46 protein-coding genes, 1 tRNA gene and 4 pseudogenes (1 of these 51 running past the window's edge) are annotated in these 57,671 nt (G+C 70.9%); 35 read left to right on the forward strand and 16 right to left on the reverse strand.

Going from position 1 to position 57,671, the window contains the following annotated elements; all coding sequences use genetic code 11:
• Window positions 1-125 (forward strand): annotated as a pseudogene (locus GAK38_RS07605) (IS481 family transposase); the annotation flags it as partial.
• Here the strand turns inward: GAK38_RS07605 and rimO are convergent.
• From rimO to alaS, 4 genes are read right to left on the reverse strand one after another with little or no spacing between them, the layout of a single operon-like run.
• The gene (gene rimO, locus GAK38_RS07610) at window positions 99-1,451 is read right to left on the reverse strand and encodes a 30S ribosomal protein S12 methylthiotransferase RimO (protein ID WP_325342891.1); all 1,353 of its coding nucleotides are present in this window, start codon (window positions 1,449-1,451) and stop codon (window positions 99-101) included. The pseudogene GAK38_RS07605 and the gene rimO overlap by 27 nt on opposite strands.
• A 17-nt stretch (window positions 1,452-1,468) precedes the next feature.
• Window positions 1,469-2,038 carry a polyhydroxyalkanoate synthesis repressor PhaR gene (gene phaR, locus GAK38_RS07615; protein ID WP_325342893.1) on the reverse strand — a complete coding sequence of 190 codons (570 nt, stop codon included), beginning with the start codon at window positions 2,036-2,038 and terminating at the stop codon, window positions 1,469-1,471.
• 48 nt (window positions 2,039-2,086) lie between these two features.
• The gene (locus GAK38_RS07620) at window positions 2,087-2,959 is read right to left on the reverse strand and encodes a dienelactone hydrolase family protein (protein ID WP_325342895.1); all 873 of its coding nucleotides are present in this window, start codon (window positions 2,957-2,959) and stop codon (window positions 2,087-2,089) included.
• A gap of 11 nt (window positions 2,960-2,970) precedes the next feature.
• Entirely contained in the window at window positions 2,971-5,595 is a 2,625-nt protein-coding gene (gene alaS / locus GAK38_RS07625) for an alanine--tRNA ligase (protein ID WP_325342896.1), read from the reverse strand.
• A gap of 374 nt (window positions 5,596-5,969) precedes the next feature.
• Here alaS and GAK38_RS07630 point away from each other — a divergent pair.
• Window positions 5,970-6,243: pseudogene (locus GAK38_RS07630) on the forward strand (aldehyde dehydrogenase family protein); the annotation flags it as partial.
• Window positions 6,244-6,388: 145 nt separating this feature from the next.
• A tRNA-Gly gene (locus GAK38_RS07635) sits at window positions 6,389-6,462 on the forward strand.
• A 364-nt stretch (window positions 6,463-6,826) separates the two neighbouring features.
• On the opposite strand, the gene GAK38_RS07640 is transcribed toward GAK38_RS07635, so the two are convergent.
• A complete protein-coding gene (locus GAK38_RS07640; RefSeq protein WP_325342898.1) occupies window positions 6,827-7,708 on the reverse strand; it encodes a class I SAM-dependent methyltransferase in 882 nt (293 codons plus the stop codon).
• A gap of 571 nt (window positions 7,709-8,279) precedes the next feature.
• Here GAK38_RS07640 and GAK38_RS07645 point away from each other — a divergent pair.
• From GAK38_RS07645 to GAK38_RS07760, 24 genes and pseudogenes are all read left to right on the forward strand, one after another.
• Entirely contained in the window at window positions 8,280-10,697 is a 2,418-nt protein-coding gene (locus tag GAK38_RS07645; protein ID WP_325342900.1) for a non-ribosomal peptide synthetase, read from the forward strand.
• 12 nt (window positions 10,698-10,709) lie between these two features.
• A pseudogene (locus GAK38_RS23885) lies at window positions 10,710-11,369 on the forward strand (beta-ketoacyl synthase N-terminal-like domain-containing protein); the annotation flags it as partial.
• A 39-nt stretch (window positions 11,370-11,408) separates the two neighbouring features.
• On the forward strand, window positions 11,409-15,341 hold the full coding sequence (locus GAK38_RS23890; RefSeq protein WP_443089176.1) for a type I polyketide synthase: 3,933 nt from the start codon (window positions 11,409-11,411) through the stop codon (window positions 15,339-15,341).
• 92 nt (window positions 15,342-15,433) lie between these two features.
• Window positions 15,434-18,187: pseudogene (locus tag GAK38_RS07660) on the forward strand (non-ribosomal peptide synthetase); the annotation flags it as partial.
• Window positions 18,188-18,254: 67 nt separating this feature from the next.
• Entirely contained in the window at window positions 18,255-20,300 is a 2,046-nt protein-coding gene (locus GAK38_RS07665) for a condensation domain-containing protein (protein ID WP_325342901.1), read from the forward strand.
• Entirely contained in the window at window positions 20,297-21,079 is a 783-nt protein-coding gene (locus tag GAK38_RS07670; RefSeq protein WP_325342903.1) for a 4'-phosphopantetheinyl transferase family protein, read from the forward strand. Before GAK38_RS07665 ends, GAK38_RS07670 begins: the two co-directional genes overlap by 4 nt.
• Window positions 21,076-21,894, forward strand: a complete 819-nt coding sequence (locus GAK38_RS07675; RefSeq protein WP_325342904.1) for an alpha/beta hydrolase — start codon at window positions 21,076-21,078, stop codon at window positions 21,892-21,894. The genes GAK38_RS07670 and GAK38_RS07675 overlap by 4 nt, the downstream gene beginning before the upstream one ends.
• Entirely contained in the window at window positions 21,887-22,834 is a 948-nt protein-coding gene (locus tag GAK38_RS07680) for a hypothetical protein (RefSeq protein ID WP_325342906.1), read from the forward strand. Before GAK38_RS07675 ends, GAK38_RS07680 begins: the two co-directional genes overlap by 8 nt.
• A 25-nt stretch (window positions 22,835-22,859) precedes the next feature.
• Window positions 22,860-23,984, forward strand: coding sequence for a polysaccharide biosynthesis/export family protein (locus GAK38_RS07685; protein WP_325342908.1), 1,125 nt, complete (start codon window positions 22,860-22,862; stop codon window positions 23,982-23,984).
• Between the two features lie 34 nt (window positions 23,985-24,018).
• Window positions 24,019-26,286 (forward strand): polysaccharide biosynthesis tyrosine autokinase, encoded by a 2,268-nt coding sequence (locus GAK38_RS07690; protein WP_325342910.1) that lies wholly within the window; start codon window positions 24,019-24,021, stop codon window positions 26,284-26,286.
• The gene (locus GAK38_RS07695) at window positions 26,283-27,068 is read left to right on the forward strand and encodes a sugar transferase (RefSeq protein WP_325342912.1); all 786 of its coding nucleotides are present in this window, start codon (window positions 26,283-26,285) and stop codon (window positions 27,066-27,068) included. Before GAK38_RS07690 ends, GAK38_RS07695 begins: the two co-directional genes overlap by 4 nt.
• A 51-nt stretch (window positions 27,069-27,119) precedes the next feature.
• Window positions 27,120-28,070, forward strand: a complete 951-nt coding sequence (locus GAK38_RS07700; protein WP_325342914.1) for a GDP-L-fucose synthase family protein — start codon at window positions 27,120-27,122, stop codon at window positions 28,068-28,070.
• 58 nt (window positions 28,071-28,128) lie between these two features.
• Window positions 28,129-29,010, forward strand: coding sequence for a hypothetical protein (locus GAK38_RS07705; protein WP_325342916.1), 882 nt, complete (start codon window positions 28,129-28,131; stop codon window positions 29,008-29,010).
• 30 nt (window positions 29,011-29,040) lie between these two features.
• On the forward strand, window positions 29,041-29,436 hold the full coding sequence (locus GAK38_RS07710; protein WP_325342918.1) for a hypothetical protein: 396 nt from the start codon (window positions 29,041-29,043) through the stop codon (window positions 29,434-29,436).
• Window positions 29,433-30,563: a glycosyltransferase gene (locus tag GAK38_RS07715; RefSeq protein WP_325342920.1), complete on the forward strand. Its 1,131-nt coding sequence runs from the start codon at window positions 29,433-29,435 to the stop codon at window positions 30,561-30,563. The genes GAK38_RS07710 and GAK38_RS07715 overlap by 4 nt, the downstream gene beginning before the upstream one ends.
• Entirely contained in the window at window positions 30,560-31,519 is a 960-nt protein-coding gene (locus GAK38_RS07720) for a hypothetical protein (protein ID WP_325342922.1), read from the forward strand. Before GAK38_RS07715 ends, GAK38_RS07720 begins: the two co-directional genes overlap by 4 nt.
• 16 nt (window positions 31,520-31,535) lie before the next feature.
• Window positions 31,536-32,468 carry a hypothetical protein gene (locus GAK38_RS07725; RefSeq protein ID WP_325342924.1) on the forward strand — a complete coding sequence of 311 codons (933 nt, stop codon included), beginning with the start codon at window positions 31,536-31,538 and terminating at the stop codon, window positions 32,466-32,468.
• A 20-nt stretch (window positions 32,469-32,488) separates the two neighbouring features.
• On the forward strand, window positions 32,489-33,796 hold the full coding sequence (locus GAK38_RS07730; protein WP_325342926.1) for a polysaccharide biosynthesis protein: 1,308 nt from the start codon (window positions 32,489-32,491) through the stop codon (window positions 33,794-33,796).
• Complete coding sequence (locus tag GAK38_RS07735) at window positions 33,793-35,040, forward strand: glycosyltransferase WbuB (protein WP_325342928.1); 1,248 nt, start codon at window positions 33,793-33,795, stop codon at window positions 35,038-35,040. Before GAK38_RS07730 ends, GAK38_RS07735 begins: the two co-directional genes overlap by 4 nt.
• Window positions 35,041-35,066: 26 nt before the next feature.
• Window positions 35,067-36,128, forward strand: coding sequence for a UDP-glucose 4-epimerase GalE (galE, locus tag GAK38_RS07740; RefSeq protein ID WP_325342930.1), 1,062 nt, complete (start codon window positions 35,067-35,069; stop codon window positions 36,126-36,128).
• Window positions 36,129-36,243: 115 nt separating this feature from the next.
• Window positions 36,244-36,951 (forward strand): response regulator transcription factor, encoded by a 708-nt coding sequence (locus GAK38_RS07745; protein ID WP_325343033.1) that lies wholly within the window; start codon window positions 36,244-36,246, stop codon window positions 36,949-36,951.
• Window positions 36,952-37,007: 56 nt separating this feature from the next.
• Window positions 37,008-38,564 carry a mannose-1-phosphate guanylyltransferase/mannose-6-phosphate isomerase gene (locus GAK38_RS07750; protein ID WP_325342932.1) on the forward strand — a complete coding sequence of 519 codons (1,557 nt, stop codon included), beginning with the start codon at window positions 37,008-37,010 and terminating at the stop codon, window positions 38,562-38,564.
• Between the two features lie 9 nt (window positions 38,565-38,573).
• Window positions 38,574-39,614: a GDP-mannose 4,6-dehydratase gene (gene gmd, locus GAK38_RS07755; protein WP_325342934.1), complete on the forward strand. Its 1,041-nt coding sequence runs from the start codon at window positions 38,574-38,576 to the stop codon at window positions 39,612-39,614.
• 227 nt (window positions 39,615-39,841) lie between these two features.
• Window positions 39,842-40,003 carry a hypothetical protein gene (locus GAK38_RS07760; RefSeq protein WP_325342936.1) on the forward strand — a complete coding sequence of 54 codons (162 nt, stop codon included), beginning with the start codon at window positions 39,842-39,844 and terminating at the stop codon, window positions 40,001-40,003.
• A 70-nt stretch (window positions 40,004-40,073) separates the two neighbouring features.
• Here the strand turns inward: GAK38_RS07760 and GAK38_RS07765 are convergent, their stop codons facing one another.
• The 4 genes from GAK38_RS07765 to imuA form a co-directional block, all read right to left on the reverse strand.
• Window positions 40,074-40,982, reverse strand: coding sequence for a pseudouridine synthase (locus GAK38_RS07765; RefSeq protein WP_325342938.1), 909 nt, complete (start codon window positions 40,980-40,982; stop codon window positions 40,074-40,076).
• Between the two features lie 133 nt (window positions 40,983-41,115).
• Window positions 41,116-44,310 carry an error-prone DNA polymerase gene (locus GAK38_RS07770; protein ID WP_325342940.1) on the reverse strand — a complete coding sequence of 1,065 codons (3,195 nt, stop codon included), beginning with the start codon at window positions 44,308-44,310 and terminating at the stop codon, window positions 41,116-41,118.
• On the reverse strand, window positions 44,303-45,721 hold the full coding sequence (locus GAK38_RS07775; RefSeq protein WP_325342941.1) for a DNA polymerase Y family protein: 1,419 nt from the start codon (window positions 45,719-45,721) through the stop codon (window positions 44,303-44,305). Before GAK38_RS07775 ends, GAK38_RS07770 begins: the two co-directional genes overlap by 8 nt.
• Window positions 45,657-46,481, reverse strand: a complete 825-nt coding sequence (gene imuA / locus GAK38_RS07780; protein WP_325342944.1) for a translesion DNA synthesis-associated protein ImuA — start codon at window positions 46,479-46,481, stop codon at window positions 45,657-45,659. The genes GAK38_RS07775 and imuA overlap by 65 nt, the downstream gene beginning before the upstream one ends.
• A gap of 133 nt (window positions 46,482-46,614) precedes the next feature.
• Here imuA and GAK38_RS07785 point away from each other — a divergent pair, with 133 nt between their 5' ends.
• Window positions 46,615-46,926 (forward strand): hypothetical protein, encoded by a 312-nt coding sequence (locus tag GAK38_RS07785; RefSeq protein ID WP_325342946.1) that lies wholly within the window; start codon window positions 46,615-46,617, stop codon window positions 46,924-46,926.
• Window positions 46,927-47,022: 96 nt separating this feature from the next.
• On the opposite strand, the gene GAK38_RS07790 is transcribed toward GAK38_RS07785, so the two are convergent.
• From GAK38_RS07790 to GAK38_RS07800, 3 genes are all read right to left on the reverse strand, one after another.
• Window positions 47,023-47,277, reverse strand: coding sequence for a hypothetical protein (locus GAK38_RS07790; protein WP_325342948.1), 255 nt, complete (start codon window positions 47,275-47,277; stop codon window positions 47,023-47,025).
• A gap of 110 nt (window positions 47,278-47,387) precedes the next feature.
• The gene (locus GAK38_RS07795) at window positions 47,388-48,080 is read right to left on the reverse strand and encodes a hypothetical protein (RefSeq protein ID WP_325342950.1); all 693 of its coding nucleotides are present in this window, start codon (window positions 48,078-48,080) and stop codon (window positions 47,388-47,390) included.
• Between the two features lie 76 nt (window positions 48,081-48,156).
• The gene (locus GAK38_RS07800) at window positions 48,157-49,281 is read right to left on the reverse strand and encodes a JmjC domain-containing protein (RefSeq protein WP_325342952.1); all 1,125 of its coding nucleotides are present in this window, start codon (window positions 49,279-49,281) and stop codon (window positions 48,157-48,159) included.
• A gap of 16 nt (window positions 49,282-49,297) precedes the next feature.
• Between GAK38_RS07800 and GAK38_RS07805 the strand changes: the two genes are divergently transcribed.
• Window positions 49,298-49,822, forward strand: a complete 525-nt coding sequence (locus tag GAK38_RS07805; RefSeq protein ID WP_325342954.1) for an FKBP-type peptidyl-prolyl cis-trans isomerase — start codon at window positions 49,298-49,300, stop codon at window positions 49,820-49,822.
• A gap of 94 nt (window positions 49,823-49,916) precedes the next feature.
• On the opposite strand, the gene GAK38_RS07810 is transcribed toward GAK38_RS07805, so the two are convergent.
• The 4 genes from GAK38_RS07810 to coaBC all read right to left on the reverse strand — a co-directional run bounded on the left by GAK38_RS07810 (window position 49,917) and on the right by coaBC (window position 52,810).
• A complete protein-coding gene (locus tag GAK38_RS07810) occupies window positions 49,917-50,432 on the reverse strand; it encodes a glycine zipper 2TM domain-containing protein (RefSeq protein ID WP_325342956.1) in 516 nt (171 codons plus the stop codon).
• Window positions 50,433-50,599: 167 nt separating this feature from the next.
• On the reverse strand, window positions 50,600-51,049 hold the full coding sequence (dut, locus tag GAK38_RS07815) for a dUTP diphosphatase (RefSeq protein ID WP_325342957.1): 450 nt from the start codon (window positions 51,047-51,049) through the stop codon (window positions 50,600-50,602).
• Between the two features lie 73 nt (window positions 51,050-51,122).
• Window positions 51,123-51,581, reverse strand: coding sequence for a hypothetical protein (locus GAK38_RS07820; protein WP_325342959.1), 459 nt, complete (start codon window positions 51,579-51,581; stop codon window positions 51,123-51,125).
• Window positions 51,578-52,810 (reverse strand): bifunctional phosphopantothenoylcysteine decarboxylase/phosphopantothenate--cysteine ligase CoaBC, encoded by a 1,233-nt coding sequence (gene coaBC / locus GAK38_RS07825; RefSeq protein WP_325342961.1) that lies wholly within the window; start codon window positions 52,808-52,810, stop codon window positions 51,578-51,580. The genes GAK38_RS07820 and coaBC overlap by 4 nt, the downstream gene beginning before the upstream one ends.
• Window positions 52,811-52,895: 85 nt before the next feature.
• Here coaBC and GAK38_RS07830 point away from each other — a divergent pair, with 85 nt between their 5' ends.
• The 6 genes from GAK38_RS07830 to GAK38_RS07855 all read left to right on the forward strand — a co-directional run.
• A complete protein-coding gene (locus tag GAK38_RS07830) occupies window positions 52,896-54,611 on the forward strand; it encodes a CTP synthase (RefSeq protein ID WP_325342963.1) in 1,716 nt (571 codons plus the stop codon).
• 4 nt (window positions 54,612-54,615) lie between these two features.
• Window positions 54,616-55,473 carry a 3-deoxy-8-phosphooctulonate synthase gene (gene kdsA / locus GAK38_RS07835; protein WP_325342965.1) on the forward strand — a complete coding sequence of 286 codons (858 nt, stop codon included), beginning with the start codon at window positions 54,616-54,618 and terminating at the stop codon, window positions 55,471-55,473.
• Window positions 55,474-55,515: 42 nt separating this feature from the next.
• Window positions 55,516-56,799: a phosphopyruvate hydratase gene (gene eno, locus GAK38_RS07840; RefSeq protein WP_325342967.1), complete on the forward strand. Its 1,284-nt coding sequence runs from the start codon at window positions 55,516-55,518 to the stop codon at window positions 56,797-56,799.
• A 41-nt stretch (window positions 56,800-56,840) separates the two neighbouring features.
• Window positions 56,841-57,116: a septum formation initiator family protein gene (locus GAK38_RS07845; RefSeq protein ID WP_325342968.1), complete on the forward strand. Its 276-nt coding sequence runs from the start codon at window positions 56,841-56,843 to the stop codon at window positions 57,114-57,116.
• Between the two features lie 65 nt (window positions 57,117-57,181).
• Complete coding sequence (locus tag GAK38_RS07850; protein ID WP_325342970.1) at window positions 57,182-57,592, forward strand: hypothetical protein; 411 nt, start codon at window positions 57,182-57,184, stop codon at window positions 57,590-57,592.
• Window positions 57,593-57,627: 35 nt separating this feature from the next.
• On the forward strand, window positions 57,628-57,671 hold the 5' portion of the coding sequence (locus GAK38_RS07855; RefSeq protein ID WP_325342972.1) for a hypothetical protein. It continues 151 nt past the right edge of the window; 44 of the gene's 195 nt are visible here — the first part of the coding sequence; its start codon is at window positions 57,628-57,630; its stop codon lies off the right edge, out of view.

The following is a 57,671-nucleotide window of genomic DNA, read 5'->3' on the forward strand; positions in this document are numbered from 1 at the left end:
ACAACCAGCAACTGCCGCAGTCAGCGCTGGGCAGCAAGACGCCCATGCAGGCCATGAAGAACTGGTATCAGACTCACCCGCATCTGTTCCATAAGCGGCTATATGATCGTCCGGGATGCGACACCTACCTTCAAGGTCTTGCTGGCCTTCTGCGGCGGCAGCAACCGCACGGTGCCGTCGATCTCGGGCGCATCCGCATAGCTGCGGCCCATCCCACCCCTGCGGCCCAGCGCCGGCGCCGAGTCCACCAGCACCTGCATGGTCGCGCCCACGCGGCGCTGCAGGCGCCAGATGGAGACCTGCTCGGCCACGGCCATGAAGCGTGCGCGGCGTTCCTCGCGCACTTCCTGCGGCAGCATGCCCGGCAGATCGTTGGCCGCGGCGCCGTCGATGTCGCTGTAGGCGAAGCAGCCTGCGCGGTCGATCTGTGCCTCGCGCACGAAGTCGAGCAGGTGCTGGAACTCCTCTTCCGTCTCTGCGGGGAAGCCCGCGATGAAGGTGCTGCGCACCACCAGTTCGGGGCAGATTTCGCGCCAGCGGGCGATGCGCTCCAGGTTCCTCTCGCCGCTGGCCGGACGCTTCATGCGCCTGAGCACGTCGGGATGGCTGTGCTGCAGCGGCACATCGAGGTAAGGCAGCACCTTGCCAGTAGCCATCAGCGGGAGAACGTCATCGACGCTCGGATAGGGGTAGACGTAGTGCAGCCGCACCCAGGCACCGTACGGCTCGGCCAGTTCTCCGAGCGCCTGCACCAGGTCGAGCATGCGGGTCTTGACCGGGCGGCCGTCCCAGAAGCCGGTGCGGTACTTCACGTCCACGCCGTAGGCCGAGGTGTCCTGGCTGATGACCAGCAGTTCCTTCACACCGCCTTCGAACAGCGCGCGCGCCTCTTTGAGCACGTCGCCGACCGGCCGCGACACCAGGTCGCCGCGCATCGACGGAATGATGCAGAAGGTGCAGCGGTGGTTGCAGCCTTCGCTGATCTTGAGATACGCATAGTGCCTGGGCGTGAGCTTGAGGCCGGCTTCGCCGAAGCCGCCGGGCACCAGGTCGAGAAACGGGTCGTGCGGCCTGGGCAGGTTCAGGTGGACTGCGTCCATCACCTCCTGCGTCGCATGCGGGCCGGTCACGGCCAGCACGCTCGGATGCATCTGCTGCACCAGGTTGCCGCCGCCGCTGCCGGTGCGCGCGCCCAGGCAGCCAGTCACGATGACCTTGCCGTTTTCGGCCAGCGCCTCGCCGATGGTGTCGAGGCTTTCCTTCACCGCGTCGTCGATGAAGCCGCAGGTGTTGACGATGACGAGATCGGCGCCTTCGAAGGTCTTGGAGGTCTGGTAGCCCTCGGCGCTGAGCTGGGTGAGGATGAGTTCGGAATCGGTCAGCGCCTTCGGGCAGCCGAGGCTGACGAACCCGACTTTGGGTGTTTTCGGGGGGGAGAGAACGTCGCTCATCCCCGTATTGTCCCAGACTACCTCTTGAGGCCGAAGGCGCCAAGCATCTGCTCGGTCTGCTTCTGCATCTGTTCCTGCATCTGCGTGAACAGCGCCGTCGACTGTTCGATGTAGTTGCTCATCGCACCCTGCACCAGCGGCGCCTGGCTGCCGGCGAACTGCCTCCAGGCTTCGGGCGTGAGGTGCTTGGACTGCTCGCCGAGCTTGGCCTGCATGTCGGTGAAGGCCTGGATGTTCTTCTCCAGGTACACGCCCATGAAGCCCTGCATCGCGTGGCCATAGAAGCGGATGATGTTGGCCAGCACCGCCTCGGAGAACATCGGCGCGCCGCCGGCCTCTTCTTCCAGGATGATCTGCAGCAGGATGCTGCGGGTCAAGTCTTCGTTCGTCTTGGCGTCGCGCACGACGAAGGGCGGGTTGGCCATGACCAACTGGCGCACTTCCGACAACGTGATGTAGGTCGAGGTCTTGGTGTCGTAGAGCCGCCGGTTCGGGTACTTCTTGATCACGCGCTGCGTCGATGCTTCCGCTGCGGTGTCTGGCTTGCTTGGCACGGTAGGCTCCTGAGGTGGATGGGGCGGGACCATCGGATTCATTCTAGGAAAGCGGCCAGCGCCGGCCGCACAAGGAATACCCTAGCGCGGCTGGCCGCCGCCCAGCGCAGTCCGCAGCGTATCGCGGACGCGCGCGTTTGCGGCCGCCCGCGCGTCAGGCTCGGGGCCGGCATGCACCCCCTCGCCCGGATGCAGTCCGTTGGGCACGTCGCGCCGCAGCTTCACCCGGCCCAAGGGATTGTCGAAGTCGTGGTAGCTGCCGGGATAGACGACGGCTTCGGCACCCGTCTTCGCAGCCAGGTCGGTGCAGGGCTGGGGCGGCGTCCAGTCGTCCTTCTCGCCGAGCAGCATCACCACGCGCGTGTCGGGCCGCCAGCCGCTCTTCAGCGCGGCCGAGCAGCCGGGATAGAAGGCGATGGCCACGGCGAAGCGCTCGGGCCGGGCCAGCACGTCGGCACGCGTGGCGTCGGTCGCCGACAGCACGGCGCTGCCGCCATGCGACCAGCCCAGCACGGCATAGCGACCCGCCGGAGCCCACGGCTGCGCGGCCAGCCAGTCGAGCGCGCCGAGCGCATCGGCGCGCCGCTGGCGCTGGTCGATCCGGCGGCTGCCGATGCGCTGGGTGCAGAGTTCGGTCTCGCCGCGCGGCTTGAGGCTGTCGGGCCAAAGCACGTTGTAGCCCTCGGCCACGAGCATGTCGGCCATGGCCTGGTGGCGCGCGGTGAAGCGCCCGGATGCGGCATCGCGGCCGGCATAGAGGCCGCCGCAGCCGTGCAGCGCGATCACGCTGCCACGGGCGGCACGATCCGGCGGACGGAACAGCCAAGCCACGAGTGGCGTGCCGTCGCGGCTGGCGATGGAGACTTTTTCGGGCTGCGGGGCCGCGGCATGGGCCGCCAAGGCCACCGCGCAGGCCCACGCCATGCCCACCCAACGCAGCGCGACGGCCGGCACGGCAGCCGTCGTCAGGCCCTGTCGGCCACCCAGCCTGCCACGGAGCGCAGCGCGGCGTCGAGGCCCGACGGGTCGGTGCCGCCGGCCATCGCCAAGTCGGGCTTGCCGCCGCCCTTGCCGCCGACCTGGGCCGCGACGAAGTTGACCAGTTCGCCGGCCTTGACGCGGGCCGTGCTGTCGGCCGTCACGCCGGCGGCCAACTGGACCTTGGAGCCGTCGACGGCCGCGAGCACGATGGCCGCGGTCTTGAGCTTGTCCTTGAGCTTGTCGAGCGTGTCGCGCAGCGTCTTGGCATCGGCGCCCGACAGAACGGCGGCCAGCACCTTGAGGCCCTTGACGTCGACGGCCTGCCCCACCAGTTCGTCGCCCTGGCTGGACGCGAGCCTGCCCTTGAGCGCGGCGAGTTCCTTCTCCAGTGCGCGAACCTGTTCCAGCACCTGGCCCAGGCGGCCCTGCAGTTCGGCCGGCGGCGCCTTCAGCGTGCTGGCTGCGGCCTGCACCGTGGATTCCAGCTCCTGCAGGTAGGCCAGTGCCTGGGTGCCGGTCACGCCCTCGACCCGGCGCACGCCCGCGGCCACGCCGCTCTCGGCCACGATCTTGAACAGGCCGATGTCGCCGGTGCGCCGTACGTGGGTGCCGCCGCAGAGTTCGCGGCTGGTGCCGATGTCGATGACACGCACGGTCTCACTGTACTTCTCGCCGAACAGCATCATCGCGCCGGTCTTCTGGGCTTTCTCGATCGGCAGCACGCGGATGACATTGACGGTGTTGGCCAGAATCTCCTCGTTCACGCGGCGCTCGATCTCCACCACCTGTGCATCGGTCACCGGTGCGTTGTGGGCGAAGTCGAAGCGGGTGCGCTCGGCATTCACCAGCGAACCCTTCTGCTGCACGTGCGTGCCCAGCACCTCGCGCAGGGCCTTGTGCAGCAGGTGGGTGACGCTGTGGTTGCGCTGGGTGGCCAGGCGCAGCGCGGTGTCCACACGGGCCGTGACCGTGTCGCCGACCCTGAGCGTGCCCTGGGTCTGCGTGCCGTGATGGCCGAACACGTCGGCCTTGATCTTCTGCGTGTCGTCCACGCCGAACTGCACCCCTTCGGCCGAAAGCGTGCCCTGGTCGCCGACCTGGCCGCCGGACTCCGAATAGAAGGGCGTGGTGTCGAGCACGACCACGCCGCTCTGGCCTTCGGCCAGCTGCTGCACCGGCGCACCCTCGTGGTAGAGCGCCACGACCTTCGCCGTCTCCTCGACCAGCGTGTCGTAGCCGGTGAAGGTGTTGCCGTGGCCGCTGTAGTCCAGCGCGCGGTCCATCCTGAACCTGCCCGCGGCGCGGCCGGCGGCCTTCTGGCGTTCCATGGCGGCGTTGAAGCCGTCCACGTCGACCGCGACGCCGCGCTCGCGCGCCACGTCCTGCGTCAGGTCGAGCGGGAAGCCGTAGGTGTCATGCAGTTTGAAGGCCACGTCGCCCGGCAGCTTCTTCGTGTCGCCGGCCAGCGCCGTGTCGAGGATCTCCATGCCGTTGGCCAGCGTCTCGAAGAAGCGCTCCTCCTCGGTCTTGAGCACCTCGGTGATGCGGGCCTGGTCGGCCTGGAGCTTGGGATAGGCATCGCCCATCTGCGCGACCAGGTCGCCCACGAGCTTATGGAAGAACGGCTTCTTCTGACCGAGCTTGTAGCCGTGGCGGATGGCGCGGCGCACGATGCGGCGCTGCACGTAGCCGCGGCCCTCGTTGCTCGGAATCACGCCGTCGGCCACGAGGAACGAGGTGGCGCGGATGTGGTCGGCGATCACCCGCAGGCTCTTGTTGCCGAGGTCGCTCGTGCCGGTCTCGCGCGCGGCCGCCTTGATGAGCGCATCGAACAGGTCGATCTCGTAGTTGCTGTGCACGTGCTGGAGGACGGCCGCCAGCCGCTCCAGGCCCATGCCGGTGTCCACGCAGGGCGCAGGCAGGCGCTTGACGCTGCCGTCCTCGGCCATGTCGAACTGCATGAACACGTTGTTCCAGATCTCGATGAAGCGGTCGCCGTCCTCGTCGGCACTGCCCGGCGGGCCGCCGGGAATGTGCGGGCCGTGGTCGTAGAAGATCTCGGAGCATGGGCCGCAGGGGCCGGTGTCGGCCATCATCCAGAAGTTGTCGGACTTGTAGCGTCCGCCCTTGTTGTCGCCGATACGGATCACACGCCCGGGCGGCAGGCCGATCTCTTTGGTCCAGATGTCGTAAGCCTCGTCGTCTTCCTGGTAGACAGTAGCCAGCAGCCGCTCGGGCGGCAGTTGATAGACCTCGGTGAGCAGTTCCCAGGCCCACTTCAGCGACTCGCGCTTGAAGTAGTCGCCGAAGCTCCAGTTGCCCAGCATCTCGAAGAAGGTGTGGTGGCGCGCGGTGTAGCCCACGTTCTTCAGGTCGTTGTGCTTGCCGCCGGCGCGCAGGCAGGCCTGCACCGAGGCAGCGCGCACGTAGGACCGCTTGTCGGTGCCGAGGAACACGTCCTTGAACTGCACCATGCCCGAGTTGGTGAACATCAGGGTCGGATCGTTGCCCGGCACCAGCGAGCTCGACGGGACGACGGTGTGCCCCTTCGACGCGAAGAAATCGAGGAAGGTCTTGCGGATCTGCGCGACGGAGATGGGTGTGCTCATGGGGTGGTGCAGCGACTCGTTTCTGAGAAAGGCGCGGTGCGTCGGAAGCCCCGAGGGGCCTGGCCGGGCCGAACACGCGATTATAGGTTTCGGCCCTCTTTCTGCCCCTTCGCCGGCCGCTGTCACCAGCAGGAACATCGAGCGCGCCATCGCCGCGGCCAACGCCGCTTGGCCGGCCTGGCGCAGCCAGACCGGCAAGCAGCGCGATCCTGCTGAAGTAGTTCAACCTGCTCATGGAGAACCAGAAAGACCTGGCGGCACATGACCGCCGAGCAGGGCACCCCGCTGGTCATCAAACCGGCCGAGTTCACCGCGGACCGCACTGGCCGCGGCCGAATCAGGGGCCGCTGATCGAACCCGCGGCCGTCGAGAAGGTAACGACCGAGCAGGAGGCGGTCGACGCGGCCAACGCGACCGAGTTCGGCCTGGCGAGCTATTTCTACCGCCGCGACGTGGGCCGCATCTTCCGCGTGGCCGAGGCGCTGGAGTACGGCATGGTCGGCATCGACGCCAGCGTGATCGCCACCGGGCATGTGCCCTCCCGGCGGCGTCAGGCAATCCGGCCTGGGCCGCGAGGGATCGTCGCACCACGGCATCGACGAGTACGTCGAGATCGAGTTCCTCTGCCTGAGGGATTCCGCAAAATAAAGATACCCCCTCCTCCAATACCGTGTAGCTCTTTGAAATAGCGGGCTAGAGATAGATACCCCTCCCCTCCTAGACCGCCCCTCAACCGCCCGGCACGCTTCGCGGCCGGACGGGCCATGGTTTGACAGTAGAATCGCCGGCTGCTGCGGGTGTAGTTCAATGGCAGAACGGCAGCTTCCCAAGCTTCATACGAGGGTTCGATTCCCTTCACCCGCTCCACTTCCACTTTCCGCGGACTTCCGGGAATGACCGCGGAGCGTCGCCAAATGGTTGTCACCGTTCAGCTTTTCCCATCGCTGAGGCTGGTGACTGCCAGCAAAAACCACTGAGAGCCTGCCCAAAACGGAAAGCGGATCTGCCCCCCCGCTTTCGTGGAGAAACTCTGGGTGAGCCGGCGGCGCACTGCCGCGATATTGACATCCGTCAATTCTGCCGCGACGCACGCGTGGTACGAGGCGCGGCGCCACTCACCAGCGCACGCCACATAATAAATAATCTTCCTACAAAATCGATTTTGACTTCATTGTAAAAATTACAGTAATCAAGTAATAATTTCCGTAACTTTTACCTGAAACATCCAGCCTCATCCGTCGCTGCCTGCAACTTCGCGGCGCCTTGCAATGCACATGAGTGACAGTGCGCTTGTCGCTGCAGACGGATCACGGCCCGACAATATATTCCCCAGGCGATATTTCCACTGCGCAGGGCCGACATTTCCCTTCAGTGCATCGGCTCCGATTTGATGGTTATGGGCATATACCTCCACATCGAAGCCCAATGGCTCCAGCGTGTCTTTGAAGAACTCCTCGGTAACGCCATCGCCGGGACGATGGTGGATTTCGGTTCTCAACCCCCAGAACTGCTGTTTTCGGCTGCGGTGAAAGCTGTGCCGCGTGATGCGGTAAATCCACAGCCGCGTATCCCACATCACCCTGGCCAGCCCCTGGTAGTTCCATGCGGAAAGTTGCGGGTCATGGTCGGTCACCAGCAGACCGCTGCGCTTGACGAGGCGTGCGCCCTCCCGCAGGACGGCCTGCATGTCGTCGCAATGGTGCAGCGAGGCATTGATGACGACGATGTCGGCCACGTCCGAGCGGAAGGGCGTCTGCGCCGCGTCGGCCCGCACCGCCGTGTAGCCCTGGGCGGACGCCAGTTCGAGTGATCCGCTCGCCACGTCCACGCCCACGAGCAGTTTCGGCTTTCCGCCCAGGGTGGCGAAGACGTTTCCCGGCCCGCATCCGAGGTCGATGACCACCTTGTCCGTCCAGTCCCCGGTCGCAGCCAGCCACCGGCTGCGGAAATGGACGTCCCGATGGCAGTAGTCAAGATATTCCTGCGCCCACTGCGGATTTCCGAAATAGGTGGCGTTCGCCATCAATCCGTCGGATGTCTGTGGCAGCGGCGCTTCAAGATAAGCACCGCGGCTTTCCAGGACTGCCCCGGGCAAGAGAATCTCTTCGAGCATGTTCTTTCTCAGCTAGGTTCATGGTCCGTGCCGCGCGGATAATGCTCCAGTTCGGCGGATTACTCGGATCTTTTCCACTAGTTTTTATATTGGTTGCAATCCGGATGAATTAAAAACAAGTCTCTCGCCCCGGGGCTCGTGGTTTTCAGCCCTTGGCGGACGCACCTCCGTCTGCGGACGGGCTGCTTTTGCCGCGTTTCCGTGCCCCGATACTCCCCACCGGTTCAAACGGATGAGTTCAAAAGAGATGGGTAACTTGTTTCAAGACCTTTGGTTAGTTTTTTTTGAAAAAATTGCATGCTAATGTACAAAGTCGTGAATCGCTTCACACAACAAACTAGCGGACCCATATATTCGACGCCACTTCGCTGAAAACTCTTCCGTAAGGCTGGCATTGCCAGTAAGGCAGAGATTTTTCCGCCGCCGATCAACGCAACCATTCGGACGGGGCATGGAAATTCACGCCGTTTTTCCCGACCAGCAGGACGCAGGGACCGCATCTCTTTCCGAGCTGTTCGTCCGGGCCGCCCGTGCCGAGGCGCCGGGAGTCCGCTGCAACGCGACCCTCACGTTGACGACGCGACTCGCAACGCATCCTGCGAACGGTCCCCTGCCCGACACGGCATACGCCGCGGCCTGGCTGCTGCTGCGGTCACGCTGGCTGGGGGAATCTCCTGCGGTGCTGCACGAGGTCACGGCCGACCAGGGGCGCGCAGTCGCCGTGGTTGCGCTCGACGGCAGCCTGCCACAAACCACGGCTGGCGAATGGCTTGCCACGGTGGCCCGGTGCCGCAGCGAAGCCGGCGCGCCGCCGGACGATGGAGCGACCGCCGAACCGGAGGTACTGTGGCTGCGCAGTGCAGCAGCGGCCCGGGACGCCCGCGCCGCCGTCAGGCTGTGGGTGGTGCAGACGGCGCCGCGCGGGCTGCGCCTGCATGCCGATGCCGATCCCCGATGCCTGGACGCCGACGCGCTCCGGATCCTGCTGGCGGCCATTGCCGCCACCGCCGACCATGTGCTGGCGCAGCCGGATGCCCCTCTTTCGGCCATTCCGACCGCGCCCCCGGCCGACCTGCACGCACAGCTCGTCACTTGGAATCGCCCCGTCGCGCCGGTCGATGCCAGCCTCACCGTCACCGGCTGCTTCCAGGTGCAGGCCCGCACCGATCCGCACGCCATCGCGCTTGTCGAAGGCGACGACCGGATGTGCTATGGCGAACTCGACCGCCGGTCGCACGTGCTGGCACGGCACCTGGAGTGCAGCGGCGTGCGCGCGGGCGAGCGGGTCGGGCTCATGCTCGATCGCTCGATGGACGCCGTGGTTGCGCAGTTGGCGATCCTGCGCGCCGGTGCCGTCTACGTGCCGATCCCGACCGATCATCCGCCGCAGCAGATTTCGGCCATGCTGGCCCAGGCGGGCGTCCGCCTGGCCGTCACCGTCCGCGCCCATGACGCGCTGGTGCCTGAACCGCTGGCCCGCATCCACCTGGATGCGTGGAGCCCGGCGCAACAGGACAGCACCGGCGGTGACCCCGCCATCGACGGCGAATCCATCGCATACGTGATGTGCACCTCGGGCTCGACCGGTGCGCCCAAGGCCATCGAGATCAGCCACCGCGCCATCCTGCGCCTCGTGGTGGATGCAGAGTACGCGGCCTTCGGGCCCGGCGCATCCATGCTGCATGCGGCGCCGCTCGGCTTCGACGCGGCCACGCTCGAAATCTGGGGGCCGCTGCTCAACGGCGGCTGCTGCGTGATCCACGACGAACGCATTCCCACAGGCCCCGGCTTGGCCCGCACCGTCGCCCGGCACGGCGTCCACACGGCCTGGCTCACGGCCGCGCTGTTCAATGCGGTGGTCGACGACGACCCGGCGCACCTGCGCGGCCTGCGCCACCTGATCATCGGCGGCGAAGCGCTGTCGGTCGCGCATGTGCGGCGCGCGCTGGCCGCCCTGCCGGAGCTTGCGCTGACCAATGGCTACGGCCCCACCGAATGCACGACCTTCGCGGCCACCTACCGCGTTCCCGCGGCGCTGCCGGAGGATCTGCGGTCGGTGCCGCTCGGGCGGCCCATCCAGCAGACGGTGCTGCGCGTGCTGAGCCCGGCGCTGGACCTGCTGCCGACCGGCCTGGTCGGCGAACTCTGCATCGGCGGCCAGGGCCTGGCGAACGGCTACCTGGGGCAGCCCGGGCTCACGGCGGAGCGCTTCGTCGCCGATCCCTTCGGCCAGCCCGGCGACCGCCTCTACCGCACCGGCGACCTGGCGCGCTGGCTGCCGGACGGCACCATCGAGTTCGTCGGCCGGCGCGACGGACAGATCAAGATCCACGGGCACCGGATCGAGCCCGGCGAGGTCGAAGCGGCCCTGCTGTCGCACCCGGACATCCGGTCCTGCGCGGTCGTGGCGCGGCCCGATGCGGCTGGCCGCACGCGCCTCGTCGCCTACCTGGTCGCGCGGGCAGAGCCGCTGGCCTGGGACACCCTGCGCGCCCACCTGGCCGCGCGGCTGCCCGCGGCGCTGCTGCCCTCGGCCCAGGTTTGGCTGCCCGCGCTGCCCCACACGCCCAACGGCAAGCTCGACCGCGGGGCGCTGCCCGCGCCGACGCAGGCGCGGCCGGCGCTGAGCCAGCCGTATGCACAAGCCGCCAGCCCGGCCGAACGGCAGGTCTGCCAGGCATTCGCCGCGGTGCTGCAGATCGACCCGGTCGGCCGCGACGACAACTTTTTCGACCTCGGCGGCGATTCGCTGCGCGCGGTGCAGGTGCTGGCCCTTCTGCAGAACGAGGGTGCGCCGCGGCTGTCGACCAACCTGTTCTTCCGCCATCCCACGCCGGCGGGCATCGCTGCCCGGCTGCAGGCGCCCGGCACCGGCGCCCGCCCCCGGACCGCCGCAGCCCCGCCGGCCGGCGCCGCCGGCACGGATGCGGTCGCCCTGATCGGCACCGCGGGCCGCTTTCCCGGTGCGGTCGACGTCGAGCAGTTCTGAGACAACCTCCTCGCCGGGCGCGACACCATCCGCTTCTTCGACGATGCCACGCTCGACGCCGGCGTGTCCGCCGCGCTGCGCGCCGACCCGGCCTACGTGCGGGCCCGCGGCGTGATCGACGGCATCGAGGACTTCGACGCGGCCTTCTTCGGCATCCCTGCAAACGAGGCGGCGCTGATGGACCCGCAGCACCGCGTCTTCCTCGAAATCTGCTGGGAGTGCCTGGAGCGCGCCGGCCACGTGCCCGACGCGGCCGCCGGCCCGGTCGGCGTCTATGCCGGCATGTACAACGCCACCTATGCCCAGCGCCACCTGCGCACGCGGCCCGATCTGGTCGAGGCGGTCGGCGAGTTCCAGGCCATGCTGGCCAACGAGAAGGACTACATCGCCACCCGCGTGGCCCACCGGCTCAACCTGACCGGCCCGGCGGTCAGCGTGCACACGGCCTGCTCGACCTCGCTGGTCGCGGTCGCCCAGGCCTTCCATGCGCTGCGCAGCGACCAGTGCTACATGGCGCTGGCCGGCGGCGTCGCGGTCACCTGCCCGCCGCGCAGCGGCTACCTCTACGACGAGGGCGCGATGCTGTCGCCCGACGGCCACACGCGCAGCTTCGACGCGAAGGCGCAGGGCACTGTCTTCAGCGAGGGTGCAGCGGTCGTGCTGCTCAAGCGGCTGGCCGATGCCCAGGCCGACGGCGACACCATCTACGCCGTGCTGCGCAGCGCCTGCGTCAACAACGACGGCGGCGCCAAGGCCAGCTTCACCGCGCCAAGCGTGGACGGTCAGGCCGCCGTGATCCGCGCCGCGCTGCATGCGGCGCAGGTGGACGCGCGCAGCATCTCGTACGTGGAAGCCCACGGCACCGCCACGCCGCTCGGCGACCCGGTCGAGGTCGAGGCGCTGGCCACCGCCTTTGGGGAGCACACCGATGCGCGCGGCTTCTGCACGCTCGGTTCGCTCAAGAGCAATGTCGGCCACATGGTCACTGCGGCGGGCGCCGCCGGGCTGATCAAGACCGCGCTGGCGCTGCACCACGAACAGATACCGCCGACCGCGCACTTCACCGCGCCCAACCCGGCGATCGACTTCGGCAGCACGCCCTTTCGCGTCACTGCGGACGCCACGCCGTGGCCGCGCGGCGCACTGCCGCGCCGCGCCGGCGTCAGCTCCTTCGGCGTCGGCGGGACCAACGCGCACGTGATCGTCGAGGAGGCGCCGCTGCGGCCGGCCACCCCGGCCGGTGAAGGCGTGCAGGTGCTGCCGCTCTCGGCACGGTCCGACGCCGCGCTGGCCGTGGCCGCCGAGCGGCTGGCCGCGCACCTCGAAGCCCATCCCGCGCAGCCGCTGGCCGACGTGGCCTTCACGCTGGCCGCAGGCCGCAAAGCGCATGCCGTGCGGCGCGCAGTGGTCGCTTCGTCGCACGGCGGCGCTGCCGCTGCGCTGCGCGATGCCGCATCGCCGTGGCGCGCCGGCGGCACGGTCGGCCCGCGCCCGCCGCAGCTGGTGCTGGTGTTCCCGGGCCAGGGCGCGCAGTACGCGGCCATGGGTCGCGCGCTCCATGCGGCCGACCCGGTCTTCGCCGCCGCTTTCGACGAATGCCTGGCCGCCTTCGACGGCCAGGTCGGCTTCGACCTGCGGGCCCGCATTTTCTCGGACGACGCGCAGTCGCTCGTGCCCACGTCGGCCACGCAGCCGGCCCTGTTCGCCATCGAATACGCCCTGGCGCGCCGGCTGCTGTCGCTGGGCGTCCAGCCGCAGGCGCTGATCGGCCACAGCGTGGGCGAATTCGCCGCCGCCGTGGTGGCCGGCGTGATGCAGCTCGGCGACGCCGCCCGGCTGGTGGCGCAGCGCGGCCTGCTGATGCAGGCCCAGCCGGCCGGCGCGATGCTTTCGGTGCGCCTGGGCGCCGAGGCCCTGCGGCCGCGGCTCGGCCCGCGGCTGTCGCTGGCCGCGGACAACGGCCCGAACGCCTGCGTGGCCGCGGGCCCGGCCGAGGCCATCGCCGCGCTGCACGACCGACTACAGCACGACGGCATCGCCAGCCGCCTGCTGCAGACATCGCACGCCTTCCACTCCACGATGATGGACGCGGTCGTCGCGCCGTTCGAAGCCCTGGTCGGCCAGGTCGCTCTGCAGCCGCCGCGGATTCCCATCGTCTCGACGCTGACCGGCCGCCTGCTGGAGCCGGCCGAGGCCACCAGCGCCGCGTACTGGGCGCGGCATGTGCGCGACACCGTGTGCTTCTCCCCGGCCGTGCGCAACGCGATCGCAGCCGTGCCGCAGGCGCTCTTCGTGGAAACCGGCCCGCGCAACACGCTGGCGACGCTGGTGCGCCAGCACGGCGGCGCGGCCACGCCGCTGCTGCACGGCACTGCGGCCGACGAGCCCGCCACGCTGCGGCTGGCGCTCGCCCGGCTGTGGGCCAGCGGCGCCGGCATCGATCTCTCGGCCCTGGCCGGCAGCCGCCAGCGCGTGCGCCTGCCCACCTATCCGTTTGAGCGCAAGCGCTTCTGGGTCGACATCGCCGCCACGCCCCTCACCGCCCCTTTCGTACCCCACCTGCTTCTGGAGCCGACCGTGACCGCCGTCCCTGCCTCCCCCGCATCCACCGCGCCGCCGATGGAAACCCGCCTGCGTGCGCTGCTCGCAGACATCTCCGGCATCGACATGGCACAGGCCGAAGGCCATGCCGTGTTCGCCGAACTCGGGCTCGACTCGCTCACGCTGACCCAGGCCGCCACCCAGATCAGGAAGCGCTTCAAGGTGGACCTCAGCTTCCGCCAGCTGATGGAGGACTACCGCAGCATCGACGCGCTCGCGGCCTTCCTGCGCGCCAGCCTGCCACCCGCGCCGCAGGCCGAAGCCGAAGCACTGGCCCAGGCCGTCGCCACGGCCGCGGCGCCGCTGCCGGCCGCGCCGGCCGCCGGCGGCCAGGACGCGCTGCCGCTGCCGCAGCTGATCACCCAGCAGATGGAGCTGATGCGGCAGCAGCTGGCCCTGCTGTCCGGTACGGCAGCGCAGGGAATCGGCCACATCGTTACTGCTGGCAGTAATACCTCAGTGTGCTTTACAGACAAGCGCTTACAGGCTATACCCACCGCATCTGAAGAAGCTGTTCCAGCCAGGCCGCAGCCGCAGCGCTACGACGTCTCCAGGGCCTTCGGCGCCATCGCCCGCATCCACACGCAGCGCACGGCCGAGCCGAACGCGCGGCAGAAGGCGCGGCTGGGTGCCTTCATCCGCCGCTATGTCGAGCGCACGGCCAGAAGCAGGCAGTTCACCGAAGCCAACCGCGGCCACATGGCCGATCCGCGCGTGGTCAACGGCTTCCGCCCGCTAACCAAGGAAATCACCTCCCAAGTCGTGATCGAGCGCTCGCAGGGCTCGCGGCTCTGGGACATCGACGGCAACGAGTACGTCGATGCGCTCAACGGCTTCGGCGTCAACCTGTTCGGCTGGCAGGCCCCGTTCGTGCGCGACGCCGTGCGCGAGCAGCTCGACGCGGGCTGCGAGATCGGTCCGCAGCATCCGCTGGCGGCCGACGTGACCCGCTTGGTCTGCGAGCTCACCGGCTGCGAGCGCGCGGGCCTCTGCAACACCGGCTCCGAGGCGGTGATGGCGGCGCTGCGCATCGCCCGCACGGTCACAGGGCGCAGCACCGTCGTGGTGTTCACCGGCTCCTACCACGGCACCTTCGACGAGGTGCTGGTGCGCGCCGGCAGGGACGGCCGGGGCCTGCCGGCCGCGCCGGGCGTGATGAGCGGCATGTTCGGCGACATCCGCGTACTCGACTACGGCACGCCCGAGGCCCTGGCCTTCATCCGCGACCACGCCGGCGACCTCGCCGCCGTGCTGGTCGAGCCGGTGCAGAGCCGGCGGCCCGACTTCCAGCCGCGCGCTTTCCTCCACGACGTGCGGGCCATCACCGCGCAGGCGGGCTGCTGCCTCGTCTTCGACGAGGTCATCACCGGCTTTCGCACCGGGCTGGGCGGTGCGCAGGCGCTGTTCGGCGTCCAGGCCGACCTCGCGGCCTACGGCAAGGTCATCGGCGGCGGCTTCCCGGTCGGCGTGATCGCGGGCCGGCGCGCCTACATGGACGCGCTCGACGGCGGCGCCTGGCAGTACGGCGACGACTCCTTCCCGGCCGTGGGCGTGACCTATTTCGCCGGCACCTTCGTGCGCCATCCGCTCGCGCTGGCCGCGACCAGGGCCTCGCTGCTGCACCTGAAGGCTTGCGGGCCGGCGCTGCAGGAAGGCCTGGCCCTGCGCACCGGCCGGATGGCCGACGAGCTGACCGCCTGGTGCGCCGCGGCCGGCGCGCCGATCGCGGTCCGGCACTTCTCCTCGCTCTGGCGCGTGGCCTGGCTGGAGGACCATCCGCTGCAGGACCTGCTGTTTCCCATGATGCGCAGCCGCGGCGTGCACATCCTGGAGAACTTTCCCTGCTTTCTGACGAGCGCGCACAACGCCGAGGACATCGCGCTGATCCAGCGGGCCTTCAAGGAATCGGTCGCCGAGCTGCAGGAGTCCGGCTTCCTGTTGCGCCGCGCGCCGGCCGTGTCGTTGGAGTTCGAGGTGCCGCGCAGCTCCGCGGCGGACCTGGCCTGCGTCCCGTCCGGCACAGATGAGAGGGCCGTGGCATGAATGCCGTGCCGCATCCCCCGGCCGACGCGGCCGAAGTGGCCGAATGCGTCATCCCCACCACCGCCTCGCAGCGCGAGGTCTGGCTCGGCGCCATGCTCGGCACCGAGGCCTCGCTGGCCTACAACGAAGCCATCGTGCTGCACCTGCGCGGCACGCTGGACGTGCCGGCGATGGAGCGCGCCGTGGCACAGCTCGCCGGGCGCCACCAGTCGCTGCGCGGCACCTTCACGCCCGACGGCAGCTTCATGCGCGTCGGCCCGCGCTGGGAGTCCGCGCTGCAGACCTGGGACCTGCAGGCGCTCGATGCCCCGGCGCGCGCGCTGGCGCTCGACACCGCCCGCACCGAAGCCGTCAGCCGGCCCTTCGCACTGGAGCGCGGCCCGCTCTTTCGCGCAGCGCTCTACCGCCTCGACGCGGCCGACCATGAACTGCTGCTGTCCGCACACCATGCGGTGTGCGACGGCTGGTCCTGGAGCGTGATCGCCGAGGAGCTGGGACAGCTGTATGCGGAGCAGGTCGGCGAGGGCGACGGCCCAGCCCCGGCACCCACCTACGCGGCCTTCGCCGCCGACCAGGCCGCCGCCGCGCTGCGGCCCGGCATGCAGGCGCACATCGACTACTGGGTCGAGCGCTTCGCGGCCGACGCGCTACCGGTGCTCGACCTGCCGACCGACCGGCTGCGGCCAGAGGTGCGGACCTTCGCCTCGCGCCGCGCAGAGCGCGCCCTCGACCGGCAGCTCGTGCGCGCCCTGCGCACGGCCTGCGCGAAGCACGGCGTGAGCCTGTTCGCCGGGCTCCTCGGCGGCTTCGTCGCCACGCTGCACCGGCTGACCGGCCAGGACGACATCGTGGTCGGCATACCGTCGTCGGGTCAGCTGGCCCACGAGATGCCGGGCCTGGTCGGCCACTGCGTGAACCTGCTGCCGCTGCGCGTCGGCGTGGATGCGCGCATGCGCTTCGACACGCTGCTGGGCCACTGCGCCGGCGCGGTGCTCGGCGCCTTCGAGCACCAGGCGCTGACCTACGGCGCACTCCTCGGCCAGCTCTCGCTGCGGCGCGATCCCGGGCGGCTGCCACTGGCGAGCGTGATGTTCAACGTCGACCCCGACATCGGCGGCCGGGCGCAGGCATTCGCCGGCCTCGACGCGACGGTGGAAACGGTGGCCCGGCGCTACGAGAACTTCGAGATATCCCTCAACCTGCGCCCGCTGGACGGCGGCCTGGTCGCCGAGGCCCAGTACAACACCGACCTGTTCGACGAGGCGAGCGTGCAGCGCTGGCTCGGCATGTTCGAAACCCTGCTGCGCTCGGCGGTGCAGAACCCGGCCGCGCCGGTGGGCCGGCTCGGTCTGCTGTCGCCTGAAGCGGGCCACGCCCTCGTGGCGCTGCAGCCTCCGCCCACCGGGCTGGAGGGCCGGCCCTTCGCCCATGCCGGCTTCGTCGCCCGCGCGGCGCTGCTGCCGCAGCGCCCCGCCATCCGCGACGGCGCCGAGCGCCGCAGCTACGGCGAGCTCGACGCACGGTCCAACCAGCTGGCCCGCGCGCTGCGCGACCGCGGCATGGGACGCGGCGAGCGCGTGGGCCTGTGCCTGCAGCGCGGCATCGACATGGTCGTGGCACTGCTGGCCATCCTCAAGTCCGGCGCGGCCTACGTGCCGCTGGACCCCGGCTTTCCGCAGGCGCGGCTCGACCAGCATGCCGAGGACGCCCGTCTCGGGCTGCTGCTGACCGCCTCGTGCGTCGCGGCCGCGCCGCGCGGCTGGCGCACCGACGCGGCCCGGCGCATCCTGGACATCGACACCGACACCGCCTGGCAGCAGGCACCGGGCGACGCGCTCGCGCCCGACGACGACCTTGACGCCCGGCCCGACGACCTCGCCTACGTCATCTACACCTCGGGCTCCACCGGCCGGCCCAAGGGCGTGTGCGTACCGCACCGCGCCGTGGCCAACCTGATCGAGTCGATGCGCGCCGCGCCCGGCATCGGAGACACCGACCGGCTGGCCGCCGTGACCACGCTGTCGTTCGACATCGCCGTGGCCGAGCTGCTGCTGCCGCTGGCCGCCGGGGCCGAGATCGTAATGGTGCAGCGCGAAACCGCCGTGGACGGCGCCCGCCTGCGCAGCCTGATCGAGAAGGAACAGGTGACCATCCTCCAGGCCACGCCCGGCACCTGGGAGCTGCTGCGCGACGCCGGCTGGCCGGGCGCCCCCGGCTTTCGCGGCTGGATCGGGGGCGAGACCGTGCGCGGCCCGCTGGCGCTCGACCTGCTCGACCGCTGCGCGCAGGTGTGGAACGTCTACGGCCCGACCGAAACCACCGTCTGGTCCACCGCCTGGAACATGCAGCGCGAGGTGATCGCCACGCGCGGCATGGCCATCGGCCGGCCGATCGCCAACACCGGTGTCTGGATCCTCGACGCCGACCAGCAACCCTGCGCGGTCGGCGTGCCCGGCGAGATCTGCATCGCCGGCGCCGGCGTCGCGTCGGGCTACCTGCATCGTCCCGACCTGACGGCCGAACGCTTCGTCACCGCCCGGATCCTCGGCAGCGCCGTCCCGGTCTACCGCACCGGCGACCGCGGCCGCTGGCGCAACGACGGCCTGCTGGAGCACCTGGGCCGGCTGGACTTTCAGCTGAAGGTGCGGGGCTACCGCATCGAGCCCGGCGAGATCGAGGCTCGCTGCAACGAGGTCGACGGTGTGGCCCGCAGCGTGGTCGTGGCGCGGGAGGAACAGCCCGGCGACGTCCGCCTGGTGGCCTACCTGGCGCTGCGGCCCGACGCCGCTGCGGAGTCCTTCGATGCCGGCGCCGTGCTCGACCACCTGCGCTCCACCCTGCCGGCCTTCATGCTGCCGCAGCACGTGGTCGCGCTGGCGGCGCTGCCCACGCTGCCCAACGGCAAGCTCGACCGTGCCGCACGGCATGGCCGCGCGCGCCGCCGGGCCGCGCAGCCCGGTGGAGCGCCAAGTGCTGGCGGCCATGGAGCAGGTGCTGAGCCTGCCCGGCCTCGACCTGCACGACGATTTTTTCACCCTCAGCGGGCATTCGCTGCTGGCCGCGCGACTCGCCGCACTGCTGTGCCGCAGCTTCGGCGTCACGCTGCCGCTGCACACCGTGTTCGAGGCGCCCACGGCCGGGCAGCTGGCCCGCGCCGTCGAGGCACTCCTGCGCGCCGGCGAACCGGCCCCCGCGCCGCTGCCGCTGCGCCCGGGGCGCACCACGGCGCCGCTCACGCCGGCGCAGGAGCGCATCCTCTTCATGGAAGAGCTGCTGCCGGGCCGCTCGGTCTACAACGTGCCGTCGGCGCACCGGCTGCTGGGCGCCCTCGATCCGGCGCGCTTCGAGGAGGCGCTGCGCGAGATCATCCGGCGCCAGCCCGCGCTGCGGACCTGCATCGGCGCCGATCCGACGACCGGGCGGCCGGTGCAGGTGATCGCCGGCGAAGCCGCCTTCGCCCTGCCGGTGGTGGACCTGCGCGTTCTGCCGGCGGACCAGCGCGAGGCCGAACTGGCCGAGCGCATGCAGGAGCTGGCCGACCGGCCGATCGACGTCCACCGCGCGCCGCTGCTGCATGCAGCGCTGTTCCGGCTCGACGCGCAGGAGCACGTCTTCGTGTTCGTGCCGCACCACCTGGTCTGGGACGGATGGTCGTTCGACCTGCTGCAGGCCGAGCTGGACGCACTGTACGGCGCGGCCGAACAGGGCCGCCCGCCGGCGCTGCCGCCGCTCGCGACCACGCACGGCGACTACGCCGAATGGCTGCAGCAATGGATGGCGACGCCGGCCTTCGAGGCCCAGCTCGACTTCTGGCGCCGGCGGCTGGCCGCCACGCCGCCGCAGCGCCAGCCGCGCACCGACATGCCGCGCCGCGCCGGCAAGAGCGGCCAGGGCGGCGCGCAGTGGATCGCCGTCGATGCGGCCCGCACCGCACAGCTGCGCGACACCGCCCGCGGCCTGGACGTGACGCCCAGCATGCTGACCCTCGGCATCTATGCGCTGGCCGTGGCCCAAACCATCGGCACCGACAACGTCGTCATCGCCAACCCGGTGCGAGGCCGCCAGCAGCCCGAGACGGAAGCCGTGATGGGTCTCTTCAACAACCTGCTGCCGGTCGCGCTGGAGGTCGACCTGCGGCTGACCCTGCCCGCCTTCATGCGCCGGGTGAAGCAGGAACTGCTCGCGCTCATGAACTACCAGCAGGTGCCCTTCGAGCGCCTGGCGGCCGAACCGGCCGCCAGCGGCCAGGCCGGCGGCGCCTACCAGGCCATGTTCTCGTACCAGGACGCCCGGGAACGGCCATCCGCCATCGGCAGCCTGCGGACCCGGCAGATCCGCTTGACGCAGCGCGGCGCCACCGACGACATCGGCGTGTGGCTGGTCGACACGCCCGACGGGCTGCAGGGCGTGCTGATCTACAACGCCGATATCTTCCTGCGCGAGACCGGCGGCTGGCTGCGCGACCGCTACCTCGAACTGCTGCGGCGCGCGGCCGATCGACCCCAGGCCACGCTGGCTGAGCTTGCATCCGAGGAAGGTTCGGCCAGCGCCGTCCAACTGCGCAGGCTCGCGGCCGAGCCACCCGGCGCGACAGCGCAGCAGGCGCCGACCGCCGAGCACAGCCCCTGGGCGCAGATCGCGCCCATCGCGGTGCAGCCGCCGGCCCACGCCGGCCTGGCACAGGTCTGGGCCGACGTGCTGCACATCGACGTGCGCGACATCCGCGGCAGCGACAACTTCTTCGACCTCGGAGGGGATTCGCTGCTGGTGCAGCGCGCCGTCGAGCAGGCCGCGCTCACGCTGGGCCGCCGGGTCGAGCCGCGCCGCTACCTGTTCGAGACCCTGGCCCAGATCGCGGCGCCGGCCCAGGGGGCCGACGCCACCGCTGCGCCCACCGTGCGCAAGAGTGCCCTGCTGCGGCGCACCATCGACCAGTGGCTGCGCAGGGGGCAGCCATGAACCGCGGCGCGCCGTCCGCGGCCGAGATCGACACGGCGGTCTGCCGGTATGTCGAGCTGGACGGCCCGGCTCTCCGTACGCAGGCGGCCCTGCTGTCGCCGCAGGAGCGCGAGCGCGCCGGGCGCCTGCGCTTTCCGGTCGACCGCGACCGTTTCGTGGCCGCGCACATCGCACTGCGGCTGGCCCTGGCCGAGCAGGGTGCGCAGCAGGCTGACGCGCTGCGGCTGGCCGACGGGCCGCTCGGCAAGCCCTGGCTGCCCGACCACCCGCGCATCCACTTCTCGCTGAGTCACAGCCGTGGCGTGGCACTGATCGCCGTGGGCCACCGCGGGCCGCTCGGCGTGGACGTCGAATACCTCCGCCCGGTGCCCGATGCGCTGGCCGTCGCCGAGCGCTGCTTCACGCTGCACGAGAACCGCGCCCTGCGGTCGCTTCCGCCGCGCCGGCGCGGCAGGGCCTTCCTCACCTGCTGGACCCGCAAGGAGGCCTGCCTCAAGGCCATCGGCCTGGGCCTGCGGCTCGATCCGAGCACCATCGAGGTGGGGCTGGAGGCGACGCTGCGCAGGATCGACATCCCGGTGGGCGGGCACCTGCTGCGGGTGGTCGTCGGTCCGGCGCCGGCGCGGTCGGGCAGCGTGGCGTCGCTTGCCGAATGGCGGATACCGCAGCCGCTGCTGCAGGTGCCCGGCGCCCTGGCGCAGGCCGCCCGCGCATTCGGGGACGCGGCCGCATACGCCGCCGCGCCATCCCGGCAGCGCCTGCAGGAGGCCGCGCCATGATGCCCCAGCCGCTGATGTTCGGCTCGGCCTCGCGCCAGCTGTTCGGCATGTTCCATGCGGCCGAGCCGCAGCGCGACGGCGGCACCGCGGTGCTGCTGTGCCCGCCCTTCGGCCAGGAGGGCCTGCGCACGCACCGCTTCTTCAAGGTGCTGGCCGAGCGCTTCGCCCGCGACGGCGTGGCCGCGCTGCGCTTCGACTTCCATGCCACCGGCGATTCGCCGGGCGATGAGCGCAGCGGCGAACTCGACGGCTGGCGGCGCGACCTGTGCGCCGCGCACGACACGCTGCGCCGCCTGGCGCCCGGTACGCGCGTCGCCTGGATCGGAGCCCGGCTCGGTGCCACGCTGGCCGTGCTGGCGGCGCGCAGCGGCCGCTGCGATCCGCACCGGCTGGTGTTGTGGGAACCCATCCTGGATGGCCTGCGGTATGCGCGCTTCCTGCGGGAGCGGCATGTGGCCATGGTGGACGGCAGCTTCTGCATACCGGACCCGGCCTGGCGCCGCAGCTTCGTGCGTGACAGCCAGGCCGTGCCGCAGGAAGCGCTCGGCGTGTCGCTGTCCGAACGCCTGCGGGCGCAGTTCGGGGCACTGGTGCCTGCCTCGCTGGCGCTGACCGCCCTGCACGACACGCTGGTGCTCGCCCAGCCCGACGATGCACCGACGGCCCAATGGGCCGCCGCGCAACAGCTGCGCCACATGCCGGTGCGCCTCTCCTACTTCGAACACCGGCTCGACTGGGCCGCCGACCCCTATCCGAACAGCGCCATGGTCCCCGCCGACGCGCTCGCCCGACTGCAAGGAGCCCTCCATGAGTGACCCCGTACAGACCCCGGTGCGCTTCGGCGCCGATGCGGCGCTGGTCGGCATGCTGACGACGCCCGCGGCCGACGGCCCCGCGCCGCTGCCGGTGGCCTGCTTGATGCTCAACATGGGAGCCAACCACCGTGTGGGTCCGCGGCGCATCAACGTGAAGCTGTGCCACCGGCTGGCCGCGCGCGGCATGAGCAGCCTGCGGCTGGACCTGGGCGGCATCGGCGACAGCGAGGCGCCCGCCGGCACGAGCGCCCTGCCCCTGGTGCTGCGCGCGGTGCGCGATCTGCAGGCGGCGATGGACCTGGTGGAGGCGCGGCTGGGCATCCACCAGTTCGTGATCGTCGGCCTGTGCTCGGGCGTGGAGCACGCGATGACGACCGCGCTGGCCGACCCGCGGGTGGTCGGACTGTCGCTGTTCGACGGATTCAATTTCCCGCAATGGCACACGCGCTGCGAACGCACCCTGCGCCGCGCCTTCGCGGCGATGGGCCACCCGGCCTTCGCGGGCAAGCTCAGGCGCTGGCTCCAGCGCAGCCTGGTGCGCTGGCTGCCGGGCGGCCGCTCCGGGCAGCCGCTGCCTGGCTTCTTCAGCGAGAGCGCCTCGCCCGCGATGACCGCCGCCTGGTTCGGCGCTGCCATGCACCGCCTGGCCGAGCGCAAGGTCGCGCTGCACTTCCTGTATTCGGGCTCCTTCCACGTCTGCGACCGGGACCGCGACCTGCTCGGGCGATTCCGCCACGAGCCGTTCGTACAGGCCGCGCAGTACGACTTCGCCGGCGACCTCGACCACACGCTCTGCACGGCCAAGGGCCAGCAGTCGTTCCTGCGCCTGGTGGGCGACTGGGCCATCGCCACGGCCGGGGGCATGCCCGCTGCGGTCCGCAGCGCGGACGCACCGCCCGCCGCGGCGCTGCAGATGGCCGGCGCCCTGGCGCCGCAGTGACACCGCAGTACCTGAGGAGCGCTCGATGCACACCCTTCCCTTTTTGCGCGGCGCGGCCGCCGCTGCCGTGGCCCTGGCCCTTACTGGCTGCGCCGCACCGGGCTTCGATCCTCTGGACAGCAGTTCGTCGCCCGACGAGTCCGCGGATGCGGGCCGCGGCCGTCCGAGGCTCGTCGCCATCACCCCGGAGCTGGTCCGCGAGATGGCGGCTCGCCTTCCCACCGGCGTGCCGGCCGAGGTGCAGCAGCTGTTCGGCACGGCACCGGCCTACACCATCGGGCCGGGCGACGTCATCGGCATCGTGGTGTACCGCCATCCGGAGCTGCTGCCCAACGCCGGCGCCGTCATCGCACAGCAGTCGGACCCGACGGGCGTGAGCGCCGCACCCGGCTTCATCGTGGACAGCCAGGGCGAGATCAGCTTTCCGTACGTCGGCCGGGTCCGGGTGGAAGGTCTCAGCGAAAGCGCGGCTTCCGACCTGATCGCCCGGCGGATCGAGCCGTTCATCCGGGATCCGCTGGTCAGCATCCGCGTCCAGGCCTTCCGCAGCCGGCGCGCCTACGTCGAAGGCGATGTGCGCACGCCGGGCCTGCAGATCTTCACCGACGTGCCGATGACGCTGGCCGAGGCCCTGAGCCGCGCGGGCAGCCTGAATGCCAGCGCCGACCGCTCCCGCGTCACCCTGACGCGCGGCGGCCGCAGCCTGCTGATCGACCTGCTGGCACTGCAGCGCTCGGGCTACAGCGCAGCGCGCATCCCGCTGGAAAACGGAGACATCGTGCGCGTGGACACCCGCGAGGACAGCCGCGTCTACGTCATGGGCGAGATCCAGCGCCCGTCGGCGCTGCCGCTGCGCAACGGCCGACTGACCCTCAACGAGGCGCTGGGCGATGCCGGCGGCCCCGCGCTGCAGACCGCCGCGCCCGGGCAGATCTACGTGGTGCGCAACACGCAAGCCGACGTGCCGGACGTCTACCACCTCGACGCGAAGAACCCGGTGGCGCTGGCCCTGGCCGACCGCTTCGAGCTGCAGCCGCGCGACGTGGTCTATATCGACCCGGTGCCGCTGGTCCGCTGGAACCGGGTGATCAGCCTGATCCTGCCCGCGGCCCAGATCGTGAACCCGGGCGGCGTCGTGATCCGGCGCTGACATCGTACGACCAGAACCCGAAGGTGACCCCATCATGAATGCACCCCTGCTCGTCGCCGCAACCCTGCCCGCCGCGGCCGGCGCCGCCGCGCCGCGCCCGCGGCTGAGGGAATATGCCGACCTGTTCATCGACCACCGCGCCACCATCCTCAAGGCGCTGGCCGTGGCGCTGCTGCTGGGCGCGATCTACACGCTCTTCGGCCCGCGCGTGTACGAGGCCAACGTCCTGCTCCAGGTCGAGGACCCGGACCGCTCGGGCGGCACCCTGGTCGGCGACTCGGCGAGCAGCGCGCTGAACGCCCGCACGCCCACGGCCGGCGAGGCCGAGATCCTGAAGTCGCGGCTGGTGCTGGGGCAGGCGATCGAGGACACAAAGCTCTACATCGAGGCCCGGCCGCTCTACGTTCCGCTGATCGGCCCCTGGCTGGCGCGCAACGCCAGGACTCTCTCGCAGCCGGGCTTTGCCGGCATCCCCGGCTACGTCAGCGGTACCGAGCAGATCACCGTGGCCCGGATGGACGTTCTGGCCGAACTGGAAGGCTCACGCTTCCTCCTGACGGCCGGCACCGGCAACACCTACACGCTGACGCATCCCCGGCTGGACAGGCCGATCGCCGGCCGCGTCGGCACCCTGCTCGACGCCGACACGCCGAAAGGCCCGCTGCACCTGCTGGTGGGCTCGCTGTCCGGCCTGCCGGGCGCGCAGTTCGCGCTGGTGCGCCAGTCCGCGCAGCTGACCCTGCTGGAGCTGCAGCGCGACCTGCGCGTGGTCGAGAAGGGCCGGCAGTCGTCGGTGATCGACCTGAGCTGGCAGCACGGCGACCGGGTGCAGCTGGCCGACCTGCTCAACGAAGTGGCGCGGCTCTATGTGCGGCTGAACGTGGACCAGAAGACCGCCCAGGCCCAGCGCGCGCTCGACTTCCTCGACGGCGAGCTGCCCAAGCTCAAGCAGCAGTTGGAGCAGTCTGAGGAAGCCTACAACCAGTACCGCAACCAGAACGGCACGGTCAGCCTGGACGACGAGGCCCGCAATACGCTGGCGCAGAACGTCGAGCTGCAGTCCAAGCTGCTCGACGCCACGCAGAAGCGGCTGGAGCTGACCGAACGCTTCACCGCCCGCGACCCCGGCGTGCAGACCGTCGACGCGCAGATCGCGGCCCTGCGCTCGCAGCTCGGCGCGAACGAGCAGCGCATCCGCCGCATGCCGATGCTGCAGCAGACCACCCTGCGCATGCAGCGCGACATCAAGGTGAACACCGACCTGTACGTGTCGCTGCTCAACAGCGCGCTGCAGATGCGGCTGGCCAAGGAAGGCCGCATCGGCAACGTGCGCGTGCTCGACCATGCGCTTCAGCCCGAGGAGCCCATCCGGCCCAAGCCGTTGATCGCGATGGGCCTGGCCGCGGTGGCCGGGCTGTTCGCCGGGCTGGGCCTGGTGCTGGTACGTCGCAGCTGGCGCAGCACCGTCGAGAGCCCGGCCGAGATCGAGGCCCACACCGGGCTGGAGGTCTACAGCACCGTGGCGCTGAGCGACCACCAGCGCCTGCTGGACCGCGCGGTGCGCAGGCAGCGGCCAGGCGCCCATATCCTGGCCCTGCAGCATCCGCAGGACCCGGCGCTCGAAGGTCTGCGCCGGCTGCGCACCGCGCTGCGGTTTGCGGCCCCGCGGGCGCCCAACAACCGCATCATCGTGTCCAGCGCCGCGCCCGGCGCCGGCAAGACCTTCGTCTCGTCCAACCTCGCCGTGCTGCTGGCTGCGGCCGGCAAGCGCGTGCTGCTGATCGACGCCGACCTGCGACGCAGCAGCATCGGGCCGCGCTTCGGCCTCCGGCACCGCGCCGGCCTGTCGGACCTGCTGGCCGGCACGGCCGACGACCCGTCGGCCATCCAGACCTCCGTGCTGCCGAACCTGGACGTGATCGCAGCCGGCACCCCCGCTTCGGCGCCGAGCGACCTGTTCGGCCGCGAAGCCTTCAGCGGCCTGCTCGCCCGCCTGTCGGCCCGCTATGACGTGGTGATCGTCGATGCCCCCCCGGCCCTGTTGGCGCCCGAAGTGGCCGAGATGGCCGTCGGCATGGGCATGCTGCTCATGGTGGCCCGCGCCGGCGACAGCGAACTCGGCGAACTGTCGCGGAGCCTGAAGGAGCTGCGCCACGCGGGCATCCGCGTGCAGGGCGTGGTCCTCAACGCCCTGGACGCGCGCCAGCGCTACCGGGGCAGCTACGCCTACCGCTACGGCAGCCAGGCGCTGCGCCCGCAGCAGGCCGCGCTGCTGCCGGCCCGCGTGGAGACGACGCCATGAGCGCCGCACGGCCGTCCGAAGGCGCTCGCACCGCAGCCGAAGGCGCAGGTACTCCGGTGAACTCCGCGCGGCCGCCCGAAGGCGCCCGCACCGCAGCGCCCGAGCGCGCAGGTATCGCAATGAGCGCACTGCACGACGCGACGCAGCTGCGTCCGCCGGACCATGCCCGGCTGCTGCAGCACACCAAGCGCGGCCTCGACATCCTCATGGCGGCCACCTTCTTCCTGCTGTTCGGCTGGGCCTACGCGCTGGTCTGGGCCGCCGTGCTGCTGAGCTCGGGCCGGCCCGCGCTCTATACGCAGCCCCGCTACGGCAAGGACGGCCGGGTCTTCCGGTTCTACAAGTTCCGGACGATGGTGCGCAATGCCGACGAGGTGCTGGCACGCCATCTCCGCGAGAACGAGGCCGCGCGTCGGCAGTGGGCCACGTTCCAGAAGCTGGACCCCGACCCGCGCATCACGCCGCTGGGCGCCGTCCTGCGCAAGTACAGCATCGACGAGCTGCCGCAGTTCTGGAACGTGCTCAAGGGCGAGATGAGCATGGTGGGCCCGCGCCCGTGCATGTTCGCGCAGAAGGATCTGTATGGCCGCTACTGGCCGCACTACTGCGCCGTGCGGCCGGGCATTACCGGACTGTGGCAGGTCAGCGGCCGCAGCGAGGTCAGCTACCGGCGCCGCGCCGCGATGGATGCCGCCTACGTCTCCACGCTGTCGCTGCGGCAGGACCTGGCGATCCTGCTCAAGACGTTCGCCGTGGTGGCCGGCGCCCGCGGCTCCGGCTAGCCGCAGCCGACCGCTTTTCGGATTTCCAACCCTCTCACACGGAAGAACTTCATGCGTATCTACGTTGCAGGTCATCGCGGCATGGTGGGCCGATCGCTGACGAAGCGGCTGCAGGCAGCCGGGCACGAGGTCGTCACGCGCGGCCACGACGAACTCGACCTGCTCGACCAGCAGGCCGTGCGCCGGTTCTTCGCCACCGAGCCCATCGACCAGGTCTACCTGGCGGCCGCCAAGGTCGGCGGCATCCATGCCAACATGACCTACCCGGCCGAATTCATCTACCAGAACCTGCTGATCGCGGCCAATGTGGTCCACGAGGCCTTCGCCGCCAGGGTGAAGCGACTGCTGTTCCTCGGTTCGAGCTGCATCTATCCGCGGCTGGCGGACCAGCCGATCGCCGAGGAATCGCTGCTCGGCGGCCGGCTGGAGCCGACCAACGAGCCCTATGCGGTGGCCAAGATCGCCGGGATCAAGCTCTGCGAGAGCTACAACCGGCAGTACGGCGCGTCGCACGGCATCGACTACCGCAGCGTGATGCCGAGCAACCTGTACGGCCCGGGCGACAACTACCATGTCGAGAACAGCCACGTGGTGCCGGCGCTGATCCGCCGCTTCCACCTAGCCAAGGCCAGCGGCGCGTCGAGCGTGGTGATCTGGGGCACCGGCCGCGCGCGGCGGGAATTCCTCTATGTCGACGACATGGCCGACGGCTGCATCGCGGTGATGGGCCTGCCGCGGGCCGCGTATGACGCGCATACCGACCCGATGCGCGCGCATATCAACCTCGGCACCGGCCAGGACGTGTCGATCGCCGAACTGGCCGAGCAGGTGCGCGCCGTCGTGGGGTACCAGGGCCGGATCCAGTTCGACCCGTCCCGCCCCGACGGAACGCCGCGCAAGCTGCTGGACGTGTCGCGCGCGGCCGCCATCGGCTGGCGGGCCACCGTGCCGCTGGTCGAAGGCCTCCGCCGCACCTATGCCGACTACAGCCCTTCGGACTGACATACCCTGCAGCCGGCCCATGCCTGACCGCCGCGGCGATCGACCCATGGACAACGCCATGAGAACCCTGAGCTTCTGGTGCGGCCTGGCGGCGGCATGGCTATGCGGGCTGACCGACCCCGCATGGGGCTATGCCGCCGTGTTCGCGCTCTCGCTGGTGCAGTTGGCCCAGCTCGGCGGCGGGGCCGCGAGCGTGTTCCTGCTGCTGCACTACACCACGGTGCTCGTCTATTTCTCGATCGCGCCGGCGATGCAGATCGCCGTGGACGCGAGCTTCTGGGGCGCGGGGCCGGTCGGCGCGCAGGCGTACACCCGGGCGCTGGCGCTGCTGCTGCTCTACCTCGCAGGAGTGGAGGCGGCATGCCTGGTGGGGCCGGCGGCCCGCCCTGCGCCGGCCGGCGTGCGCCCGCCGCCCGACGTGGCCCACCCCCTGCTGCTGCTCCTGCTGGTGGGTGGCGGGTTCGCAGCCCTGTGGCTGCGGCCGGAGCTGAATTTCGTCGCGCGCGGGCTGCCTTCGGAGGTTCCGAGCGCGCCGTTCGATGGCATCGTCTTTTCGACGCTGCCCAAGCTCGTGGCGCTCGTGGGCGCCGTGGTGCTGGCCATCCGCGCCCTGCGCCAGCGGACGGCCGGTGCGTGGTGTACCGCGGCGGCGGCCACGGTGCTGGCCGCCGTCGCCGCCAATCCGGTCACCACGGCACGGCAGATCCTGCTGGTCGGGGGACTGCCGCTGCTGCTGCATGCGTTCGGCCGCACCCGGCGCTGGACGCTGGCCGTGGTCGTCGCGGGCGCCATCGCCGGCCTGGGCCCGGTGCTCAACCTCGTGTCGCGCGGCAGCATGTGGGGCGAGACGCTTGCGGTCTTCCCCTACAGCAGCGACTTCGACACGACCTACGTGGTGGCCGCCCTTCTCGAACGGGCGCCGGCGGCCGAGTTGGGCTGAGGGCGCTACCTGCTTTCGGCCGCGTCGTTCGTGCTGCCGCACGATCTCAAGCTCTTTCCCGACTACGACCCGCTCGGCTGGCCAGTGGTGCTCAACAACTTCTCGCAGAGCAACCTGTCGCTGGCACCCTTCACCACCGCCTACCTCGATTTCGGCCTGGCCGGTCCCTTTCTGCTGGGCCTGGCGCTGTCGATTGTCGGCGCGGCGCTGGAGCGTCGGCTCGTCCCGGGCAGCGCGCTGACCGGCGGCTATCTCTCGGCGCTCGTGCTGCTGGCCGCCTACGTGCCGCTGATGCGCGGGCCGATTCTGGGCTGGGGGCCGTTCGCCGCATCCGGACTCCTTGCCGCGCTGGCCCTGGGCTGGCTGTGCACGGGCCGCGAACGCACGGTGCCCCTGGCGCAGCCCCGCACAGGTGCCGTGGCATGAGCACCGCCCGGCCGCCCGAAGGCGAAGGCACGCCCATGCGCGCCGCCATGGCCAGCCACCTGTTCTACGACACGCTGCGTCTCAACCGCGGCGCGGGCGGCGTGCTCAACGTGGCCGAAATGCTGCTGCGGAGCATGCGGTCGTCGCCCGGCGTGGACGTGGCGCCGGTCAGCGCCCGGCACCCGCGGCTCTTCGCGCTGGCGCGGCGGATCGGACTCAGCCGCTTCCTGCTGGAGGTGCTGCTCTACAACGCGCACTTGGTCTCGGCCCAGGTGTCGGGCCGGCGGCTGGTCTCGCTGTTCCCCAACTACTTCCTGCCGTTCGCCCTGTTCGGCCGGCACCGCGACGCGATCGTCATCGTGCACGACCTCCAGTACAAGACCTACCCCGAGCACTTCAGCCGCGCCAAGCGCCTGTGGCTCGACTGGAACCTGCGCCGCGTGGCCCGCAGCCAGGCCCACGTGGTCTTCATCAGCCGCAGCAGCCAGCAGGACTTCGAGCGCCATTTCGGCCGCTGCCACCGCCCGAGCGTCATCTTCAATCCGGTGGATGCTGCCGTGCCGCCCGCGCCGGCGGACGGCACGGTCCGCGGCGAGCGCTACCTGATCGCGCCCTACCACTACTACCCGCACAAGAACTTCGGCGCCACATTGCGGCTCTTCGCGCGCATGAAATGCTATGGCCTGGTCGACTGGCTGGACATCACCGGCAACGGCGCGGCCGAGGTCGCGCGCATGGCTGCGGCCGTCGCACCGGCGCTGCGCGACAGCGTGCGCCACCGCGGCATGCTGCCGCGCGACGAACTGATCCGCCTGTACCTCGGGGCCAGCGCGTTCATCTCGCTGTCGACCTTCGAGGGCTTCAATCTGTCGGCGGCCGAGGCGGCGATGCTGGGCGTGCCGCTGCTGCTGTCCGACATCCCGGTGCACCGCGAGCTGTTCGGCGGCTACGCCTTCTTCGTGGGCGATGACGCCTGCGACCTCGACTGCCTGTCGCGCTACCTGAGCACGCACCAGCAGCTGCGCCCGGCCTGGTCGCATGCGCCGGACTGCCAGCCGGCGGCGGTGGCGAGCCGCTATCTCATGCTCGAGCGCGATGCCGCCGCCGCGTCGGGAGCACCGCTGTGAAGCCGCTGACGCTGCGCCGCCTGCGCCGCGTAATCGTCCTGGCGCTGCTCGGTGCCGCCGCCGGCGCGGGCACGGCCCAGCCCGCCGCGCAGTGGGCCGCGCAGACCACGCCGCCGTTCGGCGTGATGGTGCACTACCTGCCTGACCGCCAGACGATCGCCGACATCGCCCGCTTCGACGTCGAAGCCTTCGTCGCGGCGCTGGCGGACATGCGCGCGTCCTACCTGATCCTGACGCTGGGCCAGAACAACGGCCAGTACATCGCGCCCAACGCCGCGCTGGAAGCCCTGTGTCCCACCAGCGTGCGCGACCGGCCGCCGCGCGACCGGCCGCTGGAAATAGGCCAGGCGCTGCAGCGCCGCGGCATGGCGCTGGTGCTGTACCTCCCATTCCGTGCGCTGCAGGCCGACGCTGCGCTGATGCGTTGCCTGGACGACGTGTCCGAGCAGGAGCCTCCGCCGCAGCGCTTCATCCTCCACTGGTCCGCGGTGATCCGCGAATGGTCCGACCGCTACGGCAGGCTGGCGCAGGGCTGGTGGTTCGACGGCACCTACGACACCCGGGGAATGTCGGACGGCGACTGGAGCGCGCTGTGCAGCGCCGCGCGCAGCGGCAACGCCGACCGCTGGCTCGCCTTCAACCCCGGCGAAGGCCCGCAGCGCTTCAGCCGCAGGGCCGCGCCCTGCCAGGACGTGATGGCCGGCGAGTTCCTTCAGCCGCCTGCCCGCCCGGCCGGGCAGGCCTCCGGCCTGGTCTTCCACGTGCTGACGCCGCTGGGCAGCTGGTGGGGGCGACCTTCGCCGCCGCGCTTCACCGCCGCGCAGATACGCGACTGGATCGCCGAAGCGAAGGCCCGCGGCGGCCTGTTCACGCTCGACCTGCCGCTGGACGCCGACTTCCGCTTCCTGCCCGCCCACGTCGCGCTGGTGCGCAGCGCCACGGCCCCGGGCTCCTGACAACGCAGGCACCAACATGCACCCACCGATCACCTTCATCGTCGTCGAAGACCGCCAGAACCGCACGCTGGACCTGTGCCGCGCCTCCGCGGCGCGGGCCCAGGAGCAGCTGCTCGTGCTGACGGACGTGGACGCCGGCCCCGGCTACGAGCAGCTGTGCCGCGCCTACGTCCACCTGTCGAGCAACACGCCGGCGTTCGAGAAGATCTGCCTGCGCCGGTACTTCCTGCTGGCCGAATACCTCAGGCGCCACCCCGCGTGCAGGCAGTTCGTGCTCGTCGACAGCGACGTGCTGCTGTTCCGCGGCATCGGCACGCATGTGCGCCGGATCGCGGGCCGCTGCGATTTCGCCGGCTCCTACATCCGTCCCTCCGATGGCTGGAACCCGTGCCAGATCTCGCCGCACGTGAGCTACTGGACGGCGCAGGGGCTTGCACGCTTCGTCGCCTTCGTCCTCCAGACCTACGGCACGCCCGAAGGGATCGCCGGCCTGCGCGCGATCGCCGACCGGTTCACCGCACGCGGCCTTCGCGGCGGCGTCTCCGACATGACGCTGCTCTACCTGTGGGCGAAGGCCAGCGGCAATGCGCTGCCGATCAACCGCGTGTTCGAGGGCCGGGTGATCGACCACAACATCAACACCGCCGACAACCTTCGGCCGCGCGAGTTCCGCCTGCGCGGCGGCGCCAAGCGCATCGGCTTCGCCGACGGCCGGCCTTACCTGACCGGCTCGGTCGGCCAGAAGGTGGACGTGCTGGCACTGCACTTCCAGGGCAAGGCCAAGGTGGCGATGGCGCCGGCCCTGCACGGCCACGTGCACCTGGTCGCCTGGCTGACTTATGCCATGTACGCCGCGCGCAGGGCGAAGAACCTGGGCTACCGCGTCACAGCCGCGCTGCGCCGCATCGGCCGGGCCGGGCCGCTGGCCGACGCACCGGCCGCCGAATAGCAGCAGCAGGCGCGCCGACCATGCTCATCCCATCGCACGACCCATCGACCGTTCGGCGCACCGCGCCCGGCATGCAGGGCCTGGGCCGGCTGCCGCTGCGCGGGCTGGGCGCGCTGGCGTCGCGGCTCTACGTCTACCTGTCCGGTTTCGCGGCGGTGTTCCTGCTGGCCGCCACCATGACGCCGGCGCGCTTCGGCGAATACTCGCTCTACCAATCGGTGCTGGAGATGGCGCTGGTCGTGGCCACGCTGGGCAGCTCGCTGCTGTTTTCCCGGCAGGCGGCCGCCGGCATGCTGCGCGTGCGCCGGGGCGACCTGCAGCGCACGCTGGCCCTGGGCCTGCCGCTGACCACGCTCCTGGCCGCAGCCCTGCTGGCGGCGCAGCGCCTGCCGGTGCCCGGATGGCCGTTCGCGCTGATCGTGTGCACGCTCGGCGTGTTCGCCTTCAATACCCTGCGCCTGGCCTACGACCGCGGACAGGGGCATGCGGGACTGCTCAACCTCGAGCCGGGCATCCGCGCGACCTTCCTGGTGCTGTGCGTGGGCGCCGCAGCCGTGCTCTGCGGCAGCAGCGGCGAAGGCGGTGGGCTCGGCGTGCCGTCGCTGCTGGCCGTCAACCTGCTCGGCATGCTGCTGGTGACCGCGGCCGTGGTGCCTTCCAGCCGGCCCGGCGGGCCGCCGCGCGGCCGGGCGGCGCTCGCGCTGGCGACCCAGGGCGGCGCCACCGTGTACTCGCTGCTGATGTTCCTGCTGCGTAAGTCCGACCTGCAGATCGTGGCCCTGCTGATGCCGCTGGGCTACGTGGGCGCCTTCAAGATCGCCTTCCTGCTGGCCGAGGCGCCTTCGCAGTTCGTGCAGGCTTTCCTCTACACCCGGACCCCAGCCATGCTGCAGGCCGATGCGCAGACGCTGGAGGCTTCGGCCTTCCCGCTGGCGCGCCAGTCCTTCCTGCTGGGCTGCGGCCTTTTCGCCATGCTGGCGGCGCTGATCACGCTGGCCGCGCCGCTGCTGCACGTGGGGCGCGAGGCGGTCGGGATCTTCCTGTGCCTTGCGCCCTACTTCCTGCTGCGGACCTACACGGTGCACCACGAGATGCTGCTGGCGCTGCGCACGCCGGTGGCCTCGCTCGGCCGCTGGGCGCTGGCGGAGGTGGCGGTCCGGCTGCTGTCCTACGGCGCCGTGGCCCTGCTCTTCCCCGGCAGGCCTCACTACGTCTTCTTCCTGGCCTGCGGCACCGACCTGGCCCTGTACGAGGTCCGCATGCGGCTCGCGTTCGGCATCTTCCCGATCACGCGGCTCACGCGCGGCGCATGGCAGAGGTTGCGATGAAAATTTTGCTGTACTCGATGAACTTCGCGCCCGAGCTGGCCGGCGTGGGCCGCTATTCGGGCGAGATGGCACAGTGGCTCAGCGCGCGGGGCCATGCGGTGCGCGTCGTCGCATCGCCGCCGTTCTTTCCCCGATGGAAGGTGTTCGACGGGTATTCGGGCCGGGCCTACCGCAAGTCGGACTGGCAGGGCATCCCGGTGTGGCGCGCACCCGTCTGGGTGCCGTCGCAGCCGCGCACGCTGGCCCGCATGGCGCACCTGCTGTCCTTCATGGTGTCGAGCGTCCCGCTGCTGCTGGCGCAGTTGCGCTGGCGGCCCGACGTGGTCCTCGTGGTCGAGCCGCCGCTGTTCTGCGCGCCGGCCGCGCTGCTTTTCTCGAAGGCGCTGCGCATCAAGTCCTGGCTGCACATCCAGGACTACGAGGTGGACGCGGCCTTCGGCCTGGGCCTGCTGCAGGGCGGGCGCATCCGGCGCATGGCCCTGGCGGTGGAGCGGTGGCTGCTCGGCCGCTTCGACCGGGTGTCCACCCTGTCGGACGCGATGCTGCGCCGGGCCGAGGACAAGGGCGTGGCGCCGGTTCGGCTGGTGCGGTTTCCCAACTGGGTCGACGTGCGCGCCATCCGCCCGCGCCCGGCCGGCGCCCAGGGCCGCGGCGGCGTGGCCGACGACTACCGCGCCGAGCTGGGCATGCCGAGCGACGCCGTGGTCGTGCTCTATGCCGGCAGCCTCGGCAACAAGCAGGGCATGGAACTGCTGGTGCAGGCCGCCGGGCTGCTCGGCGAGACGGCCGGCATCCATTTCGTCATCTGCGGCAACGGGCCGGGCCGCGCGGCGCTGGTGGATGCCTGCAGCGCGCTGCGCCGCGTCCATTTCCTCGACCTGCAGCCGGCCGACCGGCTCGACGCGCTGCTGGGCATGGCCGACATCCATGTGCTGCCGCAGCGGCACGATGCCGCCGACCTGGTGATGCCGTCCAAGCTCGCGGGCATGTTCGCCAGCGGCCGCGCGGTGGTCGCGACGGCCCGTCCCGGAACCGAGCTGGGCCGCGTGGTGGCCGGCCGCGGCATGGTGGTGCCGCCAGGCGACGCCCGGCTCCTCGCCGAGGCGATCGCGCAGCTCGCGACGTCACGGACACGCCGCGAGGCCCTGGGCGCGGCCGGCCGCGCCTATGCCGAGGCCGAGCTGGATCGCGATGCCATCCTCCACCGATTCGAGCATGAACTGCGGCGCTGCGTCGCAGGCTGACACGGGCGACCACGATGGACCCGGACGTGCATTCCCGCAAGATACTGGTCACCGGCGGCGCGGGCTTCATCGGCAGCCATGCCTGCGTGGCGCTCATCGGCGCGGGCTACCTGCCGGTGGTGCTCGACAGCCTGGCCAACGGCAACATCCATGCGCTGCACCGCATCGCCGACATCACCGGCGTGGCGCCGGACCTGGTGCGCTGCGACATCCGCGATGCCGCAGCGCTGGCCGAACTGTTCAAGGCGCACCGGTTCGGCGGCGTGCTGCACCTGGCGGGGCTGAAGGCGGTCGGCGAAACGGTGGCCGATCCGCTCAGCTACTACGAAGTGAACATGGCCGGCACGCTCGCGCTGGTGCGGGCCATGGGCAACGCGGGCGTGCGCGCCCTGGTGTTCTCGTCGTCGGCCACGGTGTATGGCGCGAACGCCCGCTCGCCGATTCCGGAGGATGCGCCCTATGCCGCGGTCAACCCCTACGGCCGCACCAAGGCGATGGTCGAGACCATGCTCGCCGACCTGGTGCAGTCCGACGACCGCTGGCATGTCGCCTGCCTGCGCTTCTTCAATCCCGTGGGCGCGCACGAAAGCGGCCTGATCGGCGAGCATCCCCACGGCCGGCCGAACAACCTGATGCCCTACCTCTCGCAGGTGGCGATCGGTTCGCGCAGCCACCTCGTGGTGCACGGCACCGACTACGCCACGGCCGACGGCACGGGCGTGCGCGACTACGTGCATGTGATGGATGTGGCCGAGGGGCATGTCGCGGCGCTGCGCCATGTCGCGCGCGAACCCGGCATCCTCATGGTGAATCTGGGCACCGGGCGCGGCGCGTCGGTGCTGGAAGTGATCTCGTCCTTCGAACGTGCCAGCGGACGGTCCATCGCCGTCCATGTCGGCCCGCGCCGTCCCGGCGACGCACCCGCCTACTGGGCCGACGCGAGCCTGGCGGAGGCACGGCTCGGCTGGCGCGCGCGCAGGGGGCTGGACGAGATGTGCGTCGACAGCTGGCGCTGGCAGATGCGCAACCCCTGGGGATTCGATGGGTCCGCGCCCACGGCGCGCAACGCCGAGCCGTCCGCCCATTGACAGCAGAACGATCCAACTCGAAAGGCATGCCGCCATGTCCACGCCACAGTCTCCATTCGCCGATCCGCCGCCGCCCAGCCACGCGCTGAGCTGGCGCCCCGACCACTTCGCCGGGATGCGCGCGTCCGCGGCATTGCCCTGGCCCCACTTCCTGACGGGCCAGGAGCATGCGCCGGTACGCGTGGTTCTGGTGGACGACGACGAATTCATGCGGCACGTGATCGCCCAGGAACTGCTGGCCGACGTGCGCATCCAGCTCCAGGCCCAGGCCGGCAGCGTGCGCGACGGGCGCCGCCTGCTGACCTCGCAGGAGTTCGACGTGCTCATGCTGGACCTGAACCTCAGCGACGGCAACGGCTTCGACCTGATCCGGGAGGCGCGCGAGCGGCACAGCTACTGCGAGATCATCGTGGTCACCTCGACGGAGGACGAAGCGCGCGTGCTGCATGCCTTCCGGCTCGGCGCCACCGGCTACCTGCTCAAGAACGCCTGGCTGCAGAGCTTCTCGCATGCCGTGCTGCAGGTGGTCAACGGCGGGGCGGCCATCACGCCCCGGCTGTCGCGCCGCCTGCTGGCGCGCATGAACCTCGATACCGACACCGTGCCGCAGCTGGAGGTTCCGCCGTACGAGGCCACGCTGACGACGCGCGAGCGCGAGGTGCTGCGCTGCGTGTCCAAGGGCTACGCGTCCAGGGAGATCAGCGAGCGCCTCGGCATCTCGGGGCAGACCGTCAACAGCCACATCAAGAACATCTACAAGAAGCTGCACGTGCGCTCCCGCGCCCAGGCGGTGAGCTTCGCGACGCAGACCGGCCAGCTCTGAGGGCTTGCCATCCTCCACCTCCCTTTTTTTCCATCCTCTTCCAGATCGGACCTGCCATGAACCTCCCGACCATTCATCCCGTCGTGCTGTGCGGTGGTAGCGGCACGCGCCTTTGGCCCCTCTCGCGCAAGGCCCTGCCCAAGCAGTTCGCGCCGCTGATAGCGGGCAGAAGCCTGCTCCAGCTCACGCTGGAGCGGCTGCGCGGCCTGCATGGAGACATCACCTGCGTCTGCTCCGAGGACCACCGGTTCCTGGTGCGCGAAACGCTGGGCCTGGCGGGCGCCACCGGCCGCCAGCTCCTCGAACCGGTACCGCGCAACACGACGGCTGCCATGGCCGTGGCTGCGCTGAAGGCCGATGGCGGCGACCTGCTGCTTTTCGCGCCGGCCGACCACCACATTCCCGATGCCGGGTTGTTCGCCCGTACCGTGCGCAGCGGCGTGGATGCAGCCCTGGCCGGGCACATCGTCACCTTCGGCGTGACGCCGACCTTCGCGAGCACCGCTTATGGCTACATCGAGGCCGGCGCGCCCGCGGCCGACGGCGTCAGCTGCGCCGTGGCCCGCTTCATCGAGAAGCCGGCGGCCGACCTGGCCGCGGCGCTGGTGGCGCATGGCGGGTACTGCTGGAACGCCGGCATCTTCCTGGTGCGCGCCGCCACGCTGCTGGAGGCCCTGGAGGCGCATGCGCCCGACATCCTGCGGGCCTGCGAACAGGCCGTGGCCGCCGGCTCCACCGACGACAGCTTTCATCGCCTCGAAGCCGAATCCTTCCAGGCCTGCCGCAGCGACAGCATCGACTACGCCGTGCTCGAGAAGCACCAGGACATCGCGATGGTGCGCTACGAAGGCGCCTGGAGCGACGTCGGCAGCTGGAACGCCGTGGCCACCCTGCATGCCGAAGACAACGCCGGCAACCGTCTGAGCGGCAAGGCCAGCATCCTGGGTGCGCGCGGCACCTTCATCCACGCGCCCCACCGGCCGGTGGTGGCGCTGGGCACCGAGGATCTGATCATCGTCGACACGCCCGACGCGGTGCTGGTGGCAGGCGCCGGCTGCGCCGAACAGGTGGCCGACGTGGTACGCATGCTGGCGCGCGAGGGCTGCGCCGAGGCGACCGAACACCGGCGCGTGGTGCGCCCCTGGGGCGCCTACGACATCATCGACATCGGCGAGCGCTTCCAGGTCAAGCGCCTCACGGTCAAGCCCGGCGGCAAGCTGTCGCTGCAGATGCACCACCACCGCGCCGAGCACTGGGTCGTGGTGCAGGGCACGGCTCGGGCCACCTGCGACGGGCAGGTCAGCCTCGTGCGGGAGAACGAATCGATCTACCTGCCCTCGGGCGCGGTCCACCGGCTGGAGAACCCGGGAAAGACCACGCTGGAGGTCATCGAGGTGCAGACCGGCGGCTACCTCGGCGAGGACGACATCGTGCGCTTCGACGACACCTATGACCGCATCACCACCCGGGCCGCCGCCCCGGCGCCCCCTGCGGCCGGCATCGAGGCAGGCAAGGCGGACCCCTCCCGCCCGCGCGAGGCTGCCGCATCGCCCGCCGGCGCGCGCGCCGCCGCCATGCCCTGGCCCGCGCTGTCCGGCGAGTTCCGCGTCTAGGGGGCGGCCATGAAGCAACGGACCGCGATCGTCACCGGCATCAGCGGCCAGGACGGTGCCTATCTCGCCCAGTTCCTGCTGGCCAAGGGATACAGCGTCTACGGCACCTACCGGCGCACGAGTTCCGTCAACTTCTGGCGGATCCGGGAGCTCGGCATCCAGGCCCATCCGGACCTCCACCTGGTCGAATACGACCTGACCGACCTGGGCAGCTGCCTGAGCCTGCTCCATGCCGCCGCGCCCGACGAGATCTACAACCTCGCCGCCCAGAGCTTCGTCGGCGTGAGCTTCAACCAGCCGGCCGCGACGGCGCAGATCACCGGCCTGGGCGCGCTGCACATCCTCGAGGCGATCCGCCTCGTCAACCCGTCGATCCGCTTCTACCAGGCATCCACCTCCGAGATGTTCGGCAAGGTGCAGGCCGTGCCCCAGGCCGAGGACACGCCCTTCTACCCGCGCAGCCCCTACGGCGTGGCCAAGCTCTATGCCCACTGGATGACCATCAACTACCGCGAGAGCTACGGCATCTTCGGCTGCAGCGGCATCCTGTTCAACCACGAAAGCCCGCTGCGCGGCCACGAATTCGTCACCCGCAAGATCACCGACGGCGTCACGCGGATCAAGCTGGGCCAGCTCGACGCGCTGGAACTGGGCAACCTGGAGGCCCGGCGCGACTGGGGCTTCGCCCAGGACTATGTCGAAGGCATGTGGCGCATGCTGCAGGCCGCAGAGCCCGACACCTACGTGCTGGCGACCAACCGCACGCAGACCGTGCGCGACTTCGCGCGCATGGCCTTCGAGGAGGTCGGCATGGAGGTGGTGTTCAAGGGCGCCGGAACCTCCGAGACGGCGGTCGACACCGCCACCGGCAGGACGGTGCTGCGCGTGAACGCGCGCTTCCACCGCCCCGCCGAAGTGGACCTGCTGGTCGGCAATGCCGCCAAGGCCGCAGAGCGGCTCGGCTGGGAGCCGCGGACCACCCTGGAGCAGCTCTGCCAGATGATGGTGGAGGCGGACATGCGGCGCAACATGCAGGGGATCTCGTTCTGAGCACGGCGCCCCTGCGCGCCACGGGCGGCCGTGCCATTGCATGCATCGGCCACGCGTATTGGACTGGTACAATGCCCGGCTGTTTCCCCCGGATCAATTCCGGGGGAAATTCTTTTCGGATCAGCGGATTGGGCACCGGGAAACGTTCCCATCGCCCGCTCCCAACCCACCCCTTTTGTTTTTCGTGCCGTGCTCTGCCGGCACCCAACCGGATCCACGGAGCCACCATGGGCAACAAACTCGTCACCGAAGCCGATCGCAAGTTCACCCCGCCGCTGCCCGGCGCCATCCGTCCGAAGCTCGGCGGCGGCCAGAGGGTCAGCCTGGAGCGCGGCGTCGCCACGCGCAGCAAGAAGAACCCGGGCAAGCGCCCCAGCAAGGGCGGCTGACAGCCCCGGGCTTCCTCACTGAAGCCACACCGAAGCCCGCAGGGTTCACGCCCTGCGGGCTTCGTGCTTTTCAGGGCAGCGCCAGCTGCTGCCGGCTTTCGAAACGGCGCCGCACGCCGGTGACCGGATCGGCGAACGCCAGCGTGCGCGCCAGCAACTGCAGCGGGCGCGAGAAATCGCCTTCGGGCGGATCGTTCACGACCGGATAGAACGCGTCGTTGCGCAGCGGCAGGCCGAGCGCGGCCATGTGCACGCGCAGCTGGTGGCGCTTGCCGGTGACGGGTTCGAGCCGGTAGCGCGCCCAGCCGCCGGCGGCTTCGATCACGTCGATGCGGGTGAGCGCGTTGGGCTCGCCCGGCACCTCGCGGGTGCGGAAGAACTGGGGCGCTTCCTCGATGCGGCTGCTTCGCTCCATCGGAAAGCGCAGGTCCGCGCGCCAGGGCGCGACGGCCTCGTAGGTCTTGTGGATGGCGCGGTCGCGGAACAGCGCCTGGTAGGCGCCGCGCGTGGCCTGCCGCACCGAGAACAGCACCAGCCCCGCAGTGTCGCGGTCGATACGGTGCAACGGCGAGAGTTCCTCCAGGTCCAGACGGCGCTTCAAGCGCACCAGCAGCGTCTGCTGCAGGTACCGGCCGCCGGGCGTGACCGGCAGGAAGTGCGGCTTGTCGGCCACGAGGATGTCGTCGTCCCGGAACAGCACGGCCTCGTCGAACGGCACGGCCGGCTCGGTGGGCAGGCTGCGGTAGTAGTACAGCCGCAGGCCCCCGCGGTGGACGCGCTGCGGCGCGCACCGCTCGCCATGCTCGTCGACGACCTCGCCGCGCGCCATGCGGTCCACCCAGTCCTCGCGCGGCACGATGGGCAGGCGCTCGACGAGGAAGTCGAGCAGCGTCGGCCAGGCGCCGTGCCGGGTGACGACGCAGCTCGGGCTGACGCCGTCGCGCATCGGCAGGACGCGGGGGTTGCGGGGGTTGTGCATGGCGGAGCGAACAGGAAGGCGCGCGATTGTAGTCAGGGTTGCGCCTTCACATACTCTTGGGAGGATCATCCTGTGGCGCCCTATTCCCAGCCGCTGCAGGCCATATGACCGGGGAGTATTTTCAGCCTATCTGCTATCTGAAATCCCGGCTCTGCACGCCCTGCCCCGACAGCGTTCCGAGCAGGTGCGTGAGGTCGGCCAGCCGCCGTGCGACCAGGTGCCGCACCGCGCCGGTTTTGCCGGGGCCCAGCTCGTCGTCGCTGTGCTGCCAGAAGCCTTCGACCGCCAGCAGCCGCGCGGCCAGCAGCGGCGTGCGCCAGGCCTCGGCCACGCGCGGCCAGACGATGACGTTGAGTGTGCCGGTCTCGTCCTCCAGCGTGACGAAGACCGTGCCCTTGGCCGTGGGCGGGCGCTGGCGCACGCTGACGATGCCGCAGGTGCGCACCGCGGTCTGGTGCGGCAGCGTGCGCAGTTCCTGCGCGGTGGAGATGCGCCAGCGCGCGAGCTGCTCGCGCAGCAGCGCCACCGGATGGCGGCGCAGCGTGAGGCCGGTGGCCGCGTAGTCGTGCCGCACGGCCTCGCCCTCGGGCGCCTCGGGCAGCGCGAGCGCGGCCTCGTGCACCGGCACGCGGCGCAGCAGGCCGCGGCCGGTGCGCGGCGCGCTCGCGTCCCACATCTGCTGGCGCCGGTGGCCGGCCAGCGCGGCGAGTGCGTCGGCGGCGGCCAGGGCCTGCATGGTCTCGACGTCGAGCGCGGCGCGCAGCGCGAGGTCTTCGGCATCGGCGAACGCGCCGCCGGCCGCGCGGGCTTCGCAGAGGCGCTCCCCGGTTTTTTCGCCAAGCCCGGCGACGAGCCGCAGGCCGAGCCGCACGGCCGGCCGGCCCTGCCCCCAGGTGCGGCCCCGCGCCGCTTCGAGCGTGCAGTCCCAGTCGCTGCGCAGCACGCAGACCGGCCGCACCTCCACGCCGTGGCGGCGCGCGTCCTGCACCAGCTGCGAGGGCGTGTAGAAGCCCATGGGCTGCGCGTTGATGAGCGCGGCCAGGAAGCACGCGAGGTGGTGGCGGCGGAACCAGCTGCTCTGGTAGACCAGCAGCGCGAAGCTGGCCGCATGGCTCTCGGGGAAGCCGTAGTCGCCGAAGCCCTGCATCTGCTTGAAGATGCGCTCGGCGAATTCCTCCGGGTAGCCCCTGGCGGTCATGCCTTCGACGATCTTTTCCTTGAAGTGGTCGATGCCGCCGTGGCGCTTCCACGCGGCCATGGAGCGGCGCAGGCGGTCGGCCTCGTCGGCGCTGAAGCCGGCCGCGATCATCGCGATCTGCATGACCTGCTCCTGGAAGATCGGCACGCCGAGCGTGCGGCCGAGGGCGTCGTGCAGAGCCGGATATTCGTCGGGCAGCGGCTGTTCATCGCGCACCAGCTGGCGGCGATGGAGGTACGGATGGACCATGCCGCCCTGGATCGGCCCGGGCCGCACGATGGCGACCTCGACCACGAGGTCGTAATAGGTCCGCGGCCGCAGGCGCGGCAGCATCGACATCTGCGCGCGGCTCTCGACCTGGAAGACGCCGACCGAATCGGCCTCGCAGAGCATGTCGTAGACGCGCGGGTCTTCTTGCGGGATGTCCTGCAAGGTCATCGGCCGCCCGGTCCAGGCGGCCACGAAGTCGCGGCAGCGGCGCAGCGCGCTCAGCATGCCGAGCGCGAGCACGTCCACCTTCATCAAGCCGACGGCTTCGAGGTCGTCCTTCTCCCACTGGATGACCGAGCGCTCCTTCATCGCCGCGTTCTCGATCGGCACCAGGCGCGACAGCGGGCCCTGGGTAAGGACGAAGCCGCCGACGTGCTGGCTCAGGTGGCGCGGGAAACCATGCAGCGCCTGCGCCACGCGCAGCCAGTCGGCGATGCGGCCGAACAGCGCCGGCTCGACCGTGCGGCCGACGCGTTCGAGCGCGGCCTCCAGCGCTTGGCGGTCGAGCGGATCGCTGTCGAACCACTGCCGGTCGCGCGCGAACAGGTCGATCAGCGCCGCATCGATCCCCATCGCCTTGCCGGCGTCGCGGATGGCGCTGCGGCTCTGGTAGCGGATGACGACGGCGGCGATGGCGGCGCGCTCGCGGCCGTAGGTTTCGTAGATGTACTGGATCACCTCCTCGCGCCGCTCGTGCTCGAAATCGACGTCGATGTCCGGCGGCTCGCGCCGCTCGCGGCTGAGGAAGCGCTCGAACAGCAGGTTGCCGGTCTCGGGCGACAGCTCGGTGATGCCGAGGCAGTAGCAGACCGCCGAGTTGGCCGCCGAGCCGCGGCCCTGGCAGAGGATGTTCCGGCTGCGGGCGAAACGCACGATGTCCTCCACGGTGAGGAAGTACATCGCGTAGTCCAGCTCCTCGATCAGGCCCAGCTCCTTGTCGATGGCCGCCTGCACCTTCGGGGGTATGCCCTCGGGGCACCTGCGGTGCGCGCCCTCTGCGACCTTGAGGCGGAGGGTATCCATGGCCGACAGGCCGCGCCCGACGCTCTCCAGCGGGTACTGGTAGGCCTCGCGGATCTCGTCGAGGCTGAAGCGGCAGCGCTCGGCCACCACCAGCGTGCGCTGCATCAGCGCGGGCGGATAGAGCCGCCCGAGGTAGGAGCGCGCACGCAGGTGCCGCTCGCCGCTCGATGCCAGCGCGAAGCCGCATGCGTCCACCGCGCAGCCCATGGCAATGGCGGTCAGCACGTCGTGCAGCGACTTGTCGCCGCGGTCGGCCATGCGCACGCCGCCGGTGGCCACGAGCGGCACGCCGGCGGCCTCGCCCGCGGCCGCGAGCGTCTCCAGCCAGAGCGCGTCGTCCATCTCGCAGAGCAGCTCGCAGCCGGCCCAGGCGCGCTCGCCGAACAGCGCATGCAGCCAGCGCAGCCGCTCGGCCACGTCGCCGGGCGCGAGCGTGCGGTCGGGCACGGCGATGGCCTCGCAGCGCGCGAGCCGCTCGAAGCCGCCGGTTGCGCGGTCGATCGCATAGCTGCCCTTCACGGCCCGGCGCCGCGCGCGGGTAATGCATTCACAGAGATGGCCCCAGCCCCGCAGGTCGTGCGGCAAGATCACGAGCGTGAAGCCGTCGAGCGCGAAGCTCGCGCCCGGCAGCAGCTGCAGGCCCTGCGCCTTGGCCTCCACATGGGCCTGGACCACGCCGGCGACCGAGCATTCGTCGGTGATGGCGAGCGCGCGGTAGCCCACCTCCACCGCCCGTTCGACCAGGCGCTGCGGATGCGATGCGCCGCGCTGGAAGCTGAAGTTGCTCAGGCAGTGCAGTTCGGCGTAGTCCGGCAGGACGAACGGTTCATCAGCCATAGATGCCGTGGAGGAACCAGCGCTTCTCGTCGTCCGGGGGTTGACCGGTCTCGGCCAGCCATTGCACATACCGGGCCGGCAGGCGCTCGCGGTAGATCCACACCAGGCCGCAGCCCGGCGCATGGCCGACGAAATACTCGCGCACCACGGCCACGCCGCAGCCGGCCGCGGGCGTGTCGGACCACCAGCCGGCGTCGATGCGGTGCGGCCCGGCCAGGCGCTGCAGGGGCTGGCCCTGCCACAGCGGCCGGGAGCCGGCGCAGGCCAGGCGCGCCGGCGCGCGCAGCAGCCAGGCGGGCAGCAGCGACCCATCGGGCGCGCCCGGTGCGCGCGGCGCCGGCCGGGCCTGCGAGCGCAGCAGCGCCAGGTGGCGGGCGGCATCGAACGGCACCCAGCGCTGCATGTGCTCCGGCCGGTGGTCGGCCTTCAATTCGAGCGCCTGCACGTTGTCGGCACCGAGCCGCGCGCCCAGGCGCTCCAGCAGTTCGTGCAGCGCCTCGCCCTGCGGCTGGCTGTCGGGCAGCAGGCTGGCGCTGTCGGGCGCGAGCGGGCCGGTGGCCAGCGCCCGCAGCCGCAGCCGGCTCGCGGGCGCGGCCAGCCGGCAGTGGCCCAGCCGCTCGGCGAGCAGGCGGCGCAGGTGGATAACGTCGCGCGTGGGCTCGGCGGTGCGCAGCTCCAGCGCCCCCCAGGGCGGGATGTCGACCCCGTCGATGCGGCGCAGGTCGTGCCGCCAGGCCAGCTCCAGCCCCAGCACGCCGCACTGCCGCGCCAGCAGCCAAGCCCGCAGCTGCGCCAGCAGCCGTACAGCGCCCCAGAGCAGCGACGCGGCCGATTCGGCCAGCGCGGGCAGCTCCAGCTCCACGTCGAACCGCTCGGGCAGCACCAGCCACGGCAGGCTGGTGGCATGCCGGCCCCAGGCTTCGTCGAGCGCATCGAGCAGCGGCTGGCCGAAGCGCCGGGCCACGCCGGCGCGCGGCAGCGCGGCCAGCGCGCCCCAGGTGCGGCAGCCCATGCGCGCGAACGCCTGCACATGCGGCCGCGCGGCCGTCAGCGTGGCCAGCGGCAGGCCGTCGGGCAGGCGCGGGGGCGGGGGGCGGCCGGCCCGGGCCAGCCGCAGCAGGGCCAGCGCCAGCAGTGCGGTCGGCCCCTGCCCCGCATGGCTCGGCAGCGCCTGCGGGCCGGCCTGGGCCAGCAGGCGCAGCAGCGCGGCCCGGCCGCCCCAGAGCCGCTCGCTCGCGGCCACGTCGAGCAGCAGCGCCTCGCCATCGACAATGGCCGCGCGCGGCGTGAAGCGCAGCGCCCACCAGCAGGCGGCCTCGCCCGTGGGGGCTGCTGCGTCGCCGCCCTCATCCGCCGGCGGCAAGGGCAGCGCGATCCAGAAGGACTCGATCGGTGGGGCGGGCGTCGGCATGGCCGGGCAGCGGTGAAGCGAGGGACGAGGGCACGACCGGGGCCGTGGGTTGTTGTTGCAGCTGGCGGCGCGCGCGCGCGGCCAGCACGGCCTCCATGCGCGCGCCCTGCGCCGCCGGCAGCAGCACAGCCTGCTCCAGCGGCGGGCCGCGGCGCTTGAGCACCCGCACCCGCAACGCGGTCGAGGATGGGCCGGCCGGCTCGGCCAGCAGGCGCAGCGCAGCAGGCGTGGCGTCGTTGCGCACGGCCGCGGGGCGGAAGGCGAACAGCAGCGCGCCGTGGCGCTGCGCGGCCAGCTGGAGCCGGCGCAGCTGCTCGGGCCGCACGCGCGGCAGCCAGGCCAGCACGGCAACCACCTCGCGGCAGCGCAGGGCCTGCTCGGCGGCCCAGAGCCGTGCGTCGACGGTGGCGGCCTGCACCCGGCAGAGCCGGCCGGCCGGAATGCCGCGCGCCTCCATCGCCCAGCCGAAGGGCTCGTGCGGCGTGGCGATGCACATCACCGCACCGGCGCGCCCGGCCGCGCGCGCGGCCACGCCAGCGCCGACGAGGATCCAGGACACGGCGCCGGCGGCCTCGGCAGTGGGTTGCAGCACCTCGGTCAGCGCACCGGTGGGCCAGCCGCCGCCGGGCAGCACCGCGTCGAGCGGCGCATGGCCGCTGGGCACGGCCAGCAGCGGCGTCTGGCCGAGCTGGTCGGCATGCCAGACGCCGGCCGGCAGCCGGCCCGGGGGCGGCGCGGTGAGGCGAAGAGGTGTCGGCATGGCGGCAGGTGGCGCGGGCGGCACGGCGGTGAAGGCGTGCCATGATACTGTGATTATTTACAGTATATTCCGGCTCAGCGGATCCGTGCATGCCGCACGAGCCGCCCGTTCAACCCTTGCCGGACACTTTTCCATGACCATCGAATCCGTCTCCGAAGCCGAACTCCGCTACACCGTCACCCTGCACTACCCCGGCCTGCCGGCCGAGGCGCGGCTCAAGGCCGAGGCCCGCTACATCCGCGCGCTGGAGCGCGGCCTGGGCGGCCACGGCGCCGCGGCCGACGCGCTGCTGCTGATGCAGTCGCTCCAGGATTCCGACGGCGCGGTGGCCGAGGAGGACATCGCCACGCTCAAGCGCTGGCAGGCGGCCGTGCGCGCGGCGCAGACGGCCGGCTTCCAGGGGCTGGGCGAATCGGAGGACGCCTACTTCGACTTTCGAACCTGAGCGCGCCCCGGGGACGGGCTGCGCCCGGCCCGTCCCCAAGGGGGACAAGGAGCGAGGCGCTGGCACGCCAGCAACTGACCTCGCAGTTCCTGCTTCTCAACCCACGCCGCCGCCCTGGCGGCGGCGTTGCGCACGGGTCACTCGGTAGGCCATGGTCCTGCCGGGCTGGGTGCGGCGGCTCAGCGGCTTGCAGGGGTCGCAGCTCTTGAGCGAGCACGGTGAAAGGTTGGCGGACCGCCAGTTGGTCGCGCGGGCCTGCCAGCCGAAGCGCGCGACCCCCCGGTCGGCACGCACACGGGGGCGGCGCAGCAAGGCGCCGCTCGTGGCGACACGTCCTTTGAATACAGGCATGGGCATCTCCTTGCAGCGCCGGGCCGGCGGCGCATGCGCAGCAGCTAAACAGGAGATGCGGCATGCCGGTGTAGGACGAGCGCCACTGCCGCAAGGCGGCGCCCCCCGGGTCAGTGCTGCGGAGGCTGGCGGGACTCGGACCAGTGTTCCAGGGCCCGCTCGTCGGCGGCCCGCCGCTGCCCGGCGGCCTCCTGGTCATGGAAGAAGCCGACGACGATGGAGACCGGCAGCAGCAGGATCAGCAGCAGCAGCCACAGCGGAGCGGACTCCATCATCCAGGCCAGCAGCCCCGCCACTGCGGCACTGAACAGCACGGTGCACAAAATGGCCCGGCCCGGCACCACCGCCGTGTCTTTCCAGTTTGTTTCTTTCATGGAGCCAAATATACCGCCGCGAAACCGGGCAATCAGCGGATAACCCTGTGCCGTGAGGAAGGGGCAGGCCCCGGTCAGCGGAGGGCCTGCGCCGGCGGCGCGCCGGAAGACGCCGGCCCGGTGATCGCCGCCGCGTCGACCCGTGGGGCGCAGCCCGGCGGCATCGGCCTGGTAGCCGCTGGTGGCGCCGGTGCCGCTGCGCCCGCAGGAGTCCACCTGGTGCAGCGTGAACACCAGGGTTGCCCCGGGGCCGAAGCGCGGCGGCACGGTGTCGCCCAGCTGCAGGCGCAGGTCCACCGGCGTCTGCGGGGACTCGTAGACGACGGCACCTGCGCGGTCGTAGACCGTGGAGCACTGGGCCTGGACGGCGGCGGTGCACAGCGCGGCGCCGGCCGCGAGCAGGACGCCGCGCCAGGGCCCGGCGCGCAAGGCGGATGGGTTTGTCCTTGGCATGCCTGCGACTGTAAGCCAGTTCAACCGCCGCGGCGCGGCCGCCGGCGGCCCATCAGGCCGCGACGACCCAGCTGTCTTCCAGCCACTGCAGCAGCAGCCCACGGGCCGCGGCGCTGGCACGCGCCAGATCTCCGGGACCGAGCCGGCGCGCATCGGCCAGCCGGCGCATCAGCACCGCGTCGCGGCCGGCCGCGCGGTAGCTCTCGCCGTTGATGAAGATGTGGTCGGCGTCGTACAGCATGCGGGTGCGGCGGTCCAGCGCCACGCCTTCGGAGGGCAGCGCCAGCACCGGCTCGACCGGCTCGAACCAGACGTTGGCCTTGGGCTCGGTGAGGTATTCGCCCAGCGCGCGGGCCAGGTCGCGCGGCTCGGCCAGCGCACGGCGCAGGGCGTCGGCGGCGAAGGCGTGGAGTTGCGGCGGGATGGCGCCCGGCGCGTCCACGGCCGGCTGCTGCGGGTCGCGGTAGAGCCGGTCGCCCACGGCATCGGACGCGTCCTCGGCCAGGCGCTGGAGCAGTTCGCGCGCCAGTTCACCGGTGCCGGGCGAACGGAAGCCGATCGACCAGGTCATGCACTCGCCTTCGGCGATGCCGTCGTGGGCATAGCGCGGCGGCAGGTAGAGCATGTCGCCGGGTTCGAGCACGAACTCCTGCTCGGGCTCGAAATGCGCCAGCACCTTCAGCGGAAGGTCGTCGCGCAGCGCGAGGTCGCGCTGGCGGCCGATGCGCCAGCGCCGCCGGCCGTGGGCCTGGAGCAGGAAGACGTCGTAGCTGTCGAAGTGCGGACCGACGCCGCCGCCGTCGGTGGCATAGCTCACCATCAGGTCGTCGAGCCGGGCCTCGGGCACGAAGCGGAACTGCTGCAGGAGCGCATGGGCGCGCTCGTCGTGCAGGTCCACACCCTGCACCAGCAGCGTCCATGCGCGCTGGGCGAGCGGCGGCAGCGCGCGCCGCGCGAACGGGCCGTGGCGCAGCTGGAAGCCGCCGCCCTGCTGGCGGATCAGGCGCGACTCGACGCCCTCCTCCCCCGCGAGCGCAAACAGTTCGGCGCGCGCCAGCGGCGCGGTGAAGCCGGCAATGGCCTGGCGCACCAGCAGCGGCTTCTTCTGCCAGTGGCGGGCCATGAAGGTGCGGGGAGAGAGGCCGCCGAGCAGCGGCAGCCGTTGGGAAGTGTCCATCTGCGAGAATTGTCCTATGGAAATCACATCGCAATGCGTGGTCGCGCTGACCTGGGTACTCAAGGACACGCTCGGGGAGGAGCTGGACGTGCTGGCCGAGCCGGTCGAATTCCTCGTGGGCGGCGACGACCTGCTGCCCAAGATCGACGAGGCGCTGCAGGGGCACGGCCTGGGCGCCGTGATCGAGCTGCACCTGGAGCCGCAGGAAGCCTTCGGCGACTACGACGATCGGCTCATCTTCCTGGAGCCGCGCGCGCTGTTCCCGAAAGAGCTGGAAGAAGGCATGACCTTCGACGGCACGGCCCTGCCGGCCGGTACGAATCCGGATGCGCCGCGCGACGCGCTCTACACCGTCACCGAGATCTACCCCGAGCATGTGGTGCTCGACGGCAACCACCCGCTGGCCGGCATCGCGCTGCGGCTGCGGCTGAAGGTGGCGGGCATCCGCGAGGCGACGGAAGACGAGGTCGGCAGCGGCACGGCCGGCACCGGCTTCTTCCGCATCCAGGCGCAGGCGTCAGGGAACGATACGCTGCACTGAGCGGCGCCACAGCCAGAAACACCGAGGGGTATGACCCCGTAGCGCACAGCAGCCGCGCGCTACAGGGGCATACCCCTGCCTCTTGCAGAGCGTGTCAGACGCGCTGCAGCTGGTTGCCCACCACGCGCACCCGATCGCCCTGGCGCAGGTCGCCCGGCGAGGGCACGTCGAAGGCACGGTAGCCGCCGTTGTCGAGCTGCACCGAGATGCGGTAGGTGGTGGTGTAGCCGCCGCCGCGCTGGTTGCCCTCGATCTGGTTGCCGGCGACGGCGCCGCCCACGGCACCCACGCCGGTGGCCAGCGCCCGGCCGCCGCCGTGGCCGATCTGGTTGCCCACCACGGCGCCGAGCACGGCGCCGATGATGGCGCCGGCGCCGGAGGGGCGGCGGCCGTTTTCGGTCGAGAAGGTCTCGATGTTGGCGACGCGGCCGTATTCGGCATAGGCACCGCCGTTGTCGTACACCGGGGCCTGCGACACGGGCGCCGGCGGCGGATAGCCGCGGTTGTCGTACCCGCGGTTGTAGTAGTACGGGTCGACGCAAGCGGTCAGGCCGAGGGTGGCTGCTACTGCTGCGACGACGGCGGCAGAGCGGATGAAGGTCGAGGCCATGGTGAAATCCTTGGATCTGGCGTTCGCTGAGGAACGGACATCCGGCGCGCACGCCGGGTCATGGGTCGATTGGACGCCTGCACATGGTAGCCGCAGAGGCTTGGCACCCGCATCGACGCGTCGGAGGATCAGGCGGCCGAGAGTAGGATGTGGACGACGCAGCGGCCTCAGGCCTTGCCGGTCGATCCATAGCCCCCCTGCCCGCGCGCCGACGCGGTGGTGAAGTCTTCCACCACGTTGAAGCGGGCCTGCACCACCGGCACGACGACCAGCTGGGCGATGCGCTCCAGCGGCTCGATGGTGAAGGCGGCCGCGCCGCGGTTCCAGGCGCTGACCATGAGCTGGCCTTGGTAGTCGCTGTCGATCAGGCCCACGAGGTTGCCCAGCACGATGCCGTGCCTGTGGCCCAGGCCCGAGCGCGGCAGGATCAGCGCGGCATAGCCCGGATCGGCCAGGTGGATGGCGATGCCCGTCGGCACAAGGTGCGTGGCGCCGGGCTCCAGCACCAGCGGCGCATCCAGGCAGGCGCGCAGGTCCAGGCCGGCGCTGCCGGGCGTGGCATAGGCCGGCAGCTGCCGGGCGATGCGCGGGTCGAGGATGCGGACGTCGATGTTCATGGCACGAAACGGAAGGGGGAAGGAACATGCCCGGCCTCCGGGCCGGGCAGCGGGAAAAGGCAAGGGGCCGGGGCTACCTGCGCCGGCCGCGCCGCGCAGCCGGGGGATTCTGCGCGTCGTACTGCTTCATCAGCGCGCGCCACTGCGGCGTGCCGAACAGGCCGGCCAGCCCGCCGCGCTGGCGCAGCCTGTGCAGGCCCCACCAGCCGGCCGGCGCCAGCAGCGCCAGCGGCGTGCCCCATGGCGCCAGCGGCGGATAGGCCCGTCCGGCCAGCTTCAGGACGAGCCACAGCCCGAAGACCCACCGCGCCGCGAGCCAGAACGGCGCGCCGGCACCCGGCACTTTCAGAGCGGCCGTTGCGGTGGCGGGCGACGCGGCTGCCGCCGCAGGCCGTGCAGCCGCTTGCGCGGGCACGGGCGGCCGGGCCGGCGGCGCGGGATGGTGCACCCGGCGCTCGGCCTCGCGCATGAGCTGGTCCACATAGCGGGCGAAGTCGCCGTTGGGTGGGGTGTCGCCGAGCGGATGGGTCATGGCTGGGGCACCGGTGGGGCCGCCAGCCGCGCGGCGATGTCGGCCACCAGGTCGCGCGCCAGCGTGAGCTTGGATGCGCGCGGCAACTCGCGCACGCCCTGCGCATCGACCAGCAGCAGCTGATTGTCGTCCTGCCCGAATGCGGCCGGGCCGATGTTGCCGACCAGCAGCGGGATGCCCTTGCGCTCGCGCTTGGCCCGCGCATGGGCCAGCAGGTCGTGGCTCTCGGCCGCGAAGCCCACGCAGAACAGCGCACCGGAGCGGGCGCGTTCGCCCTGGGCGACGGTGTGGAGGATGTCGGTGTTCTCGACGAAGTGCAGCACCGGCATGCGGCCGCTGCCGTCCTTCTTGATCTTCTGGCGGCTCGGCTCGGCGGGGCGCCAGTCGGCCACGGCGGCCGTGGCGATGAAGACGGTGGCGCGCGCGGCCTCGGCCACCGCGGCATCGCGCATCTGGGCGGCCGACTGCACGTCGATGCGGCGCACGCCGCGCGGCGTGGGCAGGTGCACCGGGCCCGCGACCAGTACCACCTCGGCACCCGCCTCGCGCGCGGCACGGGCGATGGCGAAACCCATCTTGCCGGAGGAATGGTTGGTCACGCCGCGGATCGGATCGATGGCCTCGAAGGTCGGCCCGGCCGTGATGAGCACGCGCTGGCCGGCCAGGCGCTTGGGCTGGAAGAAGGCGACCAGTTCCTCGGCGATCTCGGCGGGCTCCAGCATGCGGCCGTCGCCGGTCTCGCCGCAGGCCTGCTCGCCCGAGCCCACGCCGAGCACGGTGGCGCCGTCGGCCTGCACCTGGCGCAGGTTGCGCTGCGTGGCCGGGTGGCCCCACATCTCGCGGTTCATGGCCGGCGCGAGCAGCAGCGGCACATGGCTGCTCGGCCGCGCCAGGCACAGCAGCGCGAGCAGTTCGTCGGCGCGCCCCTGCACCAGCTGCGCGACGAAGTCGGCGCTGGCCGGCGCGACGACGATGGCGTCGGCCTCGCGGCTCAGGTTGATGTGCGGCATGTTGTTGGCCTCGCGGCCGTCCCACTGCGACACGTAGACCGGCCGGTTGGAGAGCGCCTGCATCGTCACCGGCGTGATGAACTGCGTGGCCGCTTCGGTCATCACCACCTGCACCGTGGCGCCGAGCTTGATGAGCTGCCGGCACAGCTCGGCCGACTTGTAGCAGGCCACGCCTCCGCTGAGGCCCAGGACGATGTGTTTGCCGGCAAGCTCGGTCATGGCGCGCAATGTAGCAGAGGGCCGCACGGCCTGCGCCGTGCGGAAGCGGCCCCCTATAATCCCGATTTCCCACCTCCTCCAAGACATGACCAAATTCGTCTTCGTCACCGGCGGTGTGGTGTCTTCCCTGGGCAAGGGAATCGCCTCAGCCTCCCTTGCCGCGATCCTCGAATCGCGGGGTCTCAAAGTCACCCTTATCAAGCTCGACCCGTACATCAACGTGGACCCGGGCACCATGTCCCCGTTCCAGCACGGCGAGGTCTTCGTCACCGACGACGGCGCCGAGACCGACCTCGACCTCGGCCACTACGAGCGCTTCATCGAGACGCGCATGGGCCGCGCCAACAACTTCACCACCGGCCGCATCTACCAGTCGGTGCTCGAGAAGGAGCGCCGCGGCGACTACCTCGGCAAGACGGTGCAGGTGATACCGCACGTCACCAACGAAATCCAGGAATACATCCAGCGCGGCGCCGGCGTCGGCACGCCCGGCGCGGTCGACGTGGCCATCGTCGAGATCGGCGGCACGGTCGGCGACATCGAGTCGCTGCCCTTCCTCGAAGCCGTGCGCCAGCTCAGCCTGCGCCTGGGGCCGAACAACACGGCCTTCGTGCACCTGACCTACGTGCCCTACATCGCCGCGGCCGGCGAATTGAAGACCAAGCCCACGCAGCACACGGTGCAGAAGCTGCGCGAGATCGGCATCCAGCCCGACGCCCTGCTCTGCCGCGCCGACCGCCGCATCCCCGACGACGAGCGCAGCAAGATCTCGCTGTTCACCAACGTCGCCGAATGGGGCGTGATCAGCATGTGGGACGTCAACACCATCTACAAGGTGCCGCGCATCCTGCACGAGCAGGGCCTCGACGGCCTCATCTGCGACAAGCTGCGCCTGAACACCCCGCCGGCCAACCTGCGCCGCTGGGACGACCTGGTGCACGAGACCGAGAACCCGCAGCACACGGTCACCATCGCGATGGTGGGCAAGTACATCGAACTGTCGGACAGCTACAAGTCGCTCAACGAAGCGCTGCGCCACGCCGGCATGAAGAACCATGCGCGCGTGAAGATCGAGTACATCGACTCCGAGACGATCACGCCGCAGACCGTGGTCCAGCTTGGCGGCTACGACGCGGTGCTGGTGCCCGGCGGCTTCGGCGTGCGCGGCGTGGAGGGCAAGATCTGCGCAGCCCGCCATGCCCGCGAACACAAGATCCCCTACCTGGGCATCTGCCTGGGCATGCAGGTCGCGACGATCGAGTTCGCGCGCCACGCGGCGGGCCTGAAGGATGCCAACAGCACCGAGTTCGACCCCGATACGAAGGAGCCGGTGATCGCGCTGATCACCGAGTGGAAGGACGCCGACGGCACCATCCAGACGCGCGACGCGAGTTCCGACCTGGGCGGCACCATGCGCCTGGGCGCGCAGAGCTCCGACGTGCAGCCCGGCACGCTCGCCCACCGGATCTACGGCGACGTGGTCACCGAGCGCCACCGCCACCGCTACGAGGCCAACGTCCACTACCTCGACCGGCTGCGGGAGGCCGGCCTCGTGATCTCGGCGCGGACCCAGCGCGAGCACCTGACCGAGATCGTCGAGCTGCCGCAGAGCGTGCATCCGTGGTTCGTCGGGGTGCAGTTCCACCCCGAGTTCAAGTCCACGCCGTGGGCCGGCCATCCGCTGTTCAATGCGTTCATCGCCGCGGCCCTCGCGCACCAGAAGGCTGCGGCGCCCGCCGCCGCGCCGGCGCCTGCGGCCGCGGACGACGAGACCACCGCGCCGCTCAAGCTGGAGGCCTGACGCCATGCAACTCTGCGGATTCGACATCGGCCTCGACCGCCGCTTCTTCCTGATCGCCGGCCCCTGCGTGGTCGAGAGCGAACAGCTCCAGCTCGACACCGCCGGCCGCCTGAAGGAGATCACGGCGGCGCTCGGCATCCCGTTCATCTTCAAGAGCAGCTTCGACAAGGCCAACCGGTCCTCGGGCACCAGCTTCCGCGGCCCCGGCCGCGAGAAGGGCCTGGAGATCCTGGTCAAGGTCCGGCGCGAGCTGGATGTGCCGGTGCTGACCGACGTGCACACCGAGGAAGACATCGCCGAGGCCGCCAAGGTGGTCGACGTGCTCCAGACGCCGGCCTTCCTGTGCCGCCAGACCGACTTCATCCGCGCCGCGGCCCAGTCGGGCAAGCCGGTCAACATCAAGAAGGGCCAGTTCCTCGCGCCCCACGACATGAAGAACGTGATCGACAAGGCCCGCGCCGCCGCGCGCGAGAAGGGCCTGCCCGACGACGTCTTCATGGCCTGCGAGCGCGGCGCGAGCTTCGGCTACAACAACCTGGTCTCGGACATGCGCTCGCTCGCGATCATGCGCGAGACCGGCGCGCCGGTCGTCTTCGACGCCACGCACAGCGTGCAGCTGCCCGGCGGCCAGGGCACCTCCAGTGGCGGCCAGCGCGAATTCGTGCCGGTGCTCTCGCGCGCGGCCGTGGCCGTGGGCGTCGCGGGCCTCTTCATGGAAACGCACCCCGACCCGGCCAAGGCGCTGTCCGACGGCCCGAACGCGGTGCCGCTCAGGCACATGCAGGCGCTGCTCGAAACGCTCGTCGCGCTCGACGACATCACCAAGAAGAACGGCTTTCTCGAAGACGACTTCCAGGCCTGAACCCACCACGCATCACTACATCCAAAGGAAAAGAGAACATCCATGAGCGCCATCGTTGACATCGTCGGCCGCGAAGTGCTGGACAGCCGCGGCAACCCCACCGTCGAATGCGACGTGCTGCTGGAATCGGGCGTGATGGGCCGCGCCGCCGTGCCCTCGGGCGCCTCCACCGGCAGCCGCGAGGCGATCGAGCTGCGCGACGGCGACAAGAGCCGCTACCTCGGCAAGGGCGTGCTCAAGGCGGTCGAACACATCAACACCGAAATCTCCGAAGCCGTGCTGGGCCTCGATGCCGCCGAGCAGGCCTTCCTCGACAAGACGCTGATCGACCTCGACGGCACCGACAACAAGAGCCGCCTGGGCGCCAACGCCACGCTGGCCGTGTCGCTCGCCGTGGCACGCGCCGCGGCCGAGGAATCGGGCCTGCCGCTGTACCGCTACTTCGGCGGCACGGGCAGCCTGCAGCTGCCGGTGCCGATGATGAACGTCATCAACGGCGGCGCGCATGCCAACAACACGCTCGACATCCAGGAATTCATGATCATCCCGGTGGGCGCGCCGAGCTTCCGCGAAGCCCTGCGCTACGGCGCCGAGGTGTTCCACGCGCTCAAGAAGATCATCGACGAGCGCGGCTTCTCCACCGCCGTGGGCGACGAAGGCGGCTTCGCGCCGAGCGTCGAGAACCACGAATCGGCGATCCAGCTGATCCTCGAAGCCGTCGAGAAGGCCGGCTTCACCGCCGACGAGCAGATCGTGCTGGGCCTGGACTGCGCGGCCAGCGAGTTCTACAAGGACGGCAAGTACCACATCGAAGGCGAAGGCCTGGTGCTCTCCGCCGAGGAGTGGACCAGCGTGCTCGCGACCTGGGTCGACAAGTACCCGATCGTCAGCATCGAGGACGGCATGGCCGAAGGCGACTGGGACGGCTGGAAGCACCTGACCGAGCGCCTGGGCCAGAAGGTCCAGCTCGTCGGCGACGACCTGTTCGTCACCAACACCAAGATCCTCAAGGAAGGCATCGACAAGGGCATCGCCAATTCGATTCTCATCAAGATCAACCAGATCGGCACGCTGACCGAGACCTTCGCCGCCATCGAGCTGGCCAAGCGCGCCGGCTACACCGCCGTGATCTCGCACCGCTCCGGCGAGACCGAGGACAGCACCATCGCCGACATCGCCGTCGGCCTGAACGCCGGCCAGATCAAGACCGGCTCGCTCTCGCGCAGCGACCGCATCGCCAAGTACAACCAGCTGCTGCGCATCGAGGAAGACCTCGGCGAGATCGCGCACTACCCCGGCCGCGACGCGTTCTACAACCTGAAGTGACCACCGGCCTGACCGCGGTCTGCTGACGCTGCCGGCATCGCATGGGTTCGCGCTTCATTCCCCTCGTGCTGCTGCTGCTGCTCGCGCTCATCCACGTCCAGCTGTGGACGGGGCGCGGCAGCATTCCCGACGTGGCCGAGATGCAGCGCAGGCTCGACGCCCAGAGGACCGCCAACGCCCAGGCCCGGCAGGCCAACGAGCGCCTCGAAGCCGAGGTGCGCGACCTGCAGGACGGCCTGGAGATGGTCGAGGACAAAGCACGCGGCGAGCTGGGCATGGTCAAGCCCGGCGAGATCTTCGTGCAGATCACCAAGTGAGCCCGCCCGCGCACCCGCGTGCGCAGGGCCGTCCGTGATTCATTACCCTCGTGCGCAGCATCGCCGTGCTCGGCGCCGCCCGCAGCGGCAAGACCCGGCTGGCGCGCGAGCTGCGCAATCTGCTGGCGCACGACGGCCGGCCCTGCCAGGTGGACGACGATCCGCCGCTGGAAGCCGTGCTGGCCGCGCCCCGCCCCGATGCCATCCTGCTCTGCGGCCTGGATCTGGCGTCCTTCGGTCCCGTATACTCTCGCCAGGATAGTGTCTTGCGCGCGCAACTGGCAAGTGCTTTGGCAGAATACAGGATAGTGTATGGAAGCGGCGAGGCCCGCAGCCGCAACGCCCTCGCCGCGCTCGGCTTTGCCACCCCCGATGCGCTGCGGCTTGCAGCCGCGCGGCCCTGGCGCTGCGAGGAGTGCAGCGACCCGCACTGCGAACGCCGGCTGTTCCACGGCCTGCTGCATCCGTCGCACTAGCCGCGGCGGGCGGCGGCAGCTGAGGTTTGGCATCATTGCCGGATGATCTCCAGCCAGTTCGCCAGTACCGCAGCGAGAA

It is taken from the genome of Xylophilus sp., from assembly GCA_009914555.1.
Classification (GTDB): Bacteria; Pseudomonadota; Gammaproteobacteria; order Burkholderiales; family Burkholderiaceae_C; genus WNDY01.

Excerpts from the sequence above, each read along its gene's own strand:
- rimO (WP_325342891.1), bottom strand. The coding sequence starts at position 1,451 with ATGAGCGACGTTCTCTCCCCCCCGAAAACACCCAAAGTCGGGTTCGTC.
- phaR (WP_325342893.1), bottom strand. The coding sequence starts at position 2,038 with ATGGTCCCGCCCCATCCACCTCAGGAGCCTACCGTGCCAAGCAAGCCA.
- alaS (WP_325342896.1), bottom strand. The coding sequence starts at position 5,595 with ATGAGCACACCCATCTCCGTCGCGCAGATCCGCAAGACCTTCCTCGAT.
- GAK38_RS07640 (WP_325342898.1), bottom strand. The coding sequence starts at position 7,708 with ATGCTCGAAGAGATTCTCTTGCCCGGGGCAGTCCTGGAAAGCCGCGGT.
- GAK38_RS07670 (WP_325342903.1), top strand. The coding sequence starts at position 20,297 with ATGAACCGCGGCGCGCCGTCCGCGGCCGAGATCGACACGGCGGTCTGC.
- GAK38_RS07675 (WP_325342904.1), top strand. The coding sequence starts at position 21,076 with ATGATGCCCCAGCCGCTGATGTTCGGCTCGGCCTCGCGCCAGCTGTTC.
- GAK38_RS07680 (WP_325342906.1), top strand. The coding sequence starts at position 21,887 with ATGAGTGACCCCGTACAGACCCCGGTGCGCTTCGGCGCCGATGCGGCG.
- GAK38_RS07685 (WP_325342908.1), top strand. The coding sequence starts at position 22,860 with ATGCACACCCTTCCCTTTTTGCGCGGCGCGGCCGCCGCTGCCGTGGCC.
- GAK38_RS07690 (WP_325342910.1), top strand. The coding sequence starts at position 24,019 with ATGAATGCACCCCTGCTCGTCGCCGCAACCCTGCCCGCCGCGGCCGGC.
- GAK38_RS07695 (WP_325342912.1), top strand. The coding sequence starts at position 26,283 with ATGAGCGCCGCACGGCCGTCCGAAGGCGCTCGCACCGCAGCCGAAGGC.
- GAK38_RS07700 (WP_325342914.1), top strand. The coding sequence starts at position 27,120 with ATGCGTATCTACGTTGCAGGTCATCGCGGCATGGTGGGCCGATCGCTG.
- GAK38_RS07705 (WP_325342916.1), top strand. The coding sequence starts at position 28,129 with ATGAGAACCCTGAGCTTCTGGTGCGGCCTGGCGGCGGCATGGCTATGC.
- GAK38_RS07715 (WP_325342920.1), top strand. The coding sequence starts at position 29,433 with ATGAGCACCGCCCGGCCGCCCGAAGGCGAAGGCACGCCCATGCGCGCC.
- GAK38_RS07725 (WP_325342924.1), top strand. The coding sequence starts at position 31,536 with ATGCACCCACCGATCACCTTCATCGTCGTCGAAGACCGCCAGAACCGC.
- GAK38_RS07730 (WP_325342926.1), top strand. The coding sequence starts at position 32,489 with ATGCTCATCCCATCGCACGACCCATCGACCGTTCGGCGCACCGCGCCC.
- GAK38_RS07735 (WP_325342928.1), top strand. The coding sequence starts at position 33,793 with ATGAAAATTTTGCTGTACTCGATGAACTTCGCGCCCGAGCTGGCCGGC.
- GAK38_RS07745 (WP_325343033.1), top strand. The coding sequence starts at position 36,244 with ATGCGCGCGTCCGCGGCATTGCCCTGGCCCCACTTCCTGACGGGCCAG.
- GAK38_RS07750 (WP_325342932.1), top strand. The coding sequence starts at position 37,008 with ATGAACCTCCCGACCATTCATCCCGTCGTGCTGTGCGGTGGTAGCGGC.
- gmd (WP_325342934.1), top strand. The coding sequence starts at position 38,574 with ATGAAGCAACGGACCGCGATCGTCACCGGCATCAGCGGCCAGGACGGT.
- GAK38_RS07760 (WP_325342936.1), top strand. The coding sequence starts at position 39,842 with ATGGGCAACAAACTCGTCACCGAAGCCGATCGCAAGTTCACCCCGCCG.
- GAK38_RS07765 (WP_325342938.1), bottom strand. The coding sequence starts at position 40,982 with ATGCACAACCCCCGCAACCCCCGCGTCCTGCCGATGCGCGACGGCGTC.
- GAK38_RS07770 (WP_325342940.1), bottom strand. The coding sequence starts at position 44,310 with ATGGCTGATGAACCGTTCGTCCTGCCGGACTACGCCGAACTGCACTGC.
- GAK38_RS07775 (WP_325342941.1), bottom strand. The coding sequence starts at position 45,721 with ATGCCGACGCCCGCCCCACCGATCGAGTCCTTCTGGATCGCGCTGCCC.
- imuA (WP_325342944.1), bottom strand. The coding sequence starts at position 46,481 with ATGCCGACACCTCTTCGCCTCACCGCGCCGCCCCCGGGCCGGCTGCCG.
- GAK38_RS07785 (WP_325342946.1), top strand. The coding sequence starts at position 46,615 with ATGACCATCGAATCCGTCTCCGAAGCCGAACTCCGCTACACCGTCACC.
- GAK38_RS07790 (WP_325342948.1), bottom strand. The coding sequence starts at position 47,277 with ATGCCTGTATTCAAAGGACGTGTCGCCACGAGCGGCGCCTTGCTGCGC.
- GAK38_RS07800 (WP_325342952.1), bottom strand. The coding sequence starts at position 49,281 with ATGGACACTTCCCAACGGCTGCCGCTGCTCGGCGGCCTCTCTCCCCGC.
- GAK38_RS07805 (WP_325342954.1), top strand. The coding sequence starts at position 49,298 with ATGGAAATCACATCGCAATGCGTGGTCGCGCTGACCTGGGTACTCAAG.
- GAK38_RS07810 (WP_325342956.1), bottom strand. The coding sequence starts at position 50,432 with ATGGCCTCGACCTTCATCCGCTCTGCCGCCGTCGTCGCAGCAGTAGCA.
- dut (WP_325342957.1), bottom strand. The coding sequence starts at position 51,049 with ATGAACATCGACGTCCGCATCCTCGACCCGCGCATCGCCCGGCAGCTG.
- GAK38_RS07820 (WP_325342959.1), bottom strand. The coding sequence starts at position 51,581 with ATGACCCATCCGCTCGGCGACACCCCACCCAACGGCGACTTCGCCCGC.
- coaBC (WP_325342961.1), bottom strand. The coding sequence starts at position 52,810 with ATGACCGAGCTTGCCGGCAAACACATCGTCCTGGGCCTCAGCGGAGGC.
- GAK38_RS07830 (WP_325342963.1), top strand. The coding sequence starts at position 52,896 with ATGACCAAATTCGTCTTCGTCACCGGCGGTGTGGTGTCTTCCCTGGGC.
- kdsA (WP_325342965.1), top strand. The coding sequence starts at position 54,616 with ATGCAACTCTGCGGATTCGACATCGGCCTCGACCGCCGCTTCTTCCTG.
- eno (WP_325342967.1), top strand. The coding sequence starts at position 55,516 with ATGAGCGCCATCGTTGACATCGTCGGCCGCGAAGTGCTGGACAGCCGC.
- GAK38_RS07845 (WP_325342968.1), top strand. The coding sequence starts at position 56,841 with ATGGGTTCGCGCTTCATTCCCCTCGTGCTGCTGCTGCTGCTCGCGCTC.